Genomic DNA, 56239 nt, shown 5'->3' with positions numbered 1-56239 from the left:
CGGCGTCGCGGACCGCCCAGTCGAGCAGGGCCCGGCTGGAGGTCATCATCCGCGGTCCCTCGTGGCGCCAGCGCCGGAACCAGCCCTCGGGCGTGAGGGCGATCATGCCGGAGCTGAGGGATATCTCGCGGGCCCCGGCGGCGAGCAGGTGCTTGCGCATGCCGACGCCCGGCACGAGGTCCTCCATGGCGGCGAGCCCGCCGGCCATGAGGAGGTGGGCGTGCCGCCCCTGCGGCAGGCCCTTGCGGTGTTCCGGCCCGTCGGGCAGGTCGTCCCGTTCCAGCACGATCACTTGGTCCACGACGGTGGACAGGGCCGCCGCGGCCAGCATGCCGGCCAGGCCGGCACCGATGACGACAGCTCTACTGGACATGGGGCTCCTCGTACTCGGCCATGAAGGCGGACATGGCAGGCAGGCGTGGCAGGCGTGGCAGGGGTTGCGGGCATGTTGGGCATGGCGGACAACGTGACGGCGGACAGGGGGACGGCGGGCAGGCGGTCACCACGGGACCGGTCCCGCGGCGCGTGCACCGCGAAGGGCCCCACCCGCCGGGGCCGTTCGGTCACGAGGGCCCGCCGCCGCACCAGGCATTCGGCCAACGAAGGCTTTCAGCCGTGGAAGGCTTTCACCGTACCTTCACCGACCGCGTCCGCGGCGGGAGTTACGGCCAGTGCCTGCGCCAGCTCGACCAGTCCGGCGGCGCCGGACACCTCGGTGGCGTGCAGCCGGTGGGTGCTCGGTGTCTCGCACGGCGCCTCCCGCGCGGCGGCCCGCCGGGCGGCCTCGGCGACCATGGCGGCCTCCGCGGCGACCCGCGCCTCGTGCGCGCCGCGGCCCTCACCGAGGGCGGCGGCGAGCACCCGCGACCGTACCCGGTCGTCGAAGTAGGGGGCCAGGGCGAGCAGCGCGTCGTGGATCGCGACCTCCCGCCAGTGCAGCCGCTCCTCGGGCAGCCGCCACCAGGACACGGGGGGTTTGGGCGCCACCGACACGAATCCCACGCGGTTCCACAGCGGCCGCAGCCGCCGGTGGTCCCGCAGTCCGCGTCCGTGCGCGACGGCCGCCGGCAGCAGCCGGGGCAGGACGTAACCGGCGGAGCAGAGCAGCGCGCCGAGGGCGGCCATCGGCGGGGCGACGCTGGTGGAGAGGAAGTCGAGGTCGTGTCCGGCCCAACGGGCGACGACGGCGGTGTACTTGGTGAGCTGGAAGCCGAGCAGGTCCAGCAGCGCCCCGGCCAGGATCAGCCGCAGTCCGGTCCGCAGCAGCCCGGTGACCTCGCGCAGCCACTGGACGCAGACCACGGCCATCGCGACCATGGCGGCGGTGTGCCCGAGCAGGTAGAGCACGATCATCTCGCGCATGTACGGCGTGTTCGCGTAGTAGGTGTCGAGGTCGGTGAGCCGTTCGGTGGGCGCGTCGGCGAGCGCGAACAGCACGATCACGGTCACGATCAGCGGCGCGTACCCGGCGATGCCGCCCAGCACCTGCCGCCGTACCCGCTCGGGCGGCCCACCCCGCCAGTAGGCGAGCAGGATCAGCAGCGAGCAGCTGTACGCCGAGAGCATGCCGTACGTCAGCGGGGCGCCGAAGTTGGGGATGCCGGTGAGGTCGTTGACGGCGGCCAGGGTGACGGGCGCGGAGCAGACGAAGACGAGCGCGCCGAGGGTGATCGCGGCACAGGTCGAGGCGGTGAGCGGGTTGGGCGCGGACGAGCGGGGCCGGCGGAACAGCACGGCGGCGGAGAGCAGCAGGACGGCGCCGGCGAGGTAGACGACGAGACTCACGCGGTCGGCCTCCGTTCGGCGGGGACCGGCTCGGCCGCCACCGCCGCTTCCGTCGCGGCGGCGCGGACCAGGGGTTCGCCGGCCAGCGCGTCGGCGATGCGCACGAGCGCGGCCGGGTCCGGCGCCCGCTCCAGGAGCCAGTCGGACTCCCCGCGGGTGCCCGCGCCGCCACCGTCCGGCCCGGCGTGCGCCTCCCGTCGTACGGCCGCCGCGATGACGGTCGCCCAGGCCGTCGCGGCGGCCCGCTCCGCGTCGCCGGTGCGGCGCAGGGCGGCCCGCCGCGTCACGTCGTACAGACCGCGGTCGAGGTAGGCGTCCAGGTGGGTCAGGGCGTTGTGGATGCTGGTCCGGCGCCAGACGAGCCGGGTGGCGGGCCGGGCCCAGCACGGCGGGGGCAGCCGCAGGGCGTGGCGGGTGAGGACGCCGTCCAGTTCGCGTTCCAGGGGTTCGAGGCGGGCGTAGGTGCGCCGGGTCCGCCGCCAGTCCGTCAGCCGGGGTCCGGCGAGCGGGACGAGGACGCCGACGACCATCATGACCGCGCCGAGTCCGGCCGCCGCCGGGGAGGCCTCGGTCACCAGGGCCGACCAGTCGTGGCCGGTCCAGCGGGCGGCCACGGCGGCGAGCCTGGAGAGGCTGTACACGGCCCCGCACAGCGAGCCCAGGCCCAGTGTCACCAGGCCGGCCCGCAGCCAGCCGCGCACCTCGCGGGCCCAGCGCAGGGCGGACACGGTGGTGACGCCGACGGCGGCGAGGTGCCCGAGCAGGTAGAGCAGGATCATCTCGCGGAGGTAGGGGGTGTTCGCGTAGTAGGTGTCCAGGTCGGTGCGCCGCTCCACGGGCGCGTCGCCGAGGACGAACATCGTGACGATGCCGAGGACGACCAGGGTGTACGCCAGGATCCAGCGCCGGGCCGTCCGGCGCACCCGCGGTCCGCCCCGCCAGTGCACGATCAGCACCTGGGAGGCGGCGCTGTACCCGGTGATCGCGGCGTACGTCAGCGGTGCGGCCAGGTTCGGTGTCCCGCCGAGCCGGTTGACGGCGCCGACGGTGGGCGGGGCGCCGAGCAGGAAGCAGAGTCCGGCCAGGCCGAGCACGGCGCAGATGGACCTCAGGTAGGGGTCGTGGCGGTGGCGCAGCAGGTCGGGGGCGCGTACCAGCAGGCCGAGCCAGAGGACGGCGGCGCTGACGTAGTGCGGCGCGCCGTTCATCTGCGGGTACCGCGGTAGTTGAGGGCCGCGCCGATGCGTCCGGCGATGTCCTGGGTGTCGTCGCCGCGGTCCGCGTACACGGAGTCCGCGGAGGCCTCCAGCCAGGTGCGCAGCCGACGGCCCATCAGCATGCCGAAGCGGTCGGCCTCCTGCTCGTCGGAGAGGGAGAAGTCGGTACGGGCGGCGGCGGCCGGAGCGGCGCCGGGGACGGCGTCGGCCCGGCGCCGGTGCATGTGCCACACCTCGTGGCAGAAGATCACGATCTGGTGCCAGACGGCGGCCCGTTCGTCGATGACGACGTCGTCGTGGCTCTCGCCCTCCAGCCAGAGCCCGCTGGCGGTGTGCGGGGGGAACACCGCGCGGTGGACGACGATCTCGCGGCCCCGCCACCGCGCGGCCGCCTCGACGACGGCGTCGAACAGGGCCTCCGGCTCGGCCGGGACCGGCACCCGGATGGGAGCGATGAGGGTGTCGGCGAGACGACGCATCTCCCTGTTCGTACGCACGGTTCTCCCCGTGGCTGCGCGGGTGTTCGGTCCACGCAATATGCCAAGACCTGTGCCGTTTCAGCTACCTCCGCCCGGGCGGCCGGGGGAAATCGGCGGGAACTCGGCGGGGAGGAACCGCTTGTAACGGGTGAACGGGATACGGCTCCCCGACCCCCTTGGCCGAAAAGCTCCGGGTGCATCCGCGCACGTGCCGCCTTCCGCCCGGGACGACCCACGCCCCGCCCGCCAGATCCGGCCTTTGTCGGCGCGTGTGCGGGTCGGGTGCGCACCAGGTGGAGACCGCGCGCGGATGGCCCCCCGTGGGAGTGCCCGCCCGCGAGCCGCCTGTCGGGCGTCCGCCCGAGAGCCGCCTGTCGGGGCACCCGCCCGTTCGCCGTCCGCAGAGGAGCCCGCCCGTCGCCAGCCCGAGCACCGCCCGACCCACCATCCACACGCCGCCGTCCGTCGGGGCCCGCACGCCGCCGTCCGTGAGGGTCGTGCCCACGCCGCCGTCCGTCGGGGCCCCTACGCTGCCGTCCGCCAGGGTCGTCCCCACGCTGCCGCCTGCCAGGGCCCCCACGCTGTCCGCCAGGGTCGTCCCCACGCTGCCGCCTGCCAGGGCCCCCACGCTGTCCGCCAGCGTCGTCCCCACGCCGCCGCCCGCCAGGGCCCCCACGCCGCCGCCCGCCAGGGGCGTCCCCACGTCGCCGTCCGTCAGGACCCAGGGGCGGCACCGTCGTGCTCCGGCGTCGCCCGTGGGTCCTGCGCCATGGCGTCGGCACGTTCCCGCACCGCCCGCACCGCGTCCGGCCGGCGCAGGGCACGCGACACCGCGCCGATGTCCCGGAGCAGGTCGGTCGTGTCGCAGTCGGCGTCGGTGTCGCGCTCCAGGCCGCGGCTCCTGGCGTCCGCCGCGTCGAGCACGGTCACCGCCGCGGCCAGCGCCTTCGCCCGGTCCGCCGGGAAGCCGAGGGCGAGGGCGGCGTCGTGGGAGCGGCCGCGCAGGTCCTCGTCGACGAACCGGGCCAGTGACAGCAGCCCGTCGCGGATGAACGTCTCCCGGCGGATCAGGCGCAGTTCGGGCGCGGAGCGCAGGACGCGGGGGACGCCGCCGCCGTTGCCGGCCTTCATCAGCAGGTACAGCGGCCGCAGTTCGCGCACGGCGAACCGGACCTGCCAGCGGTCGTGCAGGTACTGGCCGGCGTGCGGCAGGATGAAGCCCACCGCGATCAGGACGGCGGACAGGCAGGCCAGCGGCGGTGCCACGGCCGTACTCAGCCAGTCCAGGTTCCGCCCCGCCCAACGGCCGCCCACGGCGGTCAGTTTGGCCGCGTCGAACAGCAACTGGGCGGCGTAGCCCACACCGAGGAACTTCAGTCCCCAGCGCAGCAGCGAGTCGAGTCCGTCGGCGCGCACCCAGTTCCAGATGAGCGCGTTGGTGATCAGCGTGGCCGCGGTGTGCGCGAGCAGGTAGAGCACGATCAGTTCGCGGGCGTACGGCGTGTTCGCGTAGTACGTGTCGAGGTCCCGCAGCCGTTCCTCGGGCATCTCGGCGAGGGCGAACAGCACCCACAGGGCGGCGATCACGGCGGCGTAGGTGCCGAGGACCCAGCGCATGGCGGAGCGGGTGCGGGCGGAGCGGTCGGACAGGCCGTTGCGCCAGGTGATGATCAGCAGCAGGCAGGACCCGCAGAACGCGGTGAGCAGGGAGTAGACCCAGGGTCCGGAGATGTTGGGCACGCCGGTGACCCGGTTGACCCAGGCGATCGTCGACGGCGCGACGAACACGAACACCGCCAGGGCGAGCAGCAGCAGCCCGCCGACCGCGCGCAGCAGCGGGTCGGTCCACAGCCGGATGATGCTGGGCAGTTTGATGGCGAGGGCGGCCGCGAGGATGCCGGCGGGGATCCACCAGAAGGAGGGGTAGAACTCGTTGACGAAGCCGGCCGGTGTCAGGGCCAGCGGTTCGGTGAGCGGGGCCGCCGCCGGGGTCAGGGCGCTCATCGTCGGCCGGTACCTCGGCGTCCCCGGTAGCCCAGGGACCGCTGAACGGGTTCCAGGGGCACGGCGGTGGAGTCGCCGCGGTCCAGCAGCGGCCGCAGGCCGGCGGCCAGCCGGTGGCCGAAGTCGTCGGCCCGCGCCTCGTCCTGTGCGCGCGAGCCGTTGCGGGCGGCGACCGTGAGGGCGGCGTGGGGCCAGGCGGGCCGTACGGCGAGCGCGCGGGCGGCCGCCGTACCGGGGCTGTGGCGGTGGTCGTGTCCGGCGTGCAGATGCCACAGCTCGTGGCCGAGGATGACGAGTTGCTGCACCTCTTCGGCGCGTTCCTCCACGATGACCAGGTCGAAGTCCTCGAACTCGACCCACAGCCCGGTCACTTCGATCTCGTCGGGGAACCGCTCGAAGCGCAGTTCGACGGGGCGTCCGCCGCGCAGTGCGGCCATCTCCTCGCACAGGGCGTGGGCGACCTCGCGCACTCCCTGGGGCGTTTGGGGCCGGGCCCGCAGCGCGGTGGTCAGTTCGTCGGCCAGGTGACGCATGGCGGGGCCGGGCCTCGCGCGCCGCAGCCCCGAGGCGATCCGGGCAGCCGTTCCGCGCACGCCCGCGATGTCCATCCGTCCCCTTCCCGGCCGCCCTGCGGCAGCCGCTCCCGAGGCTACGCGGCCGGACGTGTCCGCGTCACGGGGCAGCCGGCGTGGCGAGTAGGTCGAGCGGGTGGCCGGGCCCGAGGCGCCACCCCGCAGAAAGCGCTATCAGAATCGGTGTCGAAAGGTGGCCCGGAAGTCGCGGCAGTCCTGTCAGAACCATTGACGCGAGGCCGCATCGAATTTACGGTCCCGTTCGAAGTTACGGGCACAATTCGAAATGTCGAACAGTAGGGCAGGACATGGGACGACCTGACCTGAGTCGCAGGCAACTTCTGGCCGCCGCCGGCGGCCTGACCGTCGCGGGCAGCTTCGGCTTCGCGGCGCTCGGCACCGGAGCCGACGCGCTCGCCTCCGGCGCGGACACCCGGGTGCGGTACTGGAACCTCTTCAGCGGCGGCGACGGATACAACATGATCGCGATGCTGGACGCCTTCCGTGAGGACAACCCCGGCATCGACGTGAAGGACTCCACCCTCCAGTGGGGCAGCCCCTTCTACACCAAGCTGGCCATGGCCGCCGCGGGCAACCGCGCACCGGACCTCGGCGTCATGCACATGGGCCGGGTCACCGGCTTCTCGCCCGGCCGCCTCCTCGACCCCTGGGACGTCGGCCTGCTCGCCGAGTACGGCGTGCGAGAAGCGGACTTCACCCCCGCGCTCTGGAAGCGGGCCGTCATCGACGGCAAGCTCTACGCCCTCCCCCTCGACATCCACGTCCAGCTCTGCTTCTACCGCAAGGACGTGCTGAAGAAGGCGGGCCTGCTCGGCTCCGACGGGCGGATGGTCCCGGTCACGTCGACCGACGAATGGTTCGACATGCTCAAGGAGGCCAAGGGCGCCACCCGGAAGGGGTTGCAGACCCTCGGGGTGCACGCCAACGACCAGAACTTCGCGTGGTGGTTCTTCGTCGCCTTCTACACCCAGCTCGGCGGCACCTACTTCGACGACGCCGACACCGAGGTCACCTTCGACATCGACAAGGCCACCGAGGTCCTGGAGTTCCTGCGCCGGCACGTCACCGACGGGTACTCCGTCGCGGGCGCCGCCGACGGCGAGCAGTTCATCAACGGGGCGCCCTTCACCTGGGAGGGCAACTGGTCGGTGCCGGTCTTCTCCGGCGCGAAGCTCGACTACGGCGCCACCCCGCTGCCGCCCGTCTTCGGCAGGCAGGCCACCCACGCCGAGTCGCACGCCTTCGTCCTGCCGCACCAGTCCGGCCGCGGCGGCGCCACCGACGAGGCCGCCCACCGGCTCGCCGCCTACGTCGTCAAGCACGCCCAGCAGTGGGCGGCCGGCGGCCACATCCCCGCCTACACGCCGACCCTGTCCACGGCCGCGTACAAGGGGCTGAGCCCGCAGAACGAGTACGTCTCGGCGATGGACCACCAGGCCACCGAGCCGAAGGTGTGGTTCGCGGGCTCCACCGGCATCCTCGCCCAGCGCGTCGGCCCGATCGTCGTCTCCTCGACGATGGGCTCCGCCCGGCCGGAGGCCGCCGCCCGCCGGATGAGGAGCACGCTCACCGAACTGCTCGCCATGAAGAACCCCATGGACGGCAGGACCGCCGCACAGGGAGGTGCGGCCGCATGACGACGACCGGCCTGGACACCGTCATCCGTCCGGCGCGCGCAAAGAGCGCCGCCCGGGCCGCCACCGTCCGCCGCAAGCAGGGGTTCCAGCACGGCGGCTGGTTCGTCGCCCCGTTCCTGGCGCTGTTCGCGCTGTTCGTGATCTGGCCGCTGCTGCGCGGCCTGTACCTCAGCCTCACGGACGCCAACATCTCCGGCGACGGCGCGAACTTCGTCGGCCTCGACAACTACCGAGAGGCCCTCAGGGACCCGCTGATGTGGGACTCGCTCGGCCACAGCGCGTACTTCACGCTCCTGGTCGTGCCCTGCATCACGGTCCTCGCCTTCCTCCTGGCGATGCTGGCGCACCACATCGAGCGCGGCCGGTGGCTGTGGCGGCTCTGCTTCTTCCTGCCGTTCCTGCTGCCGTCCACCGTCGCCGCCAACCTCTGGCAGTGGCTGTTCAACCCGGGCACCGGAATGGTCAACCACGTCCTCGGCACGGAGACGCCGTGGCTGACCGACAAGGCGTACGCCATGCTCGCCGTCGTCATCACCACCCTGTGGTGGACGGTCGGCTTCAGCTTCCTGCTCTACCTTGCCGCCCTCCAGGGCATCCCCGCGCACCTCTACGAGGCGGCGAAGCTGGACGGCGCGAACGCCTGGCACCGCATGGTCCACATCACGCTGCCGATGCTGCGCAACATCACCGGCCTGGTCATCGCCCTACAGATCCTCGCCTCGCTCCAGGTCTTCGACCAGGCCGTCGTGATGATGGACTTCACCCCCGGCCCGGAGGAGTCGACCCGGACGTTCGTGCAGTACACCCTCGAACAGGGCTTCACCAGCTACCGCGTGGGCTACGCCTCCGCGGTCTCCATCATCTTCTTCGTGCTCATCGCGGCCGTCGCCCTCGCGCGGATGTGGCTGCTGCGCAACCGTGAGGAGGGCGGCCGATGACCACCGCCGCACCGCTACGCGTCAAGCCCCGCAAGGTCTGGACGCCCAGCCAGATCGTGCTCACCCTGCTGGGCGCCGCCGTCTCCGCGGTGTTCCTCGCGCCGCTGGCCTGGGCCCTGTTCACCTCCCTCAAGTCCGAGACCGAGGCCGTCGAGGTGCCGCCGCACTGGCTGCCGAACACGTGGACGGGCCAGGCCTGGAAGGCCGTCTTCGAGAACGGCAACATCACCGACTGGTTCGTGAACTCGCTGGTGGTCTCGGTGTGCGTGACGACCGTCGTGCTGTTCGTGAGCGCGCTCGCCGGCTACGGCTTCGCCCGCACGGAGTTCCGCGGCAAGGGCTTCCTGCTGGGCGTGGTGATGGCGGGCCTCATGGTGTCCCCGGCCGTCCTCGGTGTGCCGCTGTTCACCACCGTCCAGCAGATGGGCATGGTCGACACCTACTGGGGCATGATCCTGCCCCAGTGCGCGCCCGCCGCGATGGTCTACATCCTCTACAAGTTCTTCCAGGGCATCCCGCGCGAGCTGGAGGAGGCGGCCTTCATCGACGGCGCCGGCCGCTGGCGGGTCTTCTTCACCATCGTCCTCCCGCTGTCCCGCCCCTCCCTCGCGGCGGTCGGCATCTTCACCTTCATCGCCTCGTGGAACAACTTCCTGTGGCCGTACATGGTGACCAACAACCCCGACCTCATGACCATGCCGAACGGCATCGCGACCGTCATGAACTCCTACGGCATCCAGTGGGCCCAGCTCATGGCCGGCGGTCTGATGGCGGGCCTGCCGCTGATCGTCGTCTTCGTCTTCTTCCAGCGCCAGATCGTGGCGGGTGTCGCGCACACCGGCCTCGCGGGCCAGTGACCGCCCGAAGGCGCCGCGACCGGTCCCCCGCACCGTCAGCCGCCCGCGACACAGAACACCTCCAGGAAAGGCGACCATGCACACCGCCCGCTTCACCCTCGACCCCGCCTTCACCGTCGGGGAAGTGAACCCCCGCCTCTTCGGCTCCTTCGTGGAACACCTCGGCCGCTGCGTCTACACCGGCGTCTACGAGCCCGGCCATGCCACCGCCGACGCGGCCGGGCTGCGACAGGACGTCCTGGACCTGGTCCGTGAACTCGGCGTCACCGCCGTCCGCTACCCCGGCGGCAACTTCGTCTCGGGCTACAAGTGGGAGGACTCCGTCGGCCCGGTGGAGGACCGCCCCCGCCGTCTGGACCTGGCGTGGCACTCGACGGAGAGCAACCGGTTCGGCCTCTCGGAGTACATCGCCTTCCTGAAGAAGATCGGCCCGCAGGCGGAGCCCATGATGGCCGTCAACCTGGGCACCCGCGGCGTGGCCGAGGCCCTCGAACTCCAGGAGTACGCCAACCACCCCTCCGGCACGGCCCTGTCGGACCTGCGCGCCGCGCACGGCGACAAGGACCCCTTCGGCATCCGGCTGTGGTGCCTCGGCAACGAGATGGACGGCCCCTGGCAGACCGGCCACAAGACGGCCGAGGAGTACGGCCGGATCGCCGCCGAGACCGCCCGCGCCATGCGCCAGCAGGACCCGGGCGTCGAACTCGTCGCCTGCGGCAGCTCGTCCCAGGCGATGCCGACGTTCGCCGAGTGGGAGGCGACGGTCCTGGCGGAGACGTACGACCTGGTCGACTACATATCCCTGCACGCCTACTACGAGCCCGTCGACGGCGACGTGGACTCCTTCCTCGCCTCCGCCGTCGACATGGAGTCCTTCATCGAGAACGTGGTCGCCACCTGCGACCACGTCGGCGCGCGGCTGAAGTCGAAGAAGAGGATCAACCTCTCCTTCGACGAGTGGAACGTCTGGTACCTCTCCCGCTGGCAGGAGCAGGCGACGACGTTCGCGCAGGACGACTGGCCCGAGGCCCCCCGCCTCCTGGAGGACAACTACAGCGTCACCGACGCCGTCGTCTTCGGCTCCCTCCTCATCGCCCTGCTCCGGCACGCCGACCGCGTCACCGTCGCCTGCCTGGCCCAGCTGGTCAACGTCATCGCGCCGATCATGACCGAGCCGGACGGCCCGGCCTGGCGCCAGACCACCTTCTTCCCGTTCGCGCAGGCGTCGCGGTACGGGCGGGGCGAGGTGCTCGACGTCCGGGTGGACTCGCCGACGTACGAGACCCGCAGGTACGGCGAGGCGGACCTGCTGCACGCCACCGCCGTCCGCGCGGAGGACGGCACGGTGACCGTCTTCGCGGTCAACCGCGGCCGCACCGGGGCGCTGCCGCTGGAGGTCACCCTGACCGGTCTCGGGATCTCGCGGCTGGTCGAGCACAGCGCGCTCGCCGACGCCGACCCGGACGCCCGCAACACGCTCGACGCCCCCGAGCGGGTCACCCCGCACGCCGTGGACGGCACGACGGTCACCGACGGGACGCTGCGGGCGACGCTGGAGCCGCTGTCGTGGAACGTGATCCGGCTGGCCTGAGCCGGACGGCGCCGACTGCCCCCACAATGTCGGTATGAGGATCTCGGCGCGGGCGGACTACGCGGTACGGGCGGTTCTGGAGCTGGCCGTACGCCAGGGCGGCGACCCGGTGAAGGCGGAGACGATCTCCACCGAGCAGGGCATCCCGCACAAGTTCCTGGAGGGGATCCTCGGTGACCTGCGGCGCGGCGGCATGGTCGAGAGCCGGCGCGGCGGAGGCGGCGGCTACCGGCTCGCCCGCGACCCCGCACGGATCACGGTCGCGGACGTGATCCGCGCGGTGGACGGTCCGATCGTGTCCGTCCGCGGCGAACGCCCGACCGGCCTGACGTACACGGGCACCGCGCGGCCCATGCTGCCCCTGTGGATCGCCCTGCGCGCCAACGTCCGCAAGATCCTGGAGGGCGTCACGGTCGCCGACATCGCCGCCGACGCCCTCCCGGCCCCGGTCCGCGACCTGGCGGCGGAACCGGCGGCCTGGGAGAACCCCTGACGCCCCGGCGGGCCCGGCCCGGGTCGCGACCGCTACTTCAGCTCCTCGGCGGTGTAGTAACCGGCGAGGACATAGCTGTAGTTGCTCTTGTCGACGGTCGCCGGCTGGAGCAGGTAGGCGGGCACGTCCTTCACGCCGTTCTTGTAGCCCCTTCGGTTGTTGATCCTCGGCGTCCTGCCCTTGAGTATGTCGTCGGCCATGTTCGCGGCGACCGTGGCGAGTTCGCGGAGGTCCTTGTAGACGGTCTGCGACTGCTCACCGGCGATGATCGACTTCACCGAGGCGAGTTCGGCGTCCTGACCGGTGACGATCGGGAGGGGCTTGCCGGAGGAGCCGTAGCCGTAGGACTTGAACGCGGACAGGATGCCCAGGGACATGCCGTCGTACGGCGACAGGACCGCGTCGACCGTCTTGCCGTTGTACGACTTGGACAGGATGCGGCTCATGCGCTTCTGCGCGGTCGGCCCGTCCCAGCGCAGCGTGGTGATCTCGTCGAGTTTCGTCTCGCCGGACCGGACGATCAGCTGCTTGCTGTCCAGGTACGGCTGGAGGAGGTGCATCGAGCCGTCGTAGAAGTACCTGGTGTTGTTGTCGTCGGGAGACCCGGCGAACAGTTCGATGCTGAACGGGCCCTTGCCGTCCTCCAGGCCCAGCTCGTCGATGATGTAGCGGGCCTGCTGCCGGCCGACCTGCTCGTTGTCGAAGGAGACGTAGTAGTCGACGTTCTTCGAGCCGAGGATGAGCCGGTCGTAGGAGATCACCGGGATGCCCGCGTCGCCCGCCTTCTGGAGCACGCCGGTCAGCGACTTGTTGTCGATGGCCGCGATGATCAGCGCGTCGACGCCCTGCTCGACCAGATCCGCGACCTGCGCCACCTGGGCCTTAGGGTCGTCGTCGCCGTAGACCAGCTTGGTCTGGTAGCCCTTGGTCTGGAGGTCCTTGACGACGCTCTTGCCGTCGGTGAGCCAGCGCTCGGAGGCCCGGGTCGGCATGGCGATCCCGATGGTGCCGCCCCCGGAGCCGGAGCCGGAGCTGCTCTCGCCGGTCTCGCCGCAGGCGGACAGGGTGAGGGCGAGGGAGACGGCTCCGGCGATGCTGCCGAGGGCGGCTCTTCGAGTGCGCATGGTGATCGTTCCTTGTTCTTCTCGTCGTTGAGGGGGGTCCCGACGCGCCGGTGTCGTACCAGGGGGATTCCGGGCGCGCTGGACAGAACGAACTGGGGACACGTGCGGTGGTGCGGCCTGGCATCCGGGTCTCGTCGACTCTCGTGATGCCCCTGCCGGCGTGCACCTGTAGGTACGTCGGGCCGCGCCACGGCATTCCGGCCACGTGAGCGCTGATTCCGGTGCTCCGGAGAGCGCTTGCCTTCCGTTGTTCGAAATCCCGTCAGATGGTCGGAATGCTGGCGTGACCTTAGGAGGGAGTGTGAAGGGTGTCAACGGGTCGAACAGGAATGATTACACAGGGGAGTTGGGGCGAGCGGGAAAAGGGTTGCCCGCGGATGCCGGAGTGCCGGTGTGCACCGGCCGAGGTGAATGGCCGGAGTCCGGCCTGGCCGGGACCCCGAGGTCTCCCTACGATGCGAACGCCCCCGAGGCTTCACATCAACTCCATTGATTCTTCACAGAGTTGACGTGCCGACCCCTCGGGTGCAGCCACCCCCCGACCCAGGGAGAGACCATGACAGGTGGGCTCCTTCTGAGCGGTGCCGTCGCCGCTCTCATCACCTCGGCGCTACCCGCTTCCAACCCGTCCTCCGGGTTCGTCGACCCGCCCCCGGACAAGATCGTCATCAACATCGCCACGGTGAACGGCTCCGGCTGCCCGGCGGGCACCGCGGCCATCGCCGTCTCCGAGGACAACACCGCCTTCACCGTCACCTACAGCGACTACCTCGCCCAGGCCGGCGGCAACTCCGACCCCACGGCGTTCCGCAAGAACTGCCAGCTCAACCTGATCGTCCACGTCCCGCAGGGCTTCACCTACGCCATCGCCAGCGCGGACTACCGGGGCTTCGCCCTCCTCCAGCCGGGCGCCACCGCCGTGCAGCGGGCCTCGTACTACTTCCAGGGCTCGTCCAGCACCGTGTACAAGAACCATCCCCTCAGCGGCGCCTACAGCGACAACTGGCAGGCGACCGACAACACCGACTGGGCACAGCTCGTGTGGGCGCCCTGCGGGGTCCAGCGCAACTTCAACATCAACACCGAGCTACGGGTCAGCGCGGGCAGCTCCGCACCGGGCAAGGTCAGCTTCATGACCATGGACTCGACCGACGGCGACATCAGCACGGTGTACCACATGGCCTGGAAGGAGTGTCCGGGCCGGTGAGACGAGGGGCCGCCCGCGCGGGTGCGGGCGGCCCTGGGGTCACTTCCCGGCGTGGGCGACGAACTCGGCCCAGGCGGCGGGGGAGAGGGCGAGCCGGGGGCCGTCCTTGTCCTTGGAGTCACGGACGTGGATGTGGTGGGGGAGGGCGGCGACTTCTACGCAGTCGCCGTCGCCACTGCTGCTGTAGCTGGACTTGCGCCACGAGAGGGCGACCTCGACGCAGTTGTCGCCCGAGCCGCTGCTGTAACTGCTTTTGAACCAGGCAAGTTCGGACGTGCTCATAGCTCTCCTCGCATCCGTCGCAACAGGCTCACGGAATCCTGGATGGCGAGAGCCTGTGAACGAATCCTGGCATACCTGTTCTGGAGGACGCTGATCCCTTTCGGGTCGGAGATGAGGTGCCCGCTCTCCTGGCCCTCGCTGTATCCGAACCACTTGTGTTTCGGGCTCTCCAGCAGGGCGATCGGACCGTGCAGCCCGGCATGGGAGGACTGGACGAGGGGCATGACCTGAATCTCGACGTTCCGCAACTCGGCGGCGTCCAGAAGGCGTTCGATGGCCTCGCGCGTGACGCTGACGCCCCCGGTCTGTCGCAACAGCACGTGCTCCTCGATGATGAAGTTGAAGGCGGTGTTCGGGCGTTCCCGCAGCAACTTCTGCCGTCCCGCACGAGCAGTCCAGTTAGCCTCGATCTGATGATCTGCCAGCGGTGGCAGCTCGTCGGCGAACAGTTGCCGTGCGTATGCCTCCGACTGCAAGAGCCCTGGGATCATCCTGCACTCGTAGTTGAAGAGTCCGATGGCCAGCTTCTCCATCGAAGCCCACCGCCGAAACCAGGCCGCCAACCCCGGCTGCCGCACAAGATGCTCCACGGCGCGCCGCAACGCCCCGGTGTTCCCCAACACCCTCTCCGCCGCCTCGACGAAGTCGACGTCCGGCATGCGCCTGCCCAACTCCACGGAGGCCACCGTGTGTTTGGAGAAGCCGACCAGTCCGCCGAACTCCTCCCTGCTCAGCCCGTTGAACTCGCGCAGCGCCTGGACGACCGCGCCGAACGTCCGCAGACTGTCCGACGACTCCGGCTCACCGCTGCCCCCGCCCACCTGCCCGTCGACCACCATGGTCACCTCCCGCGCCCCATGGTCACGGACGGTGACGAGTACTGTCCAGTCCGTGACCGCGTACGCTCGCGCAGCGTACGCGGCCCGGACCTGGTGAACTCCCGGAGGGAGCCGCCACATTGGCGGTATGACAGTACGTCCCACCCCCCGACCCCTGGTCACCGTACGTGTGTTCGCGCAGCGGCTGAGCGCCACGCCGAGGGGCGCCCGCCTGGCCAGGCACCTCGCGCTGCACCAGCTGGAGACCTGGGGCATCCCGCACGGCACGGACGTCTCCGAGGCGGTCGCGGTGATCGTCGCGGAGCTGGCGGCGAACGCGGTGACCCACGGGCGCGTGCCGGGAAGGGACTTCGAGCTGAGGCTCGCCCTGATCCCGGGCAGCGTCCGGGTGGAGGTCACCGACACGCGCACGGGCTCACGCCCGCCCGGCCCCGGCGCCGTACAGGCCCCCTGCCCCCTGGACGAGTCGGGGCGGGGCCTGCTCCTGGTGGACGCGCTGGCGGCCCGCTGGGAGGTGCTGGACCGCGACCCGCCGCCGGGCAAGACGGTGCGCGCGGAGGTGGACGTACCCGGCTGGCTGGGAATCGCCCGCAGGGCCGGCGCCTGACCCCGGCCTGTGCGGCATCGGGTCAGCGCGGCTCTCGGATGCCGTCGATGACGCGGGTCCAGTTGTCGCCGCCGTGTCCGTCCTCGATCGCGCGCCGATAGTGCCCCTGTACGGCGAGGGGGAGCGCGAGGTCGAGGCCGAGTGCCGTGCTGGTCTCGACGATGTGGTCGGCCGTCGCACCCATCATGGTGACCGTGCTGAGGTCGCCGGGATGCTCCCCGGCGTCCAGGGCGGCGCCGGGCGTCTTCTCGCCGGCCCTCAGCATGGCGCCGATCGAGTCGGTGAAGGAGAGCAGCTCCGGCAGTGCCTCCGCCGCCTTCATGCCGGCCGTGCCGAGCATCGAGGTGGCGTGCATCAGGGCGGACAGGGTGGTGAGGAACACCGTGAGCTGGGCCTGGTACATCATCTGGGCGAGGCCCGGATCCGCGCCCAGATACCTGGGCGCCCCGAGCCGTTCCAGCGCCGCCCGGTGACGTTCCATCACCTCTTCGGGGCCGCTGTAGTAGACGTGCGCCGCCTCGGTGCCGACCATCGGCGCCGGGACCATGACGCCACCGGTGAGGAAGGCGGCGCCGTGGCCCGCCGCCCAGGCCGCCGCCTCGCGGGTGCGGTCGGGCGTGTCCGAGCTGAGGTTGACCAGTGTCCGGCCGGTGAGCGCGGCGGTGGCGCCGTCGAGGATGTCGTACATCGCCCGGTAGTCGGTGAGGCTGAGGATCACGAGGTCACTCGCTTGGACCGCGTCGGCGGGTGTCGCCGCGCGCGTCGCCCCGTCGGCGACGACTCCGTCGGCCCGGCCGGGGGTGCGGTTCCAGACGGTGACCGGGTGGCCGGCGCCGAGGAGGGCGCGGGTCGTCGCCTGGCCCATGGGGCCGAGCCCGATTACGGTGACAGCGCTGTCCTGCCTGGTGGTGAGGTTCTGTGGTTCGTTCACCGCTCCATGCTCGGACAGCGCCACGACTCTCGTAAGTACCCACTATTTTCTGCGGTACTTACCTTTTCGTAAGGGGGATGGGTGATGGCCGGAGCGCCGAGACGCGGGCCCTACTTCTGCGGCATCGACGCCGCGCTCGACGTGGTGAGCGGCAAGTGGAAGGGGTTCATCCTCTGGGAACTCGACACCCGTCGGGTACGCCGCTTCGCCGAGCTTCGTCGCGCGCTGCCCGGAGTGAGCGAGAAGATGCTGACCCAGCACCTGCGGGAGCTGGAGGAGGACGGACTCGTGCACCGGGAGGTCCATGCCGAGGTGCCGCCCCGGGTGGAGTACTCCCTGACCGAGCACGGGCGCACGCTCAACCAGGCGCTCGAGGCGCTCGGCGACTGGGGAGGCGAGCGGATGCGTCGCGAAGGCCTGGCGGCACCGACGGCCGAGATCCCGCACGGCTGACTCCGCGCCCCGGGCCGCCGACCCCGTTCCCGGGCCTGTTCGCCGGGCCGGCCGGGCGGCACCGCGACCACGGTGCCGCCCGGCGCGGAGGTCAGCGTTCGACGCCCAGGGTGAGCGTCCCCGCGTAGCCCGCGGAGGTGGTGCCGCCCAGTGCGGTGAGGGTGAGCAGGCCCGAGGCGGCGCCTCCCTCGTCGTAGATGGGGTCCTGGGCGAGGGTGGTGCGGGTGACCGTGTTCGTCGAGTACGGCGAGACGCGTCCGACCGCGGCCGTGATCGTCTCCTTGAAGAACAGCTGGCCGGTGTGGAGCTCCTGGCCGCCGGTGAAGTGGCCGTCCGAGGTCAGGGTGACGTTCGTGTGGACCTTGACGTGGATGTGGACGCAGCGGCCCCGGTACCAGCCCGGGTAGACGGTCGTGATCGCCGCGACGCCGGCGGCGTCGGTGAGCACGCCGCCGCGCAGGAAGGTGCCGTTGTCCGGCTCGTCGTGGCCGTTGTTGCCGACGAATCCGGAGTACTCGCCGAGCGCGTCGGAGTGCCACACCTCGACCAGGGCGTTGGGCAGGGGTGCGCAGGTGTCGTCGTCGACGACCTTGAGGGTCAGCTTCAGCGGGATGCCCGCCTTGCCTTCGGTGATGTCGGCGCGGACGTACTGTCCGTCGAGGTAGTACGGCCCTTCGGTCAGCTCCTTCGTGAGGGTGCACACGGCCGCGGCGGCCGGGGGCGCGGGTGCGGCGGCCGGCGCGGCCGGAGCCTCGGGGGCGGCCGCCGCGCCCACGGCCAGGGTGGCGGCGGTGGCGCCGGTGGCGATCAGCACCGCCCGGCGTCCGACGGGGCGGCGGAGTGCGGCGGGGGTGACGTCGGCGGTGACTTCGGGGCCGACTTCCGGGGTGACGTTCGAGGTGTCTGTCATGAACACGGCACCGTAGGGAGTGTTCCTGTCGGTGAGCTGTCAGTTGGGCAAAGTGACGGCCCGTCAAGGAGCTTGCCGGACAAGCGGATCGAGGGGTTCCCGGACGCCTGGGCGCTCTCGCAAAAGTTTCGGGGCCTGTGTGGACCATTGACGTGCGAGGAGTTCGCTCCTACGGTCCCGTCCGACGACGCGACTGTCGTTCGGTATTCCGGACGGCGAACCCCACTGAAGGAGCGTCCGCATGAGCCGCACCTCCCGCACCCCCCGTATCTCCCGCACTCCCCGCACCTCCCGCACTCCCCGCACCCCCCACGCCTTCCGCACCTCACGGCGGACCGCACTGCTCTCCCTCCCCGCCGCGATCCTGCTCGCCCTCGTCCCCTCCGCCGCCTCCGCGTACCCCAACCCCGGCACGGTCACCGGCTCCACCGTCGTGCACGACCCGACGATGATCCGCACCTCCGGCGGCCGCTACCTGCTCTACGCCACCGGTGGCGGGCTCTCCTACCGCACCTCCACCGACCGCGTCGCCTTCGGCGCGGGCGGCGACGCCTTCCCGACGAAGCCGGGCTGGTGGTCCTCGTACGGGACGACCGAGGCCTGGGCGCCCGACATCTCCTACCAGGGCGGCAAGTACCTCATGTACTACGCCGTCTCCACCTTCGGCTCCAACAAGTCCGCCATCGGCCTGGCCACGTCCACCACCGGACTGCCCGGCTCCTGGACCGACCGGGGCACCGTGTACACCTCCACCACCTCCAGCGACTACAACGCCATCGACCCCAACCTCTTCGTCGACGACAACGGCAAGTGGTGGCTCTCCTTCGGCAGTTGGTGGACGGGTCTGAAGATGATCCAGGTCGACCCCGCCACCGGGAAGCAGCTGTCGGGCGACACCGCCCGCCGCTCCCTCGCCTCCCGCCCGACCGGGACCAAGGCCGTCGAGGCGCCGTACATCGTCAAGCGAAACGGCTACTACTACCTCTTCGCCTCGTACGACACCTGCTGCGCCGGCACCGGCTCCACCTACAAGGTCAAGGTCGGCCGCGCCACCGCCGTCACCGGTCCGTACTACGACAAGAACGGTGTCGCCCTCATGAACAACGGCGGCACGCCGGTCCTGGAGTCGCACGGGCGGTACATCGGCCCCGGCGGCCAGTCGATCATGAAGGACACCGACGGCGACCTGATCGTCTACCACTACTACGACGGCAACGACAACGGCACCCCCAAACTCGGCATCAACCTCCTGAACTGGAGCAGCGGATGGCCCGTCGCCTACTGACCCTGCTGGCCGCGCTACTGCTCGCCCTCTCGATCGGGCAGTCCACCGCCGGCGCGGCCTCCTTCGCCAACCCCGTCAAGTCGCAGAAGGGCGCCGACCCGTGGATCACGTACCACGACGGCAACTACTTCATGGTGACGACGAGTTGGACGAGCGTCATCACCGTCCGCAAGTCCGCCACCCTCGCCGGCCTCGCCACCGCACCCAGCGTGCAGGTCTGGCAGGGTGACGCGGCGAGCCGCTGCTGCAACATCTGGGCACCCGAGCTGCACTACCTGAACGGCCGCTGGTACCTGTACTACGTCGCCGGCCAGAACGTCACCGACTACAACCCCACCCAGCGCACGCACGTCCTGGAGAGCGCGGGCTCCGACCCCCTCGGGCCGTACACCTACCGCAACCAGCTCAACTCCGCCTGGATGCTGGACTCGACCGTGGCCACGATCAACGGCCAGCTGTATCTGTTCGGCAGCGCCAACGGCGGCACCCAGAACCTCGTCGCGGCCCGCATGTCCAACCCGTACACCCTGGCCACCGGTTTCTCCACGATCTCGACCCCCACCAACTCCTGGGAGACGAGCGGAGGTGCCGTGAACGAGGGGCCCGAGATCCTCCAGCGGGGCGGGCGGACCTTCCTCGTCTACTCGGCGAGCGGCTGCTGGACCCCCGACTACAAGCTCGGCCAGCTGACCCTCACCGGAAGCGATCCGCTGTCGGCGTCGTCCTGGACGAAGAAGTCCACCCCCGTCTTCCAGCGCAGCGACACCAACGGTGTCTACGGCCCCGGCCACAACGGCTTCTTCACCTCGCCCGACGGCACCGAGAGCTGGATCGTCTACCACGCCAACGACGCCGCGTCGGAAGGCTGCGACAACGGGCGTACGACCCGTGCGCAGAAGTTCACCTGGAACTCCGACGGGACACCGAACCTCGGCACGCCGGTCCGTCTCGGCTCCAGTCAGACGGGCCCCTCCGGGGAACCCGCGGCGGCCTCGACGACGTACACCGTCCGCAACCGGAACAGCGGCAAGTGCCTGGAGGTCGCGGCAAGTTCCGCCGCGGACGGGGCCAACGTGCGGCAGTACGCCTGCAACGGGGGTGCCAACCAGCGGTGGCGTCTGGAGGACCAGGGCGACGACACGAGCCGGCTGGTGAACGCCGCCACCGGCAAGGTGCTGGACACGGCGGACTGCTCCACCGCCGACGGGGCCGATCTGCGTCAGTGGTCGTGGCTGAACAACACCTGCCAGCGCTTCCGGTTCCTCGCCACGGACAACGACTACGTCCGTATCGTGAACCAGTCCACCGGCAAGGTCGCCGACGTGGCGGACTGCTCGACGGCGGACGCGGCGGACGTCCGCCAGTGGACGTGGTTGAACAACACCTGCCAACAGTGGCGCCTGACCCCCGCCTGACCCCGTCCTGACCCCCTTCCGACCCACCCCGCCACCCGTCTCGGCGGGGCGAGGAGCGACCCTCGCGGACCTGCCGCGACCGCCGCTTCCCGTCCCACCGAGACGGGTCGTGCGTGAGCCCGAGGGCGAGGCCCCTGGTCTCGGCCGGGTCAGCCCACCTGGCCCATTCCCGCCGGGTTGGGCCAGTTCTGGGCGTTCGGCCAGCCCGTCGTCGCCGCGGGGGAGAGGCCGTTGGTGCCCCGTACCTGCGCGGCCGTGAGGCCCCCGCGGGCCGGCACCCCCGGCGGCGTCTGCCCACCGGGCCCGCCCATCGGCCCGGCGGCCGGTGCGGCCGCTGCGGCCGGTGCGGCCGGCATGGGCGGCGCCATCGGCGTCTGCATCGGTATCCGCATCGGAGGCGGCACCGGCGCCATGGAGGCCGCCGCGGCCACCGCGGGCATGGGCGCGGTCATCGGCGCGCTCATCGGTGCGGGCATGGGCGCGGGGACGGCCGCGGGCATCGGGGCCGGCTCCGGAACCGATTGCGGGAACACCTGCGCCGCCGCCGGCACCGGCACCGGCACCGGCATCCGAGCAGCCGGCGCGGGCATCGGCGCGGGCATGGGCGCGGGCATGGGCATCGCCATCCCGCCCCCCATGGACTGCGCCTGCGCCGCCAGCCCCTGGAGACCCGCCCCGTTCGTCGCTCCCACCAGCCGGTCCACCGCCGCCGTACCCGAGCTGTAGCCGGTCCCGTTGTCCGGCTCGGGCACGGCGGCTCCCCTCCTGGTCCCGTAGAGCACCTGTTCCAGGCCGGACACCAGGCGCCGCACGTCCACCTGGGGGCGCACCACGAGCCGCAGGAAGCGGCTGGAGGAACCGATCTTGTTGCCGCACTCGCGGACCAGGATCCGGTGCTCGGTGAGCATCCGGTCGCGGACCACCGTGCCCTCGGCGCCCACGGGAAGGCGTACGAAGAGGAAGTTCCCCTGGGAGGGGTAGACGGTCAGGCCGGGGAGCGCGGAGAGCTGACTGGCCATGTCCAGGCGGTCACGGCGTACCTGCATCAGGCTCTGCGCGTACTCGGGACCGTGCTCCTTCAGCATGAACACCACGTGCTCGGCGAAGGAGTTGAGGTTCCACCTGGGCAGCATGGAGCGGACGCGCCCGGCCAGGGCGGGGTTGGCGACCAGGTAGCCGAAGCGGATGCCGTGCAGGCCGAAGTTCTTGCCGAGGCTGCGCAGGACGATCACGTTGGGGCGCAGCAACGCCTCCTGCACGACCGAGGGTTCGGCCTCCGCGTCGGCGAACTCCAGGAACGACTCGTCGATGATGACCAGGTCCAGGTCGGCCATCGCGTCCATGAACTGCACGATCGCGTGCTTGTGCAGGAACCCGCCGTCGGGGTTGTTCGGGTTGCAGATGACGGCGACACGGGTGCCGCGCGCACGGATGAACTCGGCGTACTGCGCGAGGTCCAGGGCGAAGCCGCTGGACTCCTGGAGCGGGAACATGTCGACCCGCTTGCCGGTCTCCATGGGCTGGTCGGTCCAGCGGCCGAAGGTGGGGACGGGGATGGCGAGCGACTCGCGCACCAGCAGGTGGTCGATCCAGGTGATCAGCTCGGTGGAGCCGTTGCCCATCGCGACGGCCTGCGGCGGGAGCTGGAGCAGGCTGCACAACTCGGCGGTGATCGTGTCGGCGCTGCTCGGGTAGTACGTGATGATGTCCCGCAGCCGGGCCGCCATGTCGTCGAACATCTGCGGGGTGGGGAAGTACGGGTTGCAGGGGATGCAGAAGTCCACCGGGCCGCCCCCGTCGCCGCCCTCCCGCGTCAGCGCCGCCATCGACGGGCTGTGCGCGGCGGTGCTGCGGAACAACGAGGTGACGTTGTCGGCCATGGAACCTCCGTACGGGGCGGACCCGGCGGGGACGACCGGGCCCGTCGTCATGTGGGTGGCCCGCGCGGGGGAGCACGGGCCACCCCTCCATACGGATACGGGGGTCACGCTGTTCAAACCCCGGGGAACCGGAGAGAAGCTGTGCGCGCCCTGTGAAGGCGGGTCAGCGGTCGAACGAGTGGATCGTCGTCGTCCGGTATGTCCGCCCCGGCCGCAGCACCGTCGAGGGGAACGACGGGTGGTTCGGCGCGTCCGGGAAGTGCTGGGTCTCCAGGCAGACGGCGTCGCCCTGACGGTAGGTGCGGCCGCCGCTGCCGGTGAGGGTGCCGTCCAGGAAGTTGCCCGAGTAGAACTGCACCCCCGGCTGGTCGGTGGCGATCCTCAGGGTGCGGCCGGAGCGCGGGTCGCGCAGCGTCGCCACGTGCTCGGGGCCGGCGGTGACGCCCTTGTCGAGGACCCAGTTGTGGTCGTAGCCCTTCGCCAGGACCTGCTGGACGTGACCGGCCCGGAGGTCGCGGCCGATGGTCCTGGTCTCCCGGAAGTCGAAGGGCGTGCCGCGGACCTCGGCGAGTTCGCCCGTGGGGATCAGCCCCGGACCGACGGGCGTGTAGCGGGAGGCGGCGATGGTCAGCTCGTGGTCCTCGATCGTGCCGCTGCCCTCGCCGGCCAGGTTCCAGTAGGCGTGGTGGGTGAGGTTGACGACGGTGGCCCGGTCCGTGGTGGCCTCGTAGTCGATGCGCCACTCGCCGCGCCCGGTGAGCGTGTACGTCACCCTCACCTTCAGCGTGCCCGGATAGCCCATCTCCCCGTCCGGGCTGGTGCGGTACAGGCGCAGGCCGACGTCCGCGCCGTCGGTGAACGGCTCGACCTCCCACAGGCACCGGTCGAAGCCCTCGGTGCCGCCGTGCAGACTGTGGTCCCCGTCGTTGAGGGGGAGCTGGTGACTCTCGCCGTCCAGGGTGAAGCGGCCGCCGGCGACGCGGTTGCCGAACCGTCCGATCAGCGCGCCGAAGTACGGACTGGCGGCGACGTAGTCCTCGATGGTGTCGAATCCGAGGCAGACGTTGGCGTACGCGCCGTGCCGGTCGGGGATCTCCAGGGACTGGACGATGCCGCCGCGGTCGAGGACCCTCAGCCGGGTCCCGCCGTTCTCCAGGGACCAGCTGGAGACCTCGGTACCGTCGGCCAGCGTGCCGAACAGCGTCTTCTCCACTTCCCGCCCTCCCCTTCCCCGCCTTGTCGGCTTCCCGCCTTGTTCGGTGCTGCGCCCGTCCGGTGCTGCGCCTGCTCGGTTGTGCTCGTGTGCTCCGGAAACGGAAACGGGCCCCGCCTTCCGGCGGGGCCCGTTCCGGCTCAGGAACCGGACTTGCGCTTGTTCCAGACGTCGAAGCCGACCGCGATCAGCAGGGCGAGGCCCTTGATGACCTGCTGCCAGTCGGTGCCGACGCTGAGGAGGTTCATGCCGTTGTTCAGCACACCGAGGACGAGACCGCCGATGATGGCTCCGAGGACGGTGCCGACACCGCCGCTCATGGACGCGCCACCGATGAACGACGAGGCGATCGCCTCGAGTTCGAAGCTGAGGCCGGCCTTCGGCGAGGCCGCGTTCAGACGGGCGGCGACCACCAGACCCGCCAGGGCCGCGAGCACGCCCATGTTCAGGAAAACGAGGAAGGTGACCTTCTTGTCCTTGACGCCGGACAGCTTCGCCGCCGGCAGGTTGCCGCCGATGGCGTAGATGTGACGGCCGAAGACGGCGTTGCGCATGATGTAGCCGTAACCGACGACCAGCACGCCGAGGATGATCAGGATGATCGGCGCGCCCTTGTAGCTGGCGAGCAGCATCGTGACGGTGAGGATCGCGGCGGAGATCGCGACGAGCTTGAGCAGGAAGAGGTTCCTGGGCACCACCTCGAGCGCGAACTCCTGCTGACGGTTGCGGTCGCGGACCTCCTGGAGGAGCACGAACGCCAGCAGGGCGAAGCCCAGCAGCAGCGTGAGGTTGTGGTAGTTGGTGTCCGGGCCGACCTCCGGCAGGAAGCCGTTGCCCATCTTCTGGAGGCCGTCGGGGAACGGGCCGAGGGTCTGGCCCTCCAGGAAGATCTCCGTCAGACCGCGGAAGAGGAGCATGCCCGCGAGGGTGACGATGAAGGAGGGTATGCCGAGATAGGCGATCAGGAAGCCCTGCACCGAGCCGGCCACCGCGCCCACGATCAGGCACAGCACCAGCGCGACGGGCCACGCCACGTCGTGTTCGACGGTCAGGACCGCCGCGAAGGCGCCCACGAACGCGGTCAGCGAACCGACCGACAGGTCGATGTGGCCCGCGATGATCACCAGCATCATGCCGATCGCGAGGATCAGGATGTAGCTGTTCTGCAGGACCAGGTTGGAGACGTTGCGCGGCAGCAGCAGGTCGCCACCGGTCCACACCTGGAAGAGGACCACGAGCAGGCCGAGCGCGATCAGCATGCCGTACTGGCGCATGTTGCGGCGCAGGCCGTTCAGCACCAGTTGGAGCAGCCCGCCGCCGGTGGCCGAGCCCCCGCTCTTGCCGGGCGGCGCGGCCGCCGGGCTCTTGTCCGTCACGTCCGTGCTCATCGCGTTACCTCTTTGTCCTTCGTCATCTGACGCATCAGCACTTCCTGCGTGGCCTCGGCCCGCGGGAACTCACCCGTGAGCCGTCCGGCGGCCATCGTGTAGATGCGGTCGCACATGCCGAGCAGTTCGGGCAGCTCGGAGGAGATGAAGACGACCGCCTTGCCCTGGGCGGCCAGCTGGTCGATGACCGTGTAGATCTCGAACTTGGCGCCGACGTCGATACCGCGCGTCGGTTCGTCCAGGATCAGCACGTCCGGACCGGCGAAGATCCACTTGCTGAGGACGACCTTCTGCTGGTTGCCGCCGGACAGCTTGCCCACCGGCTCGAAGACGGTGGGCGCCTTGATGTTCATGGACTTGCGGAAGCCCTCGGAGACCTGCCGCTCCTCGTGCTCGTCGACCACGCCCCGCTTGGCGACCTTGCTCAGGGCGGTCAGCGAGATGTTGCGGTTGATCGTGTCGATGAGGTTGAGGCCGTAGTGCTTGCGGTCCTCGGTGACGTAGGCGATCCCGTGGTGGATGGCCTCGGCGACCGTCTTGGTACGGATCTCCTTGCCGTCCTTGAGGACCGTGCCGCCCGCGTGCCGGCCGTAGGCACGGCCGAAGACGCTCATCGCCAGCTCGGTGCGGCCCGCGCCCATGAGCCCGGCGATGCCGACGATCTCCCCGCGGCGCACGTGGATCGACACGTCGTCGACGACCTTGCGCTGCTGGTCGATGGGGTGGTGCACGGTCCAGTCGCGGATCTCCAGCGCCGGGGCCGCGTCCTCGTCCGTCTCGATCAGGGTGCGCTCGGGGAAGCGGTGGTCGAGGTCCCGGCCGACCATGCCGCTGATGATCCGGTCCTCGGTCGTCTCCGCCGCCTTGACGTCGAGCGTCTCGATGGAGCGTCCGTCGCGCAGGATCGTCACCGAGTCGGCGACCTTGCGGATCTCGTTGAGCTTGTGGGAGATGATGATCGAGGTGATGCCCTGCTTCTTCAACTCCAGGATCAGCTCCAGGAGTTTGCCGCTGTCCTCGTCGTTCAGCGCCGCCGTCGGCTCGTCCAGGATCAGCAGCTTCACCTTCTTGGAGAGCGCCTTGGCGATCTCCACGAGCTGCTGCTTGCCCACGCCGATGTCGGCGACGCGGGTCTCCGGGTGGTCGTCGAGACCGACCCGGCGCAGCAGCTCGGTGGCGTGCCGCAGGGTCTGCCGCCAGTCGATGAACCCGCCCTTGGCGTGCTCGTTGCCGAGGAAGATGTTCTCCGCCAGCGAGAGGTACGGCGACAGCGCCAGCTCCTGGTGGATGATCACAATGCCGCGCTGCTCGCTCGCCCGGATGTCCCTGAAGGAGCAGACCTCTCCCTCGAAGAGGATCTCCCCCTCGTAGGTGCCGTGCGGATGGACGCCGGAGAGCACCTTCATCAAGGTGGACTTACCGGCCCCGTTCTCGCCGCAGATGGCATGGACCTCGCCCTGACGGACGGTCAGTGTGACGTCCGACAGCGCTTTGACGCCGGGAAAGGTCTTGACGATCGAGCGCATTTCCAGGACGGGTCCCGCCATGGTCGTGCCTTCCAATCCGTGTGGGTCGACGCTTACTTGAGCTGGTCCGCCGTGTAGTAGCCGCCCTGGACGAGTTCCTTCTCGTAGTTGGTCTTGTCGACGCTCACCGGCTGGAGCAGGTAGGCGGGGACGACCTTGGTGCCGTTGTCGTACGACTTGGTGTCGTTGATCTCCGGCTTCTTGCCGTTGAGGGAGGCGTCGACCATGTCCGTGGCGACCTGGGCGAGCTTGCGCAGGTCCTTGTAGACGGTCTGCGACTGCTGACCCGCGATGATCGACTTCACCGAGGCCAGCTCGGCGTCCTGGCCGGTGATGACCGGCAGCGGCTTGCTCGCGCTGCCGTAGCCGTCGGACTTCAGCGCGGCGAGGATGCCGATGGAGATGCCGTCGTAGGGCGAGAGCACCGCGTCGACCCGGCCGCTCGCGTACGAGGAGGTGAGGATGTCCTCCATGCGCTTCTGGGCGGTGGCGCCGTCCCAGCGCAGGGTGGTGACCTGGGTGATCTTGGTCTGGCCGGACTTGACCACCAGCTTCTTGCTGTCGATGTACGGCTGGAGCACGCTCATCGCACCGTTGAAGAAGTACTTGGTGTTGTTGTCGTCGTTGGAACCGGCGAACAGCTCGATGTTGAACGGGCCCTTGCCGCTCGCCAGCCCCAGCTTGTCGACGATGTAGCTGGCCTGGAGCTTGCCGACCTTCTCGTTGTCGAAGGACGCGTAGTAGTCGACGTTCTTCGTGCCGAGGATCAGGCGGTCGTAGGAGATGACCGGGATCTTGGCGTCGGCGGCCTGCTGGAGGACGTTGTTCAGCGACTTGTTGTCGATGGCCGCGACGATCAGCGCCTTGACACCCTGGGTGATCAGGTTTTCGATCTGCGAGACCTGCTGGTCGGGGTCGTCCTCGCCGAAGACCAGCTTGGTCTTATAGCCCTTGGCCTTGAGGTCCTTCTCGACGTTGGCGCCGTCGGTGATCCAGCGCTCGGAGGACTTGGTCGGCATCGCGATGCCGACGGTCCCGCCCTTGGCGTCGTCCGACGCCGCCTTGCTGCCGCCCTCGCCGGACTGCCCGCAGGCGGACAGCGTCAGGGCGAGGGAGGCGGCTCCGGCTATGGCGGCGAGGGCGGCTCTGCGGTTGCGCATGATCATCATCCTTGATGTGAGTGCAGGGGATCGGTCTCGCGCTGCGAAGGACGCTCCGGGAACGAGGCCGGAAAGACCGAGAAAGCGGTGTGTGGGATTCTGCGCGCCTGTGTCGGCTTCTGTGAAGCAGGGTTTCCGGAACGTTATGACCGGATGTCGAATCGCTTCAGTTCGCCCGGCAGCCGGGAGCCGAGAGGAGCCATGTCGCCGTCGGCTCCGTGACGCGCGAGCAGGTCCAGGGCCAGCCGCCCGCGCCGCACCCTTTCCCGGGCGGTGGACAGCGCCAGGTCCCGCAGCTGGTGGCCGTACGGGTAGATCCCCGGGGACTTGGACAGACCGAACTTCAGGTACAGCGGCGCACCGCGCCGGATCAGCTCGGCGACCTCGTACATGCGGATGTAGCCGCCGAGGTCGTCGGGGGCCTCGATGTACATGTCCATGGGAGCGCCGGACACCCGGCGGATCTCGGTGAGGTGATCCAGCGTCAGGTCGCTGGGCACGTTGAGCGAGTCGGCGCCGAGCTGCTCGTACACCGCGTACGCCGCCGGGTTGACGGGGCCGATGAGCGCCGACACCTTCAGCGTGGTCTCGGCCGGGATGATGCCGGCCTGGCGGGCCCGGTGCAGCGTCCACAGCACGCCCTCGTCGGCGACGAGGAGGCACTGGACGCCCAGCTCCGTGGCCCGGACGGCGTCCTCGACGCATCCGGCGACGGCGTCGTGCCCGCGGGCTCTGAGGCCCCCGCCGCGCGAGTCGGTCCGGGTGGAACCGCCGATGTCCCAGGTGCCGCGCGGCCCCGTGAACAGGCAGAGTTCGATGTCACGCTCGCCGGTGGCCTCGACCATCTCGGTGATCTCGGCATCGGTCAGCATCCACACGCCGCTGCCCTGGCTGATCCGGTGGATCGGCACGTCGAGGCGCGAGGCCTCCTTGAGGATGACGGCCAGCGCCTCGGGGCCCTCGCACGAAGGGACCTCGGTGCGCCAGCGTCCGCCGCCGGGGAAGGTGTGGGTGGAGGCGTCGGCGGGATCCAGCGCGGGCGCGCCCAGGCCGAGTGCGGTGAGCGCCTGCTCACCGGGTCGACGGGGGGCCGTGGCGGAGGCGTCGGTCGTCACAAGCTGTCCTTCGTGTTGTATTCGGACGAGGTTCGCGGCTCAAGGTGTGGGGGGATGTGGGTGTACGCCGGTACGGAGGCCGTCAGGTCGCCCCGTACCGGCGTACGGCTAGGGACGGAGCAGGACCTTGCCCACCTTCGGATCACCGGAGCCGACCAGTCCGATCGCCTCGGAGAACTCGGCGAGCGGCAGCTCGTGCGTGACCAGCGGCAGCGGATCGAGCAGCCCGGCCCCGAACACCCGCACCGTGTGCGACCAGGCGTCCGGCGGCGCACCGAAGACGGTGTGCACCTCCAGCTGCCGTACGACCAGGTCCGTCGGGTCCAGGCCGTCGGCCCCCGGACCCGGGATGCCCGTCAGGACCAGTCGGCCGCCGCGCCTCAGCAGCGAGGCGGCGGTGCGGGCGGCGGAGGCGGATCCGGCGGTCTCGATCACCACGTCGAAATCGTCGGGGAGAGCCTGCTCCCGGATGCGGAAGTCGGTGGCGCCAAACTGCCGGGAAAGCGCTTCCCGGTCGTTGCGGGTACCGACCACCAGCAGCTCGGCGGGCGAGCCGGCCTTGAGGAACTGCACGGCGAACATGCCGAGCGTCCCGGTGCCGACCACCGCGACCTTCTCGCCCGGCAGCGCGTGTGCCTTGATCGCGGCGGCCGCGATGCAGGCGGCCGGCTCCAGCAGGGCCGCCGCCGTGAGGTCGGCGTCCTCCGCCAGTACGTGCAGCAGACGGGCCGGCAGGGTGAGCGTGGCCGCCATCGCCCCCGGCTGGGTGAAGCCGGTCTCCTCGTACCCGTCCGTGCACAGCGTCGTCTCGCCCGCGTGGCAGCGGTCGCAGACCTGGCAGTTGCGGAAGCCCTCGCCGACGACCTTGCGGCCCACCAGCGAGGCCGGGACCCCGGCACCGACCGCCTCGACCGTCCCGGACCACTCGTGGCCCGGGATCAGCGGGTAACGGACGTAACCCTCGGGCCGGTTGCCCTGGTAGACCTCGCGGTCGCTGCCGCAGATGCCCACGGCGTGCACCCGGACCAGGGCCTCACCGGCGCCCGGCTGCCGGGGCTCGTGCGAGGTGAGCCGGTGCTCGCCCGGCCCCTCGACGACGACAGCGGTGCTCACTCGCTGCCCTTGGGCTTACGCCGCTCCCAGCCCTCGGCCCACAGGTCGAAGCGGGCCTGCTGCTGCGGGAACTCGGCGGCGGCGTCGACGTCCAGCTCCACGCCGAGGCCCGGCGCGTCGGAGAGGTGGAAGTAGCCGTCGATCACCTCGGGCGCTCCCTTGACGACCTTCTTGATCTCCGCGTCGGCGAAGTCGTTGAAGTGCTCGAGGATCTTGAAGTTCGGGGCGGTGAACCCGACCTGGAGGGAGGCGGCGGTCAGGACCGGTCCGCCCACGTTGTGCGGCGCCACGAGCATGTAGTGCGTCTCGGCGGTCGCGGCCAGCTTCCGGGTCTCCCAGATGCCGCCGATGTGGCCGACGTCCGGCTGGATGATGTCGACGGCCTGGCTCTCGAAGAGTTCGCGGAACTCGATGCGGTCGTGGATGCGCTCACCCGTGGCCATCGGGATGTCGACCTTCGCCGCCACCTTCTCCAGGGCCTTCAGGTTCTCCGGCGGGCACGGCTCCTCCAGCCAGGCGGGCTTGAAGGGCGCCAGCTCCTGCGCGAGGCGCACGGCGGTGGCCGGGGAGAAGCGGCCGTGCATCTCCAGCATCAGCTCGGAGTCCGGGCCGATGGCGTCGCGCACCGCCTCGATCAGCGAGACGGCGTACATGGACTGCTGGTGGTCCAGCTCGAAGTGCCCGGTGCCGAAGGGGTCGATCTTGAGCGCCTTGTACCCGCGCTCCATGACCCCCTGGGCGGCCTTGTGGTAGGCCTCCGGGGTCCGCTCGGTGGTGTACCAGCCGTTGGCGTAGGCCTTGACCTTGTCGGTGACCTTGCCGCCGAGGAGCTGCCAGACGGGCACGCCCAGGGCCTTGCCCTTGATGTCCCAGCAGGCCATCTCCACGACGGCGATGCCGGACATCACGATCTCGCCGGCGCGCCCGTAGTCGCCGTACTTCATACGGCGCACCAGGTCCTCGACAGCGAACGGGTCGGAACCGAGAATGTGGTTGGCCTCGGCCTCCTTCAGATAGCCGAGCAGCGCGTCGGTGTGGCCCAGCATGCGGGTCTCTCCGACACCCGTGATGCCCTCGTCGGTGTGCACCAGGACGTAGGTCAGGTTGCGCCATGGCGTCCCGACCACGTGCGTGCTGATTCCAGTGATGCGCACGGAAGTTACCCTTCGATGTTCGAGATTTCGTCACACGTTCGAAATGCTGGGCAGACAGTAAGGATCGCGCGAGCGGAGTGTCAATGGGTCGAACAGGTAACGACTCGACAGTTTCGACACGCTTTCGGAGGCCCGGAGTCGACGATGTGTGCCAGCTCACTCTAGTTGGCGCGCCGGTATGGCGGTTTCCCACACAACTTTCACAGCCCGACCTGGGAACGCGGCCGTCCTGGAACTTAGTCTTCCCGCGTCATGGACTACTGCCACCCGTGCCGAAGGCACCTCAACGGCGCCCTCGCCTGCCCGGGGTGCGGCGCACCCGCCGGAGAGCTACGCGCGTATCCCCCCGCTTCGTACGAGGCGGAGGCCTACGAGCCGGCGCCGTACGGGTCGGAGGCCTACGGACCGCCGTACGCGTCGGAGTCGTATGCGGCCGAACCGTACCTGACCGGACCTTACGTGGCTGAACCATATGCGTCTGGGCCGTACGGGCCCGAAGCGTATGGGGCCGAATCGCATGGGTCCGGACCGGATGTGACCGGACCGCTCACGGTGCAGGTCGACCCCCAGGACGCGTCGGCGCAGCAGCCGCCTTCCGGTCCGGACGGTCCAGGTCGTGCGGACCATCCGGGACGCACGGGCGATCCAGGTGATCCAGCCGATCCGGGTGAGCCGGATCCGTCAGCTCGGCAGAGTCGTCCAGGCGACCGTGACGATCACGGAGCCGAGGTCGGCGAGCCCCACGGGCGCGCCGCGCGCCGCCGTGAGCAGGGCGGGGGCGGCCGAGGGAGTTCCGAGGGCGCGGCCGCCGCACCGGATGCCGGCCGCCGCGACCGCAAGGCCTCGGCCCACCGCAGGCGCCGCAGACGCGTGCTGCTGGTCACCGCTGGTTTCGCCCTGGCGGCGGGCGGCCTGAGCCTGGCCGAACTCGGCATGGACGCACCGGGATTCCCGTCCCCCAGCAACCCCGCAGCGGCCGGGGGAGAGTCGTCCGAGGTCGACGGATCGACATCGGGGACCAGCCCGTCCGCGCGGCCGCTGGACGACGGGCCGGCCGCGGGCGGGGGCGGAACATCCGCCTCCCCGAGCCCCTCCGCCTCCCCGTCGGCGTCGGAGTCCGCGCAGGACGCCGAGGCCACCCGGACCCCGGACGGGGAGGCCCAGTCGGCCACCCTTCCCGGCTCCTCCGGTCCGCCACCCGGATCGGCCACGCCCTCGGGCGAGGGCCCGGACTCCGGCGCGGACTCGGGCTCCGGCGCGGACTCGGGCTCCGCTCCGACCACCGGTCCGACCGCGTCCCCGAAACCGTCGCCGTCGACGCAGGAACCGTGCACGCGCTTCCTGTGGTGGTGCTCGTAGCGCTGCGGGCAGGCCCGGCGCGGTAGACCCCGTGCGCCGGGCGGGCCGCTCGGCGCCGGCCCCGCGGAGGGCGCGTCCGGAGCGGCGCGCGGCCCGGACGTCGAGGGGGCCCGGACGTCGAGGGGGCCCGGACGTCGAGGGGGCCGGTCGACGGCATGCGGCAGTGTCCGGCTGCCACGGGCGCCCGGCGCGCCGGGGACGCTGCCGGCATCCGGAGCGGCGGGCACTCGGTCCCGTGGGCCGCGCGAACCTCTGCCGCCACGCGCACCCGGCACCCGGCGCCGGGCGTCACAGGCACCCGGCGCCACAGGCACCCGGCGCGCAGGCCGGCGCCGCTGCTCGGTGCGTCGCCGCCCGCCGCCCGCCGCCCACCCGCCCACCCACAGCCCACCCGCCCACCCGCCGGCGGTCTGGACGGCCGTCCAGGGTGGTGCGGGAGATGTCCCTGGTGCGGACATCGCCCGGCGTGGACGCGGGTTCCGGCTCGCAGCGCGCCGGGGGGGCCGCCGTCGGGTCGCGCTCGGTGTGGGCGCCTCCACCGAGCTTTAGCGCTCTGACCAGCCAAAACCCTCTATGGCCGGTAGGTGCGTTATGGAACCGTGACGACCTTCCGCTGCAACCCTCTTGACCGCCATGAATTGTTAGCGCTCACAATGACCTCCGCTTCACCACTCAGTGTCCGCCGCGAAACAGGGGAGTTACGAGCGTTGTGCCCCTAGTGCCCGAACTCGCCTTCCGTCCCGCTTCCGTCGGACCCACCGGAATCCCGGAGTGAGACCGGCGGCGCGGGATCGACCACCCCCACCACAGGACTTATCGACGGACGAGCGCCAAGGAGGTGCGGCCGTGACCCCTACGCAGCTTCGGCCGCCCACCATGGCCGACGTGGCACGCCTGGCGGGCGTGTCCCACCAGACCGTCTCCCGCGTGCTGGGGGATCACCCCAATGTGCGGGAGGAGACCCGGGCCCGGGTGCTGCGGGCGATCGAGGAGATGGGCTATCGCCGCAACTCCTCCGCACGGGCCCTGGTGACCCGGCGCACCCGGACCCTGGGTGTGGTCGCCTCCGACACCACCCTCTACGGGCCGGCCAGTACCCTGTTCGCGCTCGAGGAGGCGGCCCGCGCCGAGGGCTATCTCGTCTCCACGGTCAGTCTGCGCAAACTGACCATGGAGGAGCTGTCCGAGGCCCTCGACCACCTCAGCGAGGGCGGCGTGGAAGGCGTGGTCGCCATCGCTCCCCAGCGGTCGGCGGTGGACGCCCTGGCCGAACTCCGCCACCCGTTCCCCGTGGTGGTCGTGGGCAGCGGGCCGGGCGTGGACATTCCCAGCGTCAGCGTGGACCAGCAGCTCGGGGGGCGGCTCGCCACCGCCCATCTGCTGGCCGCCGGCCACCGCACGGTCTGGCACCTCGCCGGACCCGAGGACTGGCAGGAGGCGGCCGACCGGGCCGCCGGCTGGCGGTCGACCCTCGAAGCCGAGGGTGTCGAGCCACCCATGCTGCTGCGGGGGGACTGGAGTCCGCTGTCGGGCTACCGTGCGGGCCAGGAACTGGCCGGCTGGGTGGGCCGAGGGCTGACCGCCGTCTTCGTCGCCAACGACCAGATGGCACTGGGGGTGCTGCGGGCCCTGCGTGAGGCGGGGGTCCGGACCCCTCAGGACGTCGCGGTGGTCGGCTTCGACGACATCCCGGAGGCGGAGTTCTTCGCGCCTCCCCTCACCACCGTCCGGCAGGACTTCTCGGCGGTGGGCAGACAAGGCATCGCACTGCTCCTCGATCTGATCGAGGGCCGGCCACCCGCCGCCACCTCCCGGATCGCGATCGAACCCCAACTCGTCGTGCGCGCCAGTACGTTCCCGTACACCGCTCCGTCGGAGCGCGCACCCCTCTGACCGACCGTCGGACGCACCTGCCCAGCAGTGTGGCCGATATGTCGAACGATGATCGACAGGCTGGACGCAAGCGGCCGGTCCCGTCGAGTACCAGCAGGTCCGTCCCTGGACCGGCTCTTCAAAGGAGAAGAACATGTTCAGCAGAAGAAACTTCCTCACCGCGGCGGTCGGCGTCGCGGCCGCGGGCGGCCTGGCGGCCTGTGCCAAGAAGGACGACAGCTCCACCGACTCCTCCTCCGCGGGCGGCAGCAAGACGATCACGCTGGGCTTCTCCCAGGTCGGCTCCGAGAGCGGCTGGCGCAGCGCCAACACCACCTCGGTGAAGGACGCCGCCAAGGAGGCGGGCTACAACCTGAAGTTCTCCGACGCCCAGCAGAAGCAGGAGAACCAGATCTCGGCGATCCGCAGCTACATCACCCAGGGCGTCGACGTCATCGCCTTCTCGCCGGTCGTCGTCACCGGCTGGGACGCGGTGCTGAAGGAGGCCAAGGCCAAGAAGATCCCGGTGGTCCTCACCGACCGCTCCGTGGAGACCTCCGACGACTCCCTGTTCGTGACGCTGGTCGGCTCCGACTTCACCGACGAGGGCCGCCGCGCCGCCAAGATCCTCGAGAAGGTCCTGGCCAAGGCCGGCCACAAGGGTGCGGTGAAGATCGCGCAGCTGGAGGGCACCACCGGCGCCGCCCCGGCGATCGAGCGCGCCAAGGGCTTCAAGGAGGTCATGGACGCCGAGCACAAGGACGACTGGAAGATCGTCGTCAGCCAGACCGGTGACTTCACCCGCGCGGGCGGCAAGCAGGTCATGGCGGCCTTCCTGCAGTCCAACCCGGACATCAACGTGCTCTTCGCGCACAACGACGACATGGCCATCGGCGCCATCCAGTCCATCGAGGCGGCCGGCAAGAAGCCCGGCAAGGACATCCTGATCGTCTCGATCGACGGCGTGAAGGACGGCTTCGTGGCGATGTCCGAGGGCAAGATCAACGCCATCGTCGAGTGCAACCCGCTGCTCGGCCCCCAGCTGATGGACGTCGTGAAGAAGGTCAAGAACGGCGAGAAGGTCGAGCGCTGGATCAAGACCGAGGAGGGCGACTTCATGCAGGACCAGGCCAAGGCCGCGCTCCCCACCCGCAAGTACTGACCGACCGCGCCCCAGCGGCAGGGAGCCTCCGGCCGACCGGACCCCTCGGTCGGCCGGCCCTGCGGCCGGCGAACCGCCCCCCTTCCGGGGCGGGCGAACGCACCACAGACCGGATAAGTGAATTCCCCCACCGGACGAAGCCGGTGGTCCCTCGCTAGGAGACTTATGGCAGAGCCGCGGCCCGTCCTGGAAATGGCGGGCATAGTCAAGGAGTTCCCGGGGGTACGCGCTCTGTCGGACGTCGACTTCCGGCTCTTCCCCGGTGAGATCCACGCCCTGATGGGAGAGAACGGGGCGGGCAAGTCCACCCTCATCAAGGTGCTCACGGGGGTCTACCCCCTGGACGGCGGCACGATCACGCTGGACGGCCGGTCCGTACGGATCACCAGCCCGCTCCAGGCGCAGCAGGCCGGCATCAGCACGGTCTACCAGGAGGTCAACCTCTGCCCGAACCTGTCGGTGGCGGAGAACATCTTCATCGGGCGCGAGCCGACCCGCATGGGCCGCATCCAGTGGAAGCAGCTGCGCCGGCAGGCGGCGGAGCTGGTGGAGCGGCTCGGGCTCGACATCGACGTCAGTGCCCCGCTCTCCTCCTACCCGCTGGCCGTGCAGCAACTGGTCGCGATCGTCAGGTCGCTGGGCACCGGTGACGGCGAGAGGCCGGGCACCAAGGTGCTGATCCTCGACGAGCCGACCTCCAGCCTCGACCGCGACGAGGTCCTCCAACTCTTTGCCCTGATGCGGCGGTTGAGGGACGAGGGAGTCGCGATCCTGTTCGTCTCGCACTTCCTCGACCAGATCTACGAGGTCTGCGACCGGATGACCGTGCTGCGCAACGGCACCCTCGTCGGCGAGCACCTGGTGCGCGACCTCGACCAGGTCGGACTCGTCCAGCTCATGCTCGGCAAGGCCATGGGCCAGCTCGACGAACTGCACGACCAGCAGCTGCACTCCCACGCGGGAGAGGCCCTGCTCCAGGCGGACGGTCTCGGCAGGACCGGCGGCATCGCCCCGTTCGACCTGGAGATCAAGAAGGGTGAGGTGATCGGGCTCGCCGGTCTGCTCGGATCGGGCCGGACCGAACTCGCCCGGCTGCTGTTCGGCGCCGACCAGCCGGACACCGGCAAGGTGTCCATCGGCGGCAGGCAGGTCTCGATGAGCGCCCCGAACGACGCCATCGGCGCCGGGGTCGCGTTCTGCTCCGAGAACCGCAAGAGCGAGGGCCTGGTGCCCGACCTCACGGTGCGGGAGAACATCATCCTGGCCCTACAGGCCTCGCGCGGCTGGACCCGGCCCATCCCGGTCGCCCAGCGCGACGAACTCGTCGCCAAGTACATCAAGGCGCTCGACATCCGCCCCGCCAACCCCGAGGCCAGGGTGGGCCAGCTCAGCGGCGGCAACCAGCAGAAGGTGCTGCTGGCCCGCTGGCTGATCACCCAGCCGAAACTGCTGATCCTCGACGAGCCCACGCGCGGCATCGACATCGGCGCGAAGGCGGAGATCCAGAAGCTCGTCGTCTCGCTCTCCGAGGACGGCATGTCCGTCCTGTACATCGCGGCCGAGCTGGAGGAGGTCCTCCGGCTCAGTCACACCATCGGAGTGCTGCGCGACCGCCGGCTGGTGGCGCAGATCGCCAACGGGCCCGAGATCACCACGAGCCGGATCCTCGAGACCATCGCGAGCGGAGAGCACCAGTGACCACCTCTTCCCGATGGCGAGCGCTGACCCGCCACCACCTGTTCTGGCCGGTGGCGGTCCTTGTCCTCCTGCTGCTCGTCAACGTTCCCTTCACGCCCGACTTCTTCTCCATCCGCATGGCGGACGGTCACCTCTACGGCAGCCTCGTCTCGATCGTGCTGTTCGGATCGCCGCTCATCCTGGTGGCGGTCGGCATGACCCTGGTCATCGCCACCGGCGGCATCGACCTGTCCGTCGGCGCCGTGGTCGCCATCACCGGCGCACTGGCCTGCTCCTACATCAGCGACCAGTCCGACCAGAGCGCCCTGTCCGGAGTGCTGCTCGCCATGGGCCTGGGCCTCCTGGCCGCCGTCGTCTGCGGCCTGTGGAACGGCTTCCTGGTGGCCAGGATGGGCATCCAGCCGATCATCGCCACCCTGATCATCATGGTCGCCGGGCGTGGTGTCGCCCAGCTGATCACCGACGGCCAGATCATCACCATCAACAGCGAGCCGTACAAGCTGATCGGCGGCGGCTACTGGCTGACGCTGCCGTTCTCGATCTTCGTGGTGGCCGTGGTCGTGGCCGTCACCGTGGTGCTGACCCGCCGCACGGCCCTGGGGCTGCTGGTCGAGGCGGTCGGCGGCAACGCCGAGGCCAGTCGCCTGGTCGGCATCAGGTCCCGGCGCATCAAGATCATGGTCTACATGTTCTGCGCCCTGTGCGCGGGCATCGCCGGCCTGATGATCAGCTCCAACACCTCGGCCGCCGACGGCAACAACGCCGGCCTGTGGATCGAACTCGACGCGATCCTCGCCGTGGTGATCGGCGGCACCTCGCTCCTGGGCGGCCGGTTCTCCGTCGGCGGCACGGTGGTCGGCGCCCTCGTCATCCAGACCCTGACCACCACGATCTACACGATCGGCGTGCCCACCCAGACGAACCTGGTCTTCAAGGCCGCCGTCGTCATCGCCGTATGCCTGATGCAGTCCCCGAAGTTCCGCGCCAAGGTCTTCGGTGCCAGGTTCGGCGCCAAGGGAAGCGCCACGCCGGCCGCGGCCCCGGCGGACCCCGCCGCGGTGACCGAGGCCGCTCCCAAGATGGAGGTGTCGTGATGAGCGCGACCACCCACAGCCCCACGGCCTCCGACAGCCGTATCCCGTCCAGGACCGCGCGCCTGCTCGGCGACCGGCGCCTGCCCGTCGGCGTGACGGCGCTGCTCCTCCTGGTGATGTACTTCGGCGGCCTCGCCCGGTACCAGTACTACGGGTTCGGCGAACCGCAGGTCTTCCTCAACCTGTTCATCGACAACGGCTATCTGCTCGTCGCCGCGGTCGGTGTCACCTTCGTCATCCTGTCCGGCGGCATCGACCTGTCCGTCGGCTCGATGATCGGCTTCACGACGATGTTCACGGCCTGGCTGGTGGAGCGCCAGGGGCTGCCGCTCCTGGTCGTGATCCCCATGGCCCTGGCCGTGGGAGCCTTCGGCGGCTTCCTGATGGGCTATGTGATCCACAACTTCGAGATCCAGCCCTTCATCGTGACCCTCGCCGGCCTCTTCCTGTTCCGCGGCCTGTGCCTGGTCATCAGCAAGGAGTCGATCTCCATCAGCGACTCCTCGGTGAGCAGCATGGCCGAGGCGCAGGTGTCGCTGGGGATGGGCTTCCTGTCGCTCGGCGCGATCATCTCGCTGGTCGTCCTCGCGGTGGCGTTCTACGTCCTGCACTACACCCGCTTCGGGCGCCGGGTGTACGCCGTGGGCGGCAGTGAGCAGTCGGCCATGCTGATGGGACTCCCGCAGGGCGGCACGAAGATCGCCGTGTACACCGTGAGCGGGTTCTGCTCGGCGCTGGCCGGCCTCCTGTTCACCCTGTACATCCAGTCCGGCGACCCGCTGCACGCCACCGGCATGGAACTCGACGCGATCGCCGCGGTCGTCATCGGCGGCACCCTGCTGACCGGCGGCTCCGGATACGTACTGGGAACCCTGTTCGGCGTCCTGGTGCTGGGCCTGATCAAGAGCATCATCCAGTTCGAGGGCACGCTCAGCTCCTGGTGGACGAAGATCGCCACCGGTGTGCTCCTGTGCGCGTTCATCCTGGTCCAGCGCTTCATGACGACCCGCAGGAAGACCTGAGCCGGAACCGCGTACGACCCGAGCCGGAACCCGGCTACGACCTCAGCCGAACCGGCGTGCCCGGTCCGCGCCCCCTGTGGCCGCCGACGTCCCGCGCGTCGGCGGCCCTGGTGGCCGCGGACCGGGCGTAGTCGTCCTACCGGGAGCCGGCACCCTGTCGGGTGGGCCGTGCGAGGCGCCGAGTTCCTGGCGGCTGCGCCCGCATCGGGTGGGTGGTGCGGCGGCGGCCGGTGCTGATTCGTCGGCGGTTGGGTCCGCATCGGCTGGTTGGCGTGCGGCAGCCGCGCCGAGCACGTGCGGTGGCGGCGAGGCCTTGGGCCCGGACGGTCGAGGCCGGCTCAGGAGTCCGGCTCAGGAGACCGGCCTTGGCTGGGGAGATGGGTTTCGGCCGGGGAATCCCCCGGCTGGGGGTCTGCCCCGGTTCGGTGGTCCGGCTTGGCGGAAACGGGTGCCGGCCCGGCAGTCGGACCCCGGCTCGGGGTCCGACCGGGCTGGGGGATCCGACCCCGGTTGCGGAATCCAACCCTGGCTCGGCGACCCGGCACCGGCTGGGAAGCGAACCTCGCCCCCTGTGCCCGCGTCCTACACCCCCAGCATCCGCCGCAACAACCCCCGCAGCACCGTCCGCTCCTCTTCCCCCAGCCCCGCCAGCGGCTCGCGGGCGAAGTGCAGGGACTCCCGGAGGGCTTTGGCTGTCCGGCGTCCCTCGTCCGTGGCGGCCGCCAGCTTCACCCGGCGGTCGGCCGGGTCGGGGCGGCGTTCCACCAGGCCGCGCGCCTCCAGCCGGTCGACGATGCCCGTCACGTTGGACGGCTCGCACTTCAGTTTCACGGCCAGCTTCCGCATCGGCAGCGGCTCCAGGGAGAGCAGGCTGAGCAGCCTGGCCTGCGCGCCGGTGAGGGAGTGGCCGGCGGCGGCCTCCTCGTAGTCCTGGTGGAACCGCGCCACGACCTCGCCGATCAGCTCGACGACCTCCAGGGTGAGGGCGTCGGGCCGACGTGCTGTGTGAGGTGTGGACATGCCTCTCAGGGTACCCGCTTACTTGACATCATGAAATATCCAGGCGCATGGTTGTTTCAGGTACTGAAGTATTTGGACTCAGACGCACGCAGACGCACGCCGCCGCGCCCGCGCCGCACCAGCACACAAGGAAGGGCTCCATGTCCGAGACCCCCACGCTCCCCTCCGTCAACCGCGAATGGCGCCTGCTCAGCCGCCCCGTCGGCTGGCCCAAGGCCGAGGACTTCGAGCTGGCCGAGGCGGAGATCCGGCAGCCCGGCCCCGGTGAGGTCCTGGTCCGCAACGCGTACCTCTCCGTCGACCCGTACATGCGCGGCCGGATGAGCGCCGCGAAGTCCTACACGGCCCCCTTCGAGCTGGGCAAGGCCATGCAGGGCGGCGCGGTCGGCGAGGTCGTCGTCTCCCACGCCGAGAACATCGCCGTGGGCGACCACGTGCTGCACTTCGGCGGCTGGCGCGAGTACGCCACCTTCGACGCCAAGCAGGCCGTGAAGGTCGACGCCGACGCCGCCCCGCTCTCCACCTACCTGGGCGTCCTCGGCATGACGGGCCTGACCGCCTACGCCGGTCTGCTGCGCACCGCCGCCTTCAAGGAGGGCGACGTCGTCTTCGTCTCCGGCGCGGCCGGCGCGGTCGGCAGCCAGGTAGGCCAGATCGCCAAGCTCAAGGGCGCCGCACGGGTGATCGGCTCTGCCGGCTCGGACGACAAGGTCAAGCTCCTCGTGGAGGAGTACGGCTTCGACGCGGCCTTCAACTACAAGAACGGCTCCGTGAGCGAGCAGCTCCGCGCCGCCGCCCCGGACGGCATCGACGTCTACTTCGACAACGTCGGCGGCGACCACCTGGAGGCGGCCATCGGCTCCCTCAACGAGGGCGGCCGCATCGCCGTCTGCGGCATGATCTCGGTCTACAACAACACCGAGCCGGCCCCCGGCCCGAAGAACCTCGCCCGCCTCATCCAGACCCGCGGCCGCATCGAGGGCTTCCTGGTCGGCGACCACTACGACCTCCAGCCCCAGTTCGTCCGGGAGGTCGGCCCGTGGGTCGCCTCGGGCACCCTGAAGTACCGCGAGACGATCGTCGAGGGCATCGAGAACAACCTGGAGGCGTTCCTCGGAGTACTCCGGGGCGACAACACGGGCAAGATGATCGTGAAGCTGTAACACCCGACCGGGCCGGCCGCTCCCACCCTTCCCCGGGAGATCGGGACGGGGTGGGCGAAGGCCGGGGGTCCGGGGCGGTCCCGGATGCGGGACGGAACGGAAAGGGGCGGAGGGGCAGACGCCCCCCGTCCCACTCGTCCGTCCCCCCTCGGCCCTTCCCCTCACCCCGAGGCCGAGACAGCCCTCTGCACCGCGGCGACGAACCTCTCGTTCTCCACCGCCGGCCCGCCCGGGAACGCGAACCGCCGCCGCGTGTACCCGTACGCCACCCCGCTGCGCGGATCCGCGAACCCCTGACTCCCCGCCGCCCCGCTGTGCCCGAAGGCCCCCACCCCCAGCGCCGGGTACCAGGTGTCCGCCGTCGCCTGGAAGCCCAGCCCGTACGACCTGTGCGCCCGCGCCACCAGGTCGTACCCCACGGAGTGGAACTGCCCGAACTCCGCCGCCGTGTCCTCCTTCAGCAGCGGCGCCTTCCCCCCGACCTCACTGATCGCCGCCGCGTACATCCCGGCCAGCCCGCGCGCGGAGGCGACCCCGCCGACGGACGCCGGCCCCTTGGCGCGGACCAGCGGGTCGTTGGGCAGCAGTTCCAGATCGGTCGGCTCGGCGGCATGCCGGTTGAAGGCGACGGCGGCAAGGGTGTGCGGCCCGCCCGGCAGCGTGTCGAGCAGCGCCCGCTGCTCCCCGGTCGGGGCCATCGCCCGCGTCGACCGGAACCGGGGCTCGTGCGCCCCCGGCAGCCCCAGGAAGAAGTCGAGCCCGTACGGCGCCCGCACCCGCTCCTCGTACACCTCCTGGAGCGTGCGGCCGGTGGCCCGCCGTACGACCTCGCCGCTGAGCGCGCCCATGACCAGCGCGTGGTAGCCGAACGCGGTGCCCGGACGCCAGAACGGTCGCTGATCGGCCAGCCGTTCGGCGATCTGCCGGTCGTCCGCCAGCTCCTGCCGGGAGAACCCGGAGTCGGTGCCGACCACACCGGCCCGGTGCGCGAGCAGGTCCCGCAGGGTCAGCGCGCCCTTGCCCTCGGAGGCGAACTCCGGCCAGTAGTAGGTGACCTTGCGGTCCAGCTCCAGCGTCCCCTCCTGGACGAGGAGCGCGGCCACCAGATGAGCGGCGCCCTTGGTGGAGGAGAAGACGCCGTAGAGGGAGTCGCCGTCGGCGCCGTCCCCGGCCCACAGGTCGACGACCCGCCGGCCGTGCGCGTACACGCACAACTGGCCCTCGTAGTCGGGCCGCTCGGCCGCCACGAACGCGGCGAACTCGTCCCGTACCGTCTCGAAGCCCGCCGCGACGGTGCCTTGGATCTCTTGGGTCATCCGCTCTCCTCAACCAGACCGCTGCTTGCGTGTGCCGTGGTCAACCATGTCTGTGCGACCTGCCGGAACCCGCCCTCCGGGTGCTGCCGGAAGAGGGGATCCGTACCGAACAGGACGGCGTACGGCGCGCTCACGACCGCGCACCCCGGCTCCGGGACCGGTCATCGGCGAAGGCCTGGCAGGGGTCGTTCTCGTGGTGCGCACGCGTACCTCCTCCGGACCTGCCGCGATCGTGAGGTGCTTCCGTGGATCGGTACGGCGAGGCCTACCCGTTCGACTCAACTGCGGCGGGAGGGCGTTGGTGTCATCGATAGCCCGGATGGCCTACGGCGCTCTACGGGACAGGAGTTCGGGCTGGGATCCGCTCGCCGTCCGGCACCGGTCCCGCGGGTTGTCCACAGGGGCTCCGGTGTCATGCCCGCGCCCCGATAGGATCCGGCCATGCACGATCTTGGGGTGGGCTTCGGATACCTGCTGAAGGGCCAGCGCTGGGTGGCCCGACACGGGAAGCAGTACGGGTTCGGGCTGGTGCCCGGCCTGATCACGCTCGTCCTCTACGTGGGCGCGCTCGTGGCGCTCGCCGTGTGGGGCGCGGACTTCGTGGACTGGGCGACACCGTTTGCCGACGACTGGTCGAGCCCCTGGGAAGGCCTGTTCCGCGGCTTCCTCACCGTCGTGCTGTTCGCGCTCGGCCTGCTGCTCTCCGTGGTGACCTTCACCGCGGTCACGCTGCTCGTCGGGCAGCCCTTCTACGAGAGCCTCTCCGAGAAGGTCGACCGTGACGTGTCGCCCGACGGCTCGGCGCCGGTGACCGGGCTGCCGCTCTGGCGGGAGCTGTGGATCTCCGCCCGAGACAGCCTGCGGGTGGTGCTGCGCGCGCTGTTGTGGGGCGTGCTGCTGTTCGCGCTCGGTTTCATCCCGTTCCTCGGCCAGACGGTCGTGCCGGTGATCGGCGTTTTCGTCACCGGTTTCTTCCTGACCGAGGAACTGACGTCCGTCGCCCTCCAGCGCCGGACCGTCGACGCCCGGTCCCGGCTCGCCCTGCTCCGCTCCCGCAGGACCCTCGTCTGGGGCTTCGGCACCCCCCTCGCGGTCGCCTTCCTGGTCCCCTTCGTCGCGGTGTTCCTGATGCCGGGAGCGGTCGCGGGCGCCACCCTCATGGCGCGGGACCTGCTGGGCGAGGAGACCGAGGACGGCGACCACCGCGAGGAGCCGGACGCTACTCCGTGGCCGCGCTGACCGCCACGGCCACGATCGCCCGCACCTGAGCGACGATGTCCAGCCGGTTGCGCACGAACTCCGGGTCCGTCACCGTCCCCGTGGCCGGGTCGGTGTTCCCGGCGCCGAACTCCAGCACCGGCGTGTGGACGTGGCCGCCCGGCAGCGTGTCGCCGAGCCCCAGCCGGTCGCGCAGCAGGGTCGCCCGGTAGGCGATCTCGTTGGACAGGTAGTTCCCGCCGCCGCCGGCCCGCGCGCTCGACCCGGCGGTGGGCCCGTCCGGCCGTACGACGGGATCGGTGGCCCCCGCCGGGATCTCGGTCACGCCGGTGTTGTCGTAGACGGGGAAACGGCCGGTGTCCGAGGCCACGATCGTCCGGTACGGCAGGGTCGTGGTCGTCCACTGGGGCTGCGAGGCCGGATCGGCGACCGGGACCGTCTCCGTCCTGCTCACGTTCTCGTTGTCGGGGAAGCCGCCCCGCCAGGCCCCGTTGGTCCGCTCGACGTCGAACCGGCCCACCCGCCCCTGGCTGACGGTCGTGAACAGGTCCACCTGCCGGAGCCACGGGCGCAGCGTCCGCTCCACCGTGCCCTCGGCGAAGTCCCGCCAGCGCACCGGGAAGACGGCCGTCTCCACCCGTGCCGGCCCCTGAGCGGTCTGGATCACCGTGCCGTCCAGCGCCAGCGCGCTCGCGCCGGACGGGTTGGAGATCCGCACGTCACGGTCCAGGGTGAACGGGTCGAAGCCGGTGACGAGGACCCGCTTCGGCCCCTTGGCGCCCCGCGGATACCGGATGTCCGTCTGTCCGCGCGAGGCACGCTCCAGGTCGCCCGTCAACGCCTGTCGCCGTGCGGCGTCCAGCGCGAAACCGGGCCGCCAGGAACGCACTTCACGCGTCATCGCCAGCCGCGCCCAGTACAGCGGCCGGTCGTCGTCCCGGCTCAGCTCCCCGCCGGCCGGCCCTCGCCCCTGCGCCCGGTCCACCGCCCGCCGCCACAGCGCCGCGCCCTCGCGCACGACGACACGGCGGGCCTGCGCAAAGGAGCGCGCGGCGCCGAGCGCGCGGGCGAAGTCGGGGGCCACGGTGTCGAATCCGGACGCCGCGAGGATCTCCCGCGGCACCGCTCCGTCGAGCCTGCGCTCCTCGACGGTGGGAACCTCGGCCTTGGGCGTACCGGCCGCCCCGGCGGGAGCGGCGGTGGCCGATGTCGTCAGCGAGAGGCAGGCCGCCAGGGCCAGACCGAGGAAACCGGCACGAACTCGCGGGGAACGCGGGGCCATAGAGGTCCTTCCGTCGCGGTGGGGCGCGTGGTGCGGGACGCCGGAAGTATCGCGCGCCCGGTGGGATCCACGCCATGGGGCGCCCACCCGCGCGCGACCGTGGGGTCCGGCAGCCCGGCCGGGGCGGGCGGCCCGTGTGCGACCGGGGGGGGCCGGCGGACCGGCCGGGCGGGCGGCCCGCGTGCATCGGGGGGGGGGTCCGGCAGCCCGGCCGGAGCGGATGGCCCGCGTGCATCGGGGGGTCCGGCAGCCCGGCGACCGACCGCCCGCGTGACCGAGGGGCCCGGCGCACCGGCCGGGACCGGCCGCCCGTCAGTCCACGTCCTCGCCCAGCAGCCGCAGGAAGTCGCGGAAGGCGCCCGGCATGTCCAGCGACTCCGGGTCCAGGAGCCACTGGTACTGGAGGCCGTCCATCACCGCCACCAGCAGCGGAGCGGTCCGCTCCGGGGTGAGGCCGTTGGGGAGGCGGTCGCCGTACTCGGCGCGCAGGACCGCCGCGATGCCCGCCCGCACCTGCCGGTACCGGTCGGTGAAGTACTCCCTCGCCGGATGGCCCTCGGTGACGCTCTCGCCGAGGAGCGCGGAGAAGGTCTGGATGATGCCGGGCCGCGTCACGTTGTACTCGACCAGCGCGCACAACAGGTCGATCCGCCACCGGGTGCGCGGCATCGCGTCCCACTGGTCGCGTTCCTCCAGCACGGCGACCAGCAGCGCGTCCTTCGTGGGGAAGTGGTGCAGCAGACCCTGCTGGGTCAGCCCGACCCGCTCGGCCACGGCCGCCAGGCTCGCGCCCCGGTAGCCGCGTTCGGCGATCACCTCCAGGGCCGCCCGCACGATCTCGGCGCGCCGCTCCTCGCTCCTGGTCGTCCTGGCGCTCATGCCGTCACCGTAAGGCATCCCGGCCCTCTCTTGTCACGGCAGGGTCACGAAACCTACCGCTCCACAGGCAATCGATGCACGATGAGGGAACAGCACCGCACAACACCGCACAGGAGACCGACGAGGAGGCCCGCGATGGCGGACAACGGGACGGACATCGAGGCGGCCGTCGAGACGGCCCTCGGCAAGCTCGACCTGGACGCGAAGACCCGGCTGCTGGCCGGTCGGTCCATGTGGTCCCTGCCCGCCCTCCCGGAGATCGGCCTCGCCTCCCTCGTGATGTCCGACGGCCCGATCGGCGTCCGGGGCGTGCGCTGGACCGCCGACGACCCGTCCGTCGCGCTGCCGTCCCCGACCGCCCTCGCCGCCACCTGGGACCCCGGTCTCGCCCGCCGGGCCGGCGTGCTCCTCGCCCAGGAGGCCCGCCGCAAGGGCGTCCACGTGCTGCTCGCCCCGACCGTCAACCTGCACCGCTCCCCGCTCGGCGGCCGCCACTTCGAGGCCTACAGCGAGGACCCGTACCTGACGGGACGGATCGGAGCCGGTTACGTGACCGGCGTACAGGAGGGCGGCGTCGGCACCACCGTCAAGCACTTCGTCGCCAACGACGCCGAGACCGACCGCTTCACCGTGAACAACCTGGTCGGCGAACGCGCCCTGCGCGAGCTGTACCTCGCCCCCTTCGAGGCCATCGTCGACAACGCCCGTCCGTGGGGCGTCATGACCGCCTACAACACGGTCAACGGCACGACGATGACCGAGCACCACCACCTCGTGAACGAGGTCCTGCGCGGCGAATGGGGCTTCGACGGCATCAACGTCTCCGACTGGACGGCCGCCCGCGACACCGTCGGCGCCCTCCGGGGCGGCCTCGACGTGGCGATGCCCGGCCCGGACACCGTCTACGGCGCGGCCCTCGCCCAGGCGGTGCGCGACGGCCGCCTCGACGAGCCCGAGGTCGACGACGCCGTACGCCGCGTCCTGCGCCTCGCCGCCCGCGTGGGCGCCCTCGCGGACGTCCGACCCGCCGTCCCCGTACCGCCCGCGCCCGTCCACGGCGAGGCCCTGGCCCGCGAACTCGCCCGCCGCTCCTTCGTCCTGGTCCGCAACGAGCGCGCCGCCCTGCCCCTGACGCCGGGCCGCACGGTCGCCCTCATCGGCGCCGCCGCCCGCGACGCCCGGATCCTCGGCGGCGGCTCCGCCACCGTCTTCCCCGCCCACGTCGTCTCCCCGCTCGACGGCCTGGCCGCGGCCCTCCCCGAAGGCGCCCTCAGCTACGCCCTCGGCGCCGACCCGGCCACCGAACTCGCCGTCGCCGACCACGGGTTCACGCTGCGCGCCGTCTGCCGCGACGCCGACGGAACGGTCATCGGCACCGGCTCGGCCCCGAACGGGCAGATCCAGTGGACGGGCACCGACCTCCCGGACGGCGTCACCCGCGACCGGCTCCACACCGTCGAGCTGACCGGCACCTTCACCCCGCGCGCGAGCGGCCGGCACACCTTCGGCATCAAGGGCGCCGGTTCCTTCACCCTCACCGTCGCCGGCACGACGCACTTCGACGGCGCCCAGCCGCCCGCCGACGCCAACGATCCCTTCGCGGCGTTCTTCGGCTCCCCGGTGCCCCGCGCCGAGACCGAACTGACCGCCGGCGAACCGGTGGACGTCTCCCTCACCCACGTCGTCCGGCCGCCCGGGAACATCCCGCCGAAGGCCGTCGCCTTCACCCTCGCCCACCAGGAACCCCGGCGGGACCCGGACGCGCTGATCGCCGAGGCCGTCGAGGCCGCCCGCGCCGCCGACACCGCCGTGGTCGTCGTCGCCACCACCGACCGCGTCGAGTCCGAGGGATTCGACCGCACCGACCTGCGCCTGCCCGGCCGCCAGGACGACCTGGTGCGGGCCGTGGCCGCCGCCAACCCGGACACCGTCGTCGTCGTCAACTCCGGCTCCCCGGTCGAACTCCCCTGGCGCGAGGACGTCGCCGCCGTGCTGCTGACCTGGTTCCCCGGCCAGGAGGGCGGCGCCGCCCTCGCCGACGTCCTCACCGGCGCCCACGAGCCCGGCGGCCGGCTGCCCACCACGTGGGGCTCCCTCGCCGACGCCCCGGTCACCCGGGTCGCCCCGGCCGACGGCGAACTCCGCTACGACGAGGGTGTCTTCATCGGCTACCGCGCCTGGGAGAAGGAGGGCCGCACCCCGGCCTACCCCTTCGGCCACGGCCTCGGCTACACCGACTGGACGTACGACTCGGTCCAGACGGACGGCACGACCGTCGCCGTCCGCCTCCGCAACACCGGCGGACGGGCCGGCCGCGAGGTCGTCCAGGTCTACCTCGCGCCCACCGAGCCCGACCCCCGACGCCCGGCCCGCTGGCTCGCCGCCTTCGCCGGCGTCGAGGCGGGCCCGGGGGAGAGCGCCGAGGCCGTCGTCACCCTCCCGCGCCGCGCCTTCGAGATCTGGGACGAGGCCGCCCACCGGTGGTTCTTTGTGAAGGGTTCGTACGAAATCCAGGTGGGTAGGTCTCTGGCGGACCGCAGGATCACCGCGACGATTAACGTCTGACGCGGGCCCCGCGCCCCCAGAGCAGCCCCGGTCCGGGACCTGACCCCCGGACCGGGGCTATCGACCGCCCCCCGGGTCCCCGAGCGGGCCCCCGCGGCCGTCGTGCCGACCCCCCGCGGCCGTCGTGCCCCGCGGCCCTCGTGCCCCGCCTCCCGCGGTCGTCGTGCCCGGCTACCGCGTCCGGCCGCCACCGCCGCCGATCACCGCGCCGAGAAGCCGTACACCGTCTCCGACCGGTACACCCCGCCCGGCCGCAGCTCGGTGCTCGGGAAGTCCGGCCGGTTCGGGGAGTCCGGGAAGTGCTGGGTCTCCAGCGCGACGCCCTCGCCGGGCTCGAACGGCTCGCCCAGATGGTCGGCGGTGTACACCTGGATGCCCGGCTCGGTCGTGGCCACCGTCAGCACCCGACCGGACGCCGGGTCGTACAGCTCCGCCACCTCCACCGGCTCGGCCGTGACGGCCTTGTCGAGCACGAAGTTGTGGTCGAGGCCGCTCTCGACCTTGCGGGCCGTACGGAAGTCGAAACGGGTGTCCGCCACGCCCGCCGGCTCACCCGTGGGGATCAGGTCGTCGTCGACCGGCGTGTACCGGGAGGCGGCCAGCCGCAGCTCGTGGCCGCCGGCGTTCCCCGAGCCGCTCAGGTTGAAGTAGCTGTGGTTGGTCAGGTTCACCACCGTCGGCTCGTCCGTGACCGCCTCGTACCGCAGCCGCAGCGCCCCCGACGCGTCCAGCGTGTACGTGGCCGTGACCTCCAGGCGGCCGGGGAAGCCCTCCTCGCCGTGCGGGCTGACCCGGCTCAGCCGCAGCCCGTGCTCGACCGGCTCCACGTCCCACACCCGCTTGTCGAAACCGCGCTCACCTCCGTGCAGCGAGTTCGGCCCGTTGTTCGGCGCCAGGGCGTAGGTCACCTCGTCCAGCGGGAAGCGGGCCCCGGCGATCCGGTTCGCGTACCGCCCGACGAGCGCGCCGAGATAGGGCTCCGGATGGGTGACATAGCCGTCCAGGTCCCCGAACCCCAGCACCACGTCCGCCCGGTGCCCCTCGCGGTCCGGGACCTCCACCGACTGCACGATCCCGCCGTACGACAGGACCCGCACCCGCACGCCCGCCCGCTCCAGGGTCCAGCGGTGCACCGGGGTGCCGTCGGAGAGTGTTCCGAAGTGTTCGCTCATGGGCGAAACCCTAAGTCACGTGCTCCGGGCGGTGACCTTGCGGTAGGCGATCTCGGCCAGCCTGGCCTGGCCGTCCTTGCTCGGGTGGAACCAGTCCCAGTGGCTCAACTGGTCGGTCCCGAAACGGAACTTGTACACCGCACCGCCGTCGAACCGGCACCGCGGATCCTTCGCGCAGACCTCCTTCAACACCGTGTTGTAGTCCTCCACGCGGCGCTGCACGGTCTCCCGCCGCAGATTCGCCGCCGAGTCCAGCGCGTCCGCGTCCCCCAGCATCGACGGGCAGATCCCCAGCTTCCAGACCTGCTTGCCCAGCACGTTCGTCCGCCCCTCGGACCACAGCCGCTTCAGGTTCGGCACGCTCGCCACATAGACCTGCGTCGAGGGCGAGGCCCGGCGCAGCGTGCGCAGCGACTCCTCGAACCCCGACCGGAAGTCGGCGACCGGCGTCATCGCCTCCGCCGAGGCCCGGCAGGCGTCGTTGGCCCCCGCCATCACGGTCACCAGCGCGGGCCTCTTCGCCGCCGCCCGCGCCATCTGCGCCGGCAGGTCGGCCATCCGCGCCCCGGACGCCGCGTAGTTCCAACTGTGGGTGGCCGCCCTCGCCGCCCCCAGCAGCCGTACCGCCAGGCTGTTGACCTCGCCGCTGTCGCCGGTCGCCCAGGACACCTCGGGACAGTCCGCCAGCACCGAACAGGCGTCGAAGCCGCGCGTGATGGAGTCGCCCACCGCGGCCAGCGAGGCGGGACTGCTGTCCCACACCGGCGTCGGCGAGGCAGAGGGCTTCGGCCGCCGCTCCGGCGTCCCCGCCGCGCCCGGCCCCTCCCCGCCCAGCACATCGCAGCCGGCCGCGCCCAGTACCAGCGCGGCCGTCATGGCGGCCACGGCCCGCGAGCGGTGGCTTCGCTTCCGCATCCCCTGGTGTCCCCTCGGTCGTCCCGCCCGCCGGCCGGTCCCCGGCCGGACGGTCCGCCGGCCCCACTGATGACAACGTCCGGGAGTTCCCGAGCCCGGCGGGAGGCAACGGATCACGCCCGTACAGGCGTCCTGCCGGGTGAATGGGGGCCTTTCGGCGGCCCGGGACCGACGGTACGTCACACTCCTCACGCCGTCGCACGGTAGCCTCGCCATCAACGTGGCTGCCCGCCACAGCCGCCATGCCAGCCTGCAAGACTGTCCCGCTCTGCCCGGAGGTCCCGGTGACGACACGTGGAGTTCTGTACGTGCACTCCGCGCCGCGCGCGCTGTGCCCGCACGTCGAGTGGGCCGTCGCCGGGGTGCTCGGCACACGCGTCAGCCTCGACTGGATCCGGCAGCCCGCCGCGCCCGGCACCTGGCGCTCGGAGTTCTCCTGGCAGGGCGAGGCCGGCACCGCCTCCAAGCTCGCCTCCGCACTGCGCGGCTGGCACCTGATGCGTTTCGAGGTCACCGCCGAGCCCTGCGCCACCGCCGAGGGCGAGCGCTACAGCTGCACCCCCGACCTCGGCATCTTCCACGCCGTCACCGGCATCCACGGCGACATCCTGATCCCCGAGGACCGCCTGCGCGCCGCCCTGACCCGCTCCCAGCGCGGCGAGACGGACCTGGAGGCGGAGATCGCCAAGCTTCTGGGCAAGCCCTGGGACGACGAACTGGAGCCGTTCCGCTACGCCGGTGAGGGCGCCCCGGTGAGATGGCTGCACCAGGTCGTGTGACACGCCACGCCCCGGACGGGCGAAGATCGTGAAGAACGCGAAGAAGGGGCCCCACCCTCCCGGGCGGGGCCCCTTCACACGCGTACCGGCGGATCTCAGACCGTGCGGAACGCCAGCACCACGTTGTGCCCGCCGAACCCGAACGAGTCGTTCAGCGCGGCGATACGGCCCTCGACGGGCAGCTTGCGCGCCTCGCCGCGGACGATGTCCGCGTTGGCCTCGGCCTCGGGGTCGAGGTTCTCGACGTTGATGGTGGGCGGAGCCACCCGGTGGTACAGCGCGAGGACCGTCGCCACCGACTCCACGCCGCCCGCGCCGCCGAGCAGGTGACCGGTCATCGACTTCGTCGCCGAGACCGCCATGTGGTCGGCCTCGTCGCCGAACACCTTGCGCAGCGCCTTCAGTTCGGCCACGTCACCGGCCGGCGTCGACGTCGCGTGCGCGTTGACGTGCACGATCTCCGCCGGGTCCAGGTCGGTGCGGTCCAGCAGGTTCTGCAGGGCGTGCGCGATGCCGCGGCCCTGCGGCTCCGGCTGCACGATGTCGTGGGCGTCGGCGGAGATGCCCTGGCCGACCGCCTCGGCGTACACCCGCGCACCGCGCTCGGCGGCGTGCTCGGCGGACTCCAGGACGATCACACCGGCGCCCTCACCGAGCACGAAGCCGTCGCGCCCGGTGTCGTAGGGACGCGAGGCGCCCTGCGGGTCGTCGTTGTTCTTGGACATCGCCATCATGTTGCCGAACGCGGCGATGGGCAGCGGGTGGATCGCCGCCTCCGTGCCGCCGGCGACCACGACGTCGGCGCGGCCGGTGCGGATCATCTCGATGGCGTAGCCGATGGCCTCGGCGCCCGAGGCGCACGCCGAGACCGGCGTGTGCACGCCCGCGCGGGCGCCCACGAGCAGGCCCACGTTGGCGGACGGGCTGTTCGGCATGAGCATGGGCACGGTGTGCGGGGAGACGCGGCGGACGCCCTTCTCCTTCAGCACGTCGTACTGGTCCAGCAGGGTCGTCACGCCGCCGATGCCGGAGGCGATGACCGCGCCGAGCCGGTCGGGGTCGACGGAGGCGCCCGACGTCTCGTCGCCGGCCCTGGCCTCGAAGCCGGCGTCCTTCCAGGCCTCCTGAGCCGCGATCAGCGCGAACTGCGCCGAGCGGTCCAGCTTGCGGGCCTGCGGCCGCGGGATGACCTCGGTGGGCTCCACGGCGATCTGTGCCGCGATACGGACGGCCTGCTCGGCCGCCCAGTCCTGCTCCAGGGGCTTGACGCCGGACTTGCCGGCGACCAGGCCCTCCCAGGTAGAGGCTGCGTCGCCACCCAGCGGTGTGGTTGCGCCGATACCGGTGACGACCACGGTGCGATTGGTCGGGCTCACGGGAATTCTTTCTCCAACGATCGGGATTCAGCGGCGCCACCGCCGGGTGGCGGGGCAAGGCCGGATCATCCGGCCCCGGCAGTGACTCAGGCCTGGTGCTTGAGGATGTAGCTCGTCGCGTCGCCGACCGTCTTGAGGTCCTTGACGTCCTCGTCGGGGATCTTGACGTCGAAGCGCTCTTCGGCGGCGACGACGACCTCGACCATGGACAGCGAGTCGACGTCGAGGTCGTCGGTGAAGGACTTGTCCAGCTGGACGTCCTCGACCGGGATCCCGGCGATCTCGTTCACGATCTCCGCGAGACCGGTGACGATCTCTTCCTGAGTGGCGGCCATGTCGGCGCTCCTTCGTTGTGTTCCAGAGGGTGTGGCATTGGGTGTTGCCCGTTCCGGACCGCATGATCCGGCACGGAGTGCCTAGGGGAGGGTAACGACCGTCGCGGCATAGACGAGACCCGCCCCGAATCCGATGACGAGCGCGGTGTCGCCGCTCTTCGCCTCGCCGGTCGCCAGCAGCCGCTCCATGGCGAGCGGGATCGAGGCGGCCGAGGTGTTTCCGGTGGTCCGTACGTCACGCGCGACCGTGACGGACTCCGGCAGCTTGAGAGTCTTCACCATCGAGTCGATGATCCGCTCGTTGGCCTGGTGCGGGATGAACACGTCGAGTTCCGCGGAAGTGATGCCGGCGGCGTCCAGCGCCTCCTTGGCGACCTTCGCCATCTCGAACACGGCCCAGCGGAACACCGCCTGGCCTTCCTGGGTGATCGCCGGGAACTTCGCGACCTCGCCGTCGCGGTAGTCCGTCCACGGCACGGTCTGCTTGATGGTCTCGGACTTGTCGCCCTCGGAACCCCAGACCGTCGGGCCGATCGCCGGCTCCTTCGACGGGCCGACCACGACCGCGCCGGCGCCGTCGCCGAAGAGGAAGGCGGTGGCCCGGTCCTCCAGGTCGGTCAGGTCGGACAGCCGCTCGACGCCGATGACGAGGACGTACTCGGCGGAACCCTCGACGATCATGCCCTTGGCGAGGGTCAGGCCGTAGCCGAAGCCCGCGCAGCCGGCCGAGATGTCGAAGGCGGCGGCCCGGTTCGTGCCGAGCTTGTCGGCGATCTCGGTGGCCACGGCCGGGGTCTGCTTGAAGTGCGACACGGTCGAGACGACCACGGCGCCGATCTGCTGGGCGGTGATCCCGGCGTCGGCGATGGCCTTGCCGGACGCCTCGACCGACATGGCGGCGACGGTCTCCTCGTCGTTCGCCCAGTGCCGGGTCTCGATGCCGGAGCGCGAGCGGATCCACTCGTCGGACGAGTCGATCGTCTCGAGGATCACCTCGTTGGGCACCACACGGGTGGGCCGGTAGCCGCCCACGCCGAGGATGCGCGCGTACGGGGCGCCCTTGCTGGGCTTGATCTTCGCCATGCTCGTCGGCTCCTTGTCAGGCACTGTGCTCGGCGATGACCTCGCGGGCCGCGTCGAGATCGTCGGGGGTCTTCAGCGCCAGCGTCCGCACGCCGGGCAGGGCCCGCTTGGCGAGACCGGTGAGCGTACCGCCGGGACACACCTCGATCAGCGCCGTCACGCCGAGCCGCCGGAAGGTCTCCATGCACAGGTCCCAGCGGACCGGGTTGGCGACCTGGCCGACCAGCCGGTCGAGGATCTCGGCACCGGTGGCCACCGTCTCCCCGTCCTTGTTGGAGACGTAGGCGATCTTCGGGTCGGCGGGGGACAGCTCCTTGGCGGCGGCTGCCAGCGTGTCGACCGCGGGGGCCATGTGGTGCGTGTGGAACGCGCCGGCGACCTTCAGCGGAACGATCTTGCGGACGCCCTCCGGCTTGTCCTCGTTCAGTGCGGCGAGCTGCTCCAGGGTGCCCGCGGCGACGATCTGGCCGGCGCCGTTGACGTTCGCCGGCGTGAGGCCGAGCCCGCGCAGGTGCGCCACGGAGACCTCGGGGTCGCCGCCGAGCAGCGCCGACATGCCGGTCTCGGTGATCGACGCGGCCTCGGCCATGGCCAGGCCCCGCTTGCGGACGAGGGTCAGCGCGGCGGTGTCGTCGAGGACACCCGCGAAGGTGGCGGCGGTGAACTCGCCGACGCTGTGACCCGCGACCGCGCCGGGGACCGGTTCGCCGAGCGCGGCGGCCGACAGGATGCCGGCCGCGACGAGCAGCGGCTGCGCCACCGCGGTGTCACGGATCTGGTCCGCGTCGGCCTGCGTGCCGTAGTGGGCGAGGTCCAGTCCGATGGCGTCCGACCACGCGCCGACACGGTCGGCGGCGCCGGGCAGTTCGAGCCAGGGGGTCAGGAAGCCGGGCGTCTGTGCGCCCTGGCCGGGAGCGACGAGTACGAGCACTCTCACACTCTCTCTTGGGTACGGGCACGGCCGCCCGTGGGGACAGGGACGAAGAACAGCAGGGGGTTTTGTGGACCTCCGACAAAACGCTAGCTCTGAGGGTCTCCGTCGACGAGACGCCCCAGGATCAGCGCGATGCGCAAGGTGAACGCCGAGCGTACATCCGACGGTGACCAGCCGGTGACGTCAGTCACACGTCGGAGCCGGTAGCGCACGGTGTTGGGGTGGACGAACAGCATCCTGGCCGCACCCTCCAGACTGGACGCCTGTTCGAGATAGACGGCGAGCGTCTCCAGGAGCGCCGAGCCCGCTTCCTCCAGCGGTCTGTAGATCTCCTCCACCAGCTGCTCGCGCGCGCCGGGATCACCGGCGATCGCGCGCTCCGGCAGCAGATCGTCCGCCAGCACCGGCCGCGGCGCGTCCTGCCAGGCGGAACACGCCTTGAGTCCGGCCGCGGCGGCCTGCGCCGACCGAGTCGCGGCGAGCAGGTCGGGCACCACCGGACCGGCGACGACCGGCCCCGCGGCGAACGGCCCGATCAGGGACTTGGCCACGGCCATCGGGTTGTCGCTGCCGCCCGCGATGACGACGAGCCGGGCGCCGAGCACCCCGGTGAGCACCTGGAGCTTGGCGTGTCGCGCGGCCCGCCGGATCGCCTCCACCGTCAGCTCGGAGTCCCCGTCCGGCGCGGTGCCCAGGACCACGCACACATGTTCGGGCGCGCTCCAGCCGAGGGCGGCGGCCCGGCTGACGGCGCCCTCGTCGGCCTCCCCGCTGAGGACCGCGTTGACGACGAGCGACT

At 71.1% G+C, this 56239-nt stretch carries 51 protein-coding genes (2 of these 51 running past the window's edge); 20 read left to right on the top strand and 31 right to left on the bottom strand.

Annotation, left to right across the window (positions count from 1 at the left end):
* The 6 genes from ACFYO5_RS03410 to ACFYO5_RS03385 all read right to left on the bottom strand — a co-directional run.
* Positions 1-373, bottom strand: partial view of an NAD(P)/FAD-dependent oxidoreductase gene (locus tag ACFYO5_RS03410; protein WP_388703658.1) — the 5' portion only. The gene continues 1040 nt to the left of window position 1, outside the view; only the first 373 of its 1413 coding nucleotides appear in the window; its start codon is at positions 371-373; its stop codon lies off the left edge, out of view.
* Between the two features lie 236 nt (positions 374-609).
* On the bottom strand, positions 610-1785 hold the full coding sequence (locus ACFYO5_RS03405; protein WP_388703655.1) for an MAB_1171c family putative transporter: 1176 nt from the start codon (positions 1783-1785) through the stop codon (positions 610-612).
* The gene (locus tag ACFYO5_RS03400; RefSeq protein ID WP_388703652.1) at positions 1782-2993 is read right to left on the bottom strand and encodes an MAB_1171c family putative transporter; all 1212 of its coding nucleotides are present in this window, start codon (positions 2991-2993) and stop codon (positions 1782-1784) included. The genes ACFYO5_RS03405 and ACFYO5_RS03400 overlap by 4 nt, the downstream gene beginning before the upstream one ends.
* The gene (locus tag ACFYO5_RS03395; RefSeq protein WP_356559609.1) at positions 2990-3499 is read right to left on the bottom strand and encodes a toxin; all 510 of its coding nucleotides are present in this window, start codon (positions 3497-3499) and stop codon (positions 2990-2992) included. The genes ACFYO5_RS03400 and ACFYO5_RS03395 overlap by 4 nt, the downstream gene beginning before the upstream one ends.
* Before the next feature lie 696 nt (positions 3500-4195).
* Positions 4196-5485, bottom strand: coding sequence for an MAB_1171c family putative transporter (locus tag ACFYO5_RS03390; RefSeq protein WP_388703649.1), 1290 nt, complete (start codon positions 5483-5485; stop codon positions 4196-4198).
* Positions 5482-6093, bottom strand: coding sequence for a toxin-antitoxin system, toxin component family protein (locus tag ACFYO5_RS03385; RefSeq protein WP_388703646.1), 612 nt, complete (start codon positions 6091-6093; stop codon positions 5482-5484). Before ACFYO5_RS03385 ends, ACFYO5_RS03390 begins: the two co-directional genes overlap by 4 nt.
* A 272-nt stretch (positions 6094-6365) precedes the next feature.
* Here ACFYO5_RS03385 and ACFYO5_RS03380 point away from each other — a divergent pair, with 272 nt between their 5' ends.
* From ACFYO5_RS03380 to ACFYO5_RS03360, 5 genes are all read left to right on the top strand, one after another.
* Positions 6366-7715, top strand: coding sequence for an extracellular solute-binding protein (locus tag ACFYO5_RS03380; RefSeq protein WP_388703643.1), 1350 nt, complete (start codon positions 6366-6368; stop codon positions 7713-7715).
* Positions 7712-8653: a carbohydrate ABC transporter permease gene (locus ACFYO5_RS03375; RefSeq protein ID WP_388703640.1), complete on the top strand. Its 942-nt coding sequence runs from the start codon at positions 7712-7714 to the stop codon at positions 8651-8653. The genes ACFYO5_RS03380 and ACFYO5_RS03375 overlap by 4 nt, the downstream gene beginning before the upstream one ends.
* The gene (locus tag ACFYO5_RS03370; protein WP_356559603.1) at positions 8650-9510 is read left to right on the top strand and encodes a carbohydrate ABC transporter permease; all 861 of its coding nucleotides are present in this window, start codon (positions 8650-8652) and stop codon (positions 9508-9510) included. The genes ACFYO5_RS03375 and ACFYO5_RS03370 overlap by 4 nt, the downstream gene beginning before the upstream one ends.
* Before the next feature lie 76 nt (positions 9511-9586).
* The gene (locus ACFYO5_RS03365; RefSeq protein ID WP_356559602.1) at positions 9587-11101 is read left to right on the top strand and encodes an alpha-N-arabinofuranosidase; all 1515 of its coding nucleotides are present in this window, start codon (positions 9587-9589) and stop codon (positions 11099-11101) included.
* Between the two features lie 34 nt (positions 11102-11135).
* On the top strand, positions 11136-11594 hold the full coding sequence (locus ACFYO5_RS03360; protein WP_356559601.1) for an Rrf2 family transcriptional regulator: 459 nt from the start codon (positions 11136-11138) through the stop codon (positions 11592-11594).
* A 32-nt stretch (positions 11595-11626) separates the two neighbouring features.
* Here the strand turns inward: ACFYO5_RS03360 and chvE (ACFYO5_RS03355) are convergent, their stop codons facing one another.
* Complete coding sequence (chvE, locus tag ACFYO5_RS03355; protein ID WP_388703635.1) at positions 11627-12718, bottom strand: multiple monosaccharide ABC transporter substrate-binding protein; 1092 nt, start codon at positions 12716-12718, stop codon at positions 11627-11629.
* A 556-nt stretch (positions 12719-13274) separates the two neighbouring features.
* On the opposite strand from chvE (ACFYO5_RS03355), the gene ACFYO5_RS03350 reads away from it, so the two are divergent.
* On the top strand, positions 13275-13925 hold the full coding sequence (locus tag ACFYO5_RS03350; RefSeq protein ID WP_388703632.1) for a DUF4360 domain-containing protein: 651 nt from the start codon (positions 13275-13277) through the stop codon (positions 13923-13925).
* Between the two features lie 39 nt (positions 13926-13964).
* On the opposite strand, the gene ACFYO5_RS03345 is transcribed toward ACFYO5_RS03350, so the two are convergent.
* Both ACFYO5_RS03345 and ACFYO5_RS03340 read right to left on the bottom strand, forming a co-directional pair.
* Positions 13965-14207 carry a DUF397 domain-containing protein gene (locus tag ACFYO5_RS03345; RefSeq protein ID WP_388703630.1) on the bottom strand — a complete coding sequence of 81 codons (243 nt, stop codon included), beginning with the start codon at positions 14205-14207 and terminating at the stop codon, positions 13965-13967.
* Positions 14204-15046, bottom strand: a complete 843-nt coding sequence (locus ACFYO5_RS03340; protein WP_388703627.1) for a Scr1 family TA system antitoxin-like transcriptional regulator — start codon at positions 15044-15046, stop codon at positions 14204-14206. Before ACFYO5_RS03340 ends, ACFYO5_RS03345 begins: the two co-directional genes overlap by 4 nt.
* Positions 15047-15173: 127 nt before the next feature.
* Here ACFYO5_RS03340 and ACFYO5_RS03335 point away from each other — a divergent pair, with 127 nt between their 5' ends.
* On the top strand, positions 15174-15653 hold the full coding sequence (locus ACFYO5_RS03335; protein ID WP_388703624.1) for an ATP-binding protein: 480 nt from the start codon (positions 15174-15176) through the stop codon (positions 15651-15653).
* 22 nt (positions 15654-15675) lie between these two features.
* On the opposite strand, the gene ACFYO5_RS03330 is transcribed toward ACFYO5_RS03335, so the two are convergent.
* On the bottom strand, positions 15676-16584 hold the full coding sequence (locus ACFYO5_RS03330; protein ID WP_388703621.1) for an NAD(P)-dependent oxidoreductase: 909 nt from the start codon (positions 16582-16584) through the stop codon (positions 15676-15678).
* A gap of 84 nt (positions 16585-16668) precedes the next feature.
* Here ACFYO5_RS03330 and ACFYO5_RS03325 point away from each other — a divergent pair, with 84 nt between their 5' ends.
* Positions 16669-17037: a helix-turn-helix domain-containing protein gene (locus tag ACFYO5_RS03325; protein WP_356559594.1), complete on the top strand. Its 369-nt coding sequence runs from the start codon at positions 16669-16671 to the stop codon at positions 17035-17037.
* 91 nt (positions 17038-17128) lie between these two features.
* On the opposite strand, the gene ACFYO5_RS03320 is transcribed toward ACFYO5_RS03325, so the two are convergent.
* Positions 17129-17947, bottom strand: coding sequence for an intradiol ring-cleavage dioxygenase (locus ACFYO5_RS03320; protein ID WP_388703617.1), 819 nt, complete (start codon positions 17945-17947; stop codon positions 17129-17131).
* 241 nt (positions 17948-18188) lie between these two features.
* Between ACFYO5_RS03320 and ACFYO5_RS03315 the strand changes: the two genes are divergently transcribed.
* Both ACFYO5_RS03315 and ACFYO5_RS03310 read left to right on the top strand, forming a co-directional pair.
* Positions 18189-19232, top strand: a complete 1044-nt coding sequence (locus ACFYO5_RS03315) for an arabinan endo-1,5-alpha-L-arabinosidase (protein ID WP_388703614.1) — start codon at positions 18189-18191, stop codon at positions 19230-19232.
* Entirely contained in the window at positions 19214-20647 is a 1434-nt protein-coding gene (locus tag ACFYO5_RS03310; RefSeq protein ID WP_388703611.1) for a family 43 glycosylhydrolase, read from the top strand. Before ACFYO5_RS03315 ends, ACFYO5_RS03310 begins: the two co-directional genes overlap by 19 nt.
* Before the next feature lie 149 nt (positions 20648-20796).
* On the opposite strand, the gene ACFYO5_RS03305 is transcribed toward ACFYO5_RS03310, so the two are convergent.
* The 9 genes from ACFYO5_RS03305 to ACFYO5_RS03265 all read right to left on the bottom strand — a co-directional run bounded on the left by ACFYO5_RS03305 (position 20797) and on the right by ACFYO5_RS03265 (position 32048).
* Positions 20797-22527: a pyridoxal phosphate-dependent aminotransferase gene (locus ACFYO5_RS03305; RefSeq protein ID WP_388703608.1), complete on the bottom strand. Its 1731-nt coding sequence runs from the start codon at positions 22525-22527 to the stop codon at positions 20797-20799.
* Between the two features lie 163 nt (positions 22528-22690).
* A complete protein-coding gene (locus tag ACFYO5_RS03300) occupies positions 22691-23740 on the bottom strand; it encodes an aldose epimerase family protein (protein WP_388703606.1) in 1050 nt (349 codons plus the stop codon).
* A 140-nt stretch (positions 23741-23880) separates the two neighbouring features.
* A complete protein-coding gene (gene mmsB / locus ACFYO5_RS03295; RefSeq protein ID WP_388703603.1) occupies positions 23881-25128 on the bottom strand; it encodes a multiple monosaccharide ABC transporter permease in 1248 nt (415 codons plus the stop codon).
* Complete coding sequence (mmsA, locus tag ACFYO5_RS03290; RefSeq protein WP_388703600.1) at positions 25125-26675, bottom strand: multiple monosaccharide ABC transporter ATP-binding protein; 1551 nt, start codon at positions 26673-26675, stop codon at positions 25125-25127. Before mmsA ends, mmsB begins: the two co-directional genes overlap by 4 nt.
* Positions 26676-26707: 32 nt before the next feature.
* Positions 26708-27814: a multiple monosaccharide ABC transporter substrate-binding protein gene (gene chvE / locus ACFYO5_RS03285; protein ID WP_356559586.1), complete on the bottom strand. Its 1107-nt coding sequence runs from the start codon at positions 27812-27814 to the stop codon at positions 26708-26710.
* A gap of 143 nt (positions 27815-27957) precedes the next feature.
* Positions 27958-28929: a hypothetical protein gene (locus ACFYO5_RS03280; protein ID WP_388703597.1), complete on the bottom strand. Its 972-nt coding sequence runs from the start codon at positions 28927-28929 to the stop codon at positions 27958-27960.
* Between the two features lie 108 nt (positions 28930-29037).
* Positions 29038-30042, bottom strand: coding sequence for an alcohol dehydrogenase catalytic domain-containing protein (locus ACFYO5_RS03275; RefSeq protein ID WP_356559584.1), 1005 nt, complete (start codon positions 30040-30042; stop codon positions 29038-29040).
* Positions 30039-31196 (bottom strand): mandelate racemase/muconate lactonizing enzyme family protein, encoded by a 1158-nt coding sequence (locus tag ACFYO5_RS03270; RefSeq protein ID WP_356559583.1) that lies wholly within the window; start codon positions 31194-31196, stop codon positions 30039-30041. Before ACFYO5_RS03270 ends, ACFYO5_RS03275 begins: the two co-directional genes overlap by 4 nt.
* Positions 31197-31877: 681 nt before the next feature.
* Complete coding sequence (locus ACFYO5_RS03265) at positions 31878-32048, bottom strand: hypothetical protein (protein WP_388703593.1); 171 nt, start codon at positions 32046-32048, stop codon at positions 31878-31880.
* A gap of 18 nt (positions 32049-32066) precedes the next feature.
* On the opposite strand from ACFYO5_RS03265, the gene ACFYO5_RS03260 reads away from it, so the two are divergent.
* From ACFYO5_RS03260 to yjfF, 6 genes are all read left to right on the top strand, one after another.
* Positions 32067-32555, top strand: coding sequence for a hypothetical protein (locus ACFYO5_RS03260; RefSeq protein ID WP_388703591.1), 489 nt, complete (start codon positions 32067-32069; stop codon positions 32553-32555).
* A gap of 846 nt (positions 32556-33401) precedes the next feature.
* Positions 33402-34448, top strand: coding sequence for a LacI family DNA-binding transcriptional regulator (locus ACFYO5_RS03255; RefSeq protein ID WP_388703589.1), 1047 nt, complete (start codon positions 33402-33404; stop codon positions 34446-34448).
* Between the two features lie 133 nt (positions 34449-34581).
* Positions 34582-35589, top strand: a complete 1008-nt coding sequence (locus ACFYO5_RS03250) for an ABC transporter substrate-binding protein (RefSeq protein WP_356559580.1) — start codon at positions 34582-34584, stop codon at positions 35587-35589.
* 165 nt (positions 35590-35754) lie between these two features.
* Positions 35755-37287 carry a sugar ABC transporter ATP-binding protein gene (locus tag ACFYO5_RS03245; RefSeq protein ID WP_388703585.1) on the top strand — a complete coding sequence of 511 codons (1533 nt, stop codon included), beginning with the start codon at positions 35755-35757 and terminating at the stop codon, positions 37285-37287.
* Positions 37284-38381: an ABC transporter permease gene (locus tag ACFYO5_RS03240; protein WP_356559578.1), complete on the top strand. Its 1098-nt coding sequence runs from the start codon at positions 37284-37286 to the stop codon at positions 38379-38381. Before ACFYO5_RS03245 ends, ACFYO5_RS03240 begins: the two co-directional genes overlap by 4 nt.
* Positions 38381-39403, top strand: coding sequence for a galactofuranose ABC transporter, permease protein YjfF (gene yjfF / locus ACFYO5_RS03235; protein ID WP_356559577.1), 1023 nt, complete (start codon positions 38381-38383; stop codon positions 39401-39403). The genes ACFYO5_RS03240 and yjfF overlap by 1 nt, the downstream gene beginning before the upstream one ends.
* Before the next feature lie 582 nt (positions 39404-39985).
* Here yjfF and ACFYO5_RS03230 read toward each other — a convergent pair.
* Entirely contained in the window at positions 39986-40423 is a 438-nt protein-coding gene (locus ACFYO5_RS03230; RefSeq protein ID WP_356559575.1) for a MarR family transcriptional regulator, read from the bottom strand.
* A gap of 140 nt (positions 40424-40563) precedes the next feature.
* On the opposite strand from ACFYO5_RS03230, the gene ACFYO5_RS03225 reads away from it, so the two are divergent.
* Complete coding sequence (locus ACFYO5_RS03225) at positions 40564-41586, top strand: NADP-dependent oxidoreductase (RefSeq protein WP_356559573.1); 1023 nt, start codon at positions 40564-40566, stop codon at positions 41584-41586.
* 161 nt (positions 41587-41747) lie between these two features.
* Here the strand turns inward: ACFYO5_RS03225 and ACFYO5_RS03220 are convergent, their stop codons facing one another.
* Entirely contained in the window at positions 41748-42902 is a 1155-nt protein-coding gene (locus ACFYO5_RS03220; RefSeq protein WP_388703581.1) for a serine hydrolase domain-containing protein, read from the bottom strand.
* A gap of 441 nt (positions 42903-43343) precedes the next feature.
* On the opposite strand from ACFYO5_RS03220, the gene ACFYO5_RS03215 reads away from it, so the two are divergent.
* The gene (locus tag ACFYO5_RS03215) at positions 43344-44141 is read left to right on the top strand and encodes an EI24 domain-containing protein (RefSeq protein ID WP_388703578.1); all 798 of its coding nucleotides are present in this window, start codon (positions 43344-43346) and stop codon (positions 44139-44141) included.
* Here the strand turns inward: ACFYO5_RS03215 and ACFYO5_RS03210 are convergent.
* Both ACFYO5_RS03210 and ACFYO5_RS03205 read right to left on the bottom strand, forming a co-directional pair.
* On the bottom strand, positions 44122-45402 hold the full coding sequence (locus ACFYO5_RS03210) for a pyroglutamyl peptidase (RefSeq protein ID WP_388703575.1): 1281 nt from the start codon (positions 45400-45402) through the stop codon (positions 44122-44124). The genes ACFYO5_RS03215 and ACFYO5_RS03210 overlap by 20 nt on opposite strands.
* A gap of 312 nt (positions 45403-45714) precedes the next feature.
* On the bottom strand, positions 45715-46299 hold the full coding sequence (locus tag ACFYO5_RS03205; protein ID WP_388703573.1) for a TetR/AcrR family transcriptional regulator: 585 nt from the start codon (positions 46297-46299) through the stop codon (positions 45715-45717).
* A gap of 117 nt (positions 46300-46416) precedes the next feature.
* On the opposite strand from ACFYO5_RS03205, the gene ACFYO5_RS03200 reads away from it, so the two are divergent.
* Positions 46417-48846: a glycoside hydrolase family 3 protein gene (locus ACFYO5_RS03200; RefSeq protein ID WP_388703570.1), complete on the top strand. Its 2430-nt coding sequence runs from the start codon at positions 46417-46419 to the stop codon at positions 48844-48846.
* 200 nt (positions 48847-49046) lie between these two features.
* On the opposite strand, the gene ACFYO5_RS03195 is transcribed toward ACFYO5_RS03200, so the two are convergent.
* Both ACFYO5_RS03195 and ACFYO5_RS03190 read right to left on the bottom strand, forming a co-directional pair.
* Complete coding sequence (locus tag ACFYO5_RS03195) at positions 49047-50018, bottom strand: aldose epimerase family protein (protein WP_388703568.1); 972 nt, start codon at positions 50016-50018, stop codon at positions 49047-49049.
* Between the two features lie 15 nt (positions 50019-50033).
* On the bottom strand, positions 50034-50933 hold the full coding sequence (locus tag ACFYO5_RS03190; protein WP_388703565.1) for an SGNH/GDSL hydrolase family protein: 900 nt from the start codon (positions 50931-50933) through the stop codon (positions 50034-50036).
* A 284-nt stretch (positions 50934-51217) separates the two neighbouring features.
* On the opposite strand from ACFYO5_RS03190, the gene ACFYO5_RS03185 reads away from it, so the two are divergent.
* Entirely contained in the window at positions 51218-51712 is a 495-nt protein-coding gene (locus ACFYO5_RS03185) for a DUF3145 domain-containing protein (RefSeq protein WP_388703562.1), read from the top strand.
* Between the two features lie 95 nt (positions 51713-51807).
* Here the strand turns inward: ACFYO5_RS03185 and fabF are convergent, their stop codons facing one another.
* The 5 genes from fabF to ACFYO5_RS03160 all read right to left on the bottom strand — a co-directional run.
* A complete protein-coding gene (fabF, locus tag ACFYO5_RS03180) occupies positions 51808-53088 on the bottom strand; it encodes a beta-ketoacyl-ACP synthase II (RefSeq protein WP_388703559.1) in 1281 nt (426 codons plus the stop codon).
* A gap of 86 nt (positions 53089-53174) precedes the next feature.
* A complete protein-coding gene (locus tag ACFYO5_RS03175) occupies positions 53175-53423 on the bottom strand; it encodes an acyl carrier protein (RefSeq protein ID WP_356559553.1) in 249 nt (82 codons plus the stop codon).
* Between the two features lie 81 nt (positions 53424-53504).
* Complete coding sequence (locus tag ACFYO5_RS03170; RefSeq protein ID WP_356559551.1) at positions 53505-54506, bottom strand: ketoacyl-ACP synthase III; 1002 nt, start codon at positions 54504-54506, stop codon at positions 53505-53507.
* A 16-nt stretch (positions 54507-54522) separates the two neighbouring features.
* The gene (locus ACFYO5_RS03165) at positions 54523-55437 is read right to left on the bottom strand and encodes an ACP S-malonyltransferase (protein WP_356559549.1); all 915 of its coding nucleotides are present in this window, start codon (positions 55435-55437) and stop codon (positions 54523-54525) included.
* Between the two features lie 89 nt (positions 55438-55526).
* Positions 55527-56239 carry the 3' portion of a helix-turn-helix domain-containing protein gene (locus ACFYO5_RS03160; RefSeq protein ID WP_356559547.1) on the bottom strand. Its footprint extends 499 nt past the window's final position, so only the last 713 of its 1212 coding nucleotides appear in the window; the start codon falls outside the window, past its right edge; its stop codon occupies positions 55527-55529.

The organism is Streptomyces sp. NPDC006259, assembly GCF_042870975.1.
In the GTDB taxonomy this organism is placed as follows: Bacteria; Actinomycetota; Actinomycetes; order Streptomycetales; family Streptomycetaceae; genus Streptomyces.
Note: the sequence above shows the minus strand (reverse complement) of the source record. Positions and strands in the feature narration are given on the sequence as shown.

What these genes read in the sequence shown, in the direction of transcription:
- ACFYO5_RS03400 (WP_388703652.1), bottom strand. Translation starts at nt 2,993, where the DNA reads ATGAACGGCGCGCCGCACTACGTCAGCGCCGCCGTCCTCTGGCTCGGC.
- ACFYO5_RS03390 (WP_388703649.1), bottom strand. Translation starts at nt 5,485, where the DNA reads ATGAGCGCCCTGACCCCGGCGGCGGCCCCGCTCACCGAACCGCTGGCC.
- ACFYO5_RS03385 (WP_388703646.1), bottom strand. Translation starts at nt 6,093, where the DNA reads ATGGACATCGCGGGCGTGCGCGGAACGGCTGCCCGGATCGCCTCGGGG.
- ACFYO5_RS03380 (WP_388703643.1), top strand. Translation starts at nt 6,366, where the DNA reads ATGGGACGACCTGACCTGAGTCGCAGGCAACTTCTGGCCGCCGCCGGC.
- ACFYO5_RS03375 (WP_388703640.1), top strand. Translation starts at nt 7,712, where the DNA reads ATGACGACGACCGGCCTGGACACCGTCATCCGTCCGGCGCGCGCAAAG.
- ACFYO5_RS03370 (WP_356559603.1), top strand. Translation starts at nt 8,650, where the DNA reads ATGACCACCGCCGCACCGCTACGCGTCAAGCCCCGCAAGGTCTGGACG.
- ACFYO5_RS03365 (WP_356559602.1), top strand. Translation starts at nt 9,587, where the DNA reads ATGCACACCGCCCGCTTCACCCTCGACCCCGCCTTCACCGTCGGGGAA.
- ACFYO5_RS03360 (WP_356559601.1), top strand. Translation starts at nt 11,136, where the DNA reads ATGAGGATCTCGGCGCGGGCGGACTACGCGGTACGGGCGGTTCTGGAG.
- chvE (WP_388703635.1), bottom strand. Translation starts at nt 12,718, where the DNA reads ATGCGCACTCGAAGAGCCGCCCTCGGCAGCATCGCCGGAGCCGTCTCC.
- ACFYO5_RS03350 (WP_388703632.1), top strand. Translation starts at nt 13,275, where the DNA reads ATGACAGGTGGGCTCCTTCTGAGCGGTGCCGTCGCCGCTCTCATCACC.
- ACFYO5_RS03345 (WP_388703630.1), bottom strand. Translation starts at nt 14,207, where the DNA reads ATGAGCACGTCCGAACTTGCCTGGTTCAAAAGCAGTTACAGCAGCGGC.
- ACFYO5_RS03340 (WP_388703627.1), bottom strand. Translation starts at nt 15,046, where the DNA reads ATGGTGGTCGACGGGCAGGTGGGCGGGGGCAGCGGTGAGCCGGAGTCG.
- ACFYO5_RS03335 (WP_388703624.1), top strand. Translation starts at nt 15,174, where the DNA reads ATGACAGTACGTCCCACCCCCCGACCCCTGGTCACCGTACGTGTGTTC.
- ACFYO5_RS03325 (WP_356559594.1), top strand. Translation starts at nt 16,669, where the DNA reads ATGGCCGGAGCGCCGAGACGCGGGCCCTACTTCTGCGGCATCGACGCC.
- ACFYO5_RS03320 (WP_388703617.1), bottom strand. Translation starts at nt 17,947, where the DNA reads ATGACAGACACCTCGAACGTCACCCCGGAAGTCGGCCCCGAAGTCACC.
- ACFYO5_RS03315 (WP_388703614.1), top strand. Translation starts at nt 18,189, where the DNA reads ATGAGCCGCACCTCCCGCACCCCCCGTATCTCCCGCACTCCCCGCACC.
- ACFYO5_RS03310 (WP_388703611.1), top strand. Translation starts at nt 19,214, where the DNA reads ATGGCCCGTCGCCTACTGACCCTGCTGGCCGCGCTACTGCTCGCCCTC.
- ACFYO5_RS03305 (WP_388703608.1), bottom strand. Translation starts at nt 22,527, where the DNA reads ATGGCCGACAACGTCACCTCGTTGTTCCGCAGCACCGCCGCGCACAGC.
- mmsB (WP_388703603.1), bottom strand. Translation starts at nt 25,128, where the DNA reads ATGAGCACGGACGTGACGGACAAGAGCCCGGCGGCCGCGCCGCCCGGC.
- mmsA (WP_388703600.1), bottom strand. Translation starts at nt 26,675, where the DNA reads ATGGCGGGACCCGTCCTGGAAATGCGCTCGATCGTCAAGACCTTTCCC.
- chvE (WP_356559586.1), bottom strand. Translation starts at nt 27,814, where the DNA reads ATGCGCAACCGCAGAGCCGCCCTCGCCGCCATAGCCGGAGCCGCCTCC.
- ACFYO5_RS03250 (WP_356559580.1), top strand. Translation starts at nt 34,582, where the DNA reads ATGTTCAGCAGAAGAAACTTCCTCACCGCGGCGGTCGGCGTCGCGGCC.
- ACFYO5_RS03245 (WP_388703585.1), top strand. Translation starts at nt 35,755, where the DNA reads ATGGCAGAGCCGCGGCCCGTCCTGGAAATGGCGGGCATAGTCAAGGAG.
- yjfF (WP_356559577.1), top strand. Translation starts at nt 38,381, where the DNA reads ATGAGCGCGACCACCCACAGCCCCACGGCCTCCGACAGCCGTATCCCG.
- ACFYO5_RS03230 (WP_356559575.1), bottom strand. Translation starts at nt 40,423, where the DNA reads ATGTCCACACCTCACACAGCACGTCGGCCCGACGCCCTCACCCTGGAG.
- ACFYO5_RS03225 (WP_356559573.1), top strand. Translation starts at nt 40,564, where the DNA reads ATGTCCGAGACCCCCACGCTCCCCTCCGTCAACCGCGAATGGCGCCTG.
- ACFYO5_RS03220 (WP_388703581.1), bottom strand. Translation starts at nt 42,902, where the DNA reads ATGACCCAAGAGATCCAAGGCACCGTCGCGGCGGGCTTCGAGACGGTA.
- ACFYO5_RS03215 (WP_388703578.1), top strand. Translation starts at nt 43,344, where the DNA reads ATGCACGATCTTGGGGTGGGCTTCGGATACCTGCTGAAGGGCCAGCGC.
- ACFYO5_RS03210 (WP_388703575.1), bottom strand. Translation starts at nt 45,402, where the DNA reads ATGGCCCCGCGTTCCCCGCGAGTTCGTGCCGGTTTCCTCGGTCTGGCC.
- ACFYO5_RS03205 (WP_388703573.1), bottom strand. Translation starts at nt 46,299, where the DNA reads ATGCCTTACGGTGACGGCATGAGCGCCAGGACGACCAGGAGCGAGGAG.
- ACFYO5_RS03200 (WP_388703570.1), top strand. Translation starts at nt 46,417, where the DNA reads ATGGCGGACAACGGGACGGACATCGAGGCGGCCGTCGAGACGGCCCTC.
- ACFYO5_RS03195 (WP_388703568.1), bottom strand. Translation starts at nt 50,018, where the DNA reads ATGAGCGAACACTTCGGAACACTCTCCGACGGCACCCCGGTGCACCGC.
- ACFYO5_RS03190 (WP_388703565.1), bottom strand. Translation starts at nt 50,933, where the DNA reads ATGCGGAAGCGAAGCCACCGCTCGCGGGCCGTGGCCGCCATGACGGCC.
- ACFYO5_RS03175 (WP_356559553.1), bottom strand. Translation starts at nt 53,423, where the DNA reads ATGGCCGCCACTCAGGAAGAGATCGTCACCGGTCTCGCGGAGATCGTG.
- ACFYO5_RS03170 (WP_356559551.1), bottom strand. Translation starts at nt 54,506, where the DNA reads ATGGCGAAGATCAAGCCCAGCAAGGGCGCCCCGTACGCGCGCATCCTC.